The organism is Streptomyces sp. NPDC058295, from assembly GCF_042880655.1.
In the GTDB taxonomy this organism is placed as follows: domain Bacteria; phylum Actinomycetota; class Actinomycetes; order Streptomycetales; family Streptomycetaceae; genus Streptomyces; species Streptomyces coriariae.
The window spans coordinates 1-47169 of record NZ_JBHVYO010000058.1 but is presented as its reverse complement, the minus strand read 5'-3'; the positions used below and the strand labels follow the sequence as shown (position 1 = coordinate 47169).

The 47169-nt window shown below is 69.5% G+C and carries 42 protein-coding genes and 1 pseudogene; 27 read left to right on the top strand and 16 right to left on the bottom strand.

The window, feature by feature from the left end; translation table 11 throughout:
- Positions 1-33 precede the first annotated feature (33 nt).
- From ACFVYS_RS38140 to eccE, 3 genes are all read right to left on the bottom strand, one after another.
- Positions 34-3648, bottom strand: coding sequence for an SCO5717 family growth-regulating ATPase (locus ACFVYS_RS38140; RefSeq protein ID WP_389509695.1), 3615 nt, complete (start codon positions 3646-3648; stop codon positions 34-36).
- 324 nt (positions 3649-3972) lie between these two features.
- Positions 3973-4749: a hypothetical protein gene (locus ACFVYS_RS38135; protein WP_389509693.1), complete on the bottom strand. Its 777-nt coding sequence runs from the start codon at positions 4747-4749 to the stop codon at positions 3973-3975.
- Positions 4746-6050 carry a type VII secretion protein EccE gene (eccE, locus tag ACFVYS_RS38130; protein WP_389509691.1) on the bottom strand — a complete coding sequence of 435 codons (1305 nt, stop codon included), beginning with the start codon at positions 6048-6050 and terminating at the stop codon, positions 4746-4748. Before eccE ends, ACFVYS_RS38135 begins: the two co-directional genes overlap by 4 nt.
- 223 nt (positions 6051-6273) lie before the next feature.
- Between eccE and eccB the strand changes: the two genes are divergently transcribed.
- The 17 genes from eccB (at position 6274) to ACFVYS_RS38045 (ending at position 20683) form a co-directional block, all read left to right on the top strand.
- Positions 6274-7794 (top strand): type VII secretion protein EccB, encoded by a 1521-nt coding sequence (gene eccB, locus ACFVYS_RS38125; protein ID WP_389509689.1) that lies wholly within the window; start codon positions 6274-6276, stop codon positions 7792-7794.
- Positions 7795-7934: 140 nt separating this feature from the next.
- Complete coding sequence (gene mycP, locus ACFVYS_RS38120) at positions 7935-9155, top strand: type VII secretion-associated serine protease mycosin (RefSeq protein WP_389509697.1); 1221 nt, start codon at positions 7935-7937, stop codon at positions 9153-9155.
- A gap of 125 nt (positions 9156-9280) precedes the next feature.
- Positions 9281-9700 carry a WXG100 family type VII secretion target gene (locus ACFVYS_RS38115; RefSeq protein ID WP_389509687.1) on the top strand — a complete coding sequence of 140 codons (420 nt, stop codon included), beginning with the start codon at positions 9281-9283 and terminating at the stop codon, positions 9698-9700.
- Between the two features lie 68 nt (positions 9701-9768).
- Positions 9769-10086 carry a WXG100 family type VII secretion target gene (locus ACFVYS_RS38110; RefSeq protein WP_389509685.1) on the top strand — a complete coding sequence of 106 codons (318 nt, stop codon included), beginning with the start codon at positions 9769-9771 and terminating at the stop codon, positions 10084-10086.
- Positions 10086-11837: an RNase A-like domain-containing protein gene (locus ACFVYS_RS38105; protein WP_389509683.1), complete on the top strand. Its 1752-nt coding sequence runs from the start codon at positions 10086-10088 to the stop codon at positions 11835-11837. Before ACFVYS_RS38110 ends, ACFVYS_RS38105 begins: the two co-directional genes overlap by 1 nt.
- 17 nt (positions 11838-11854) lie before the next feature.
- On the top strand, positions 11855-12418 hold the full coding sequence (locus tag ACFVYS_RS38100) for a hypothetical protein (RefSeq protein ID WP_389509681.1): 564 nt from the start codon (positions 11855-11857) through the stop codon (positions 12416-12418).
- A 59-nt stretch (positions 12419-12477) separates the two neighbouring features.
- The gene (locus ACFVYS_RS38095; RefSeq protein ID WP_389509679.1) at positions 12478-12777 is read left to right on the top strand and encodes an RNase A-like domain-containing protein; all 300 of its coding nucleotides are present in this window, start codon (positions 12478-12480) and stop codon (positions 12775-12777) included.
- A gap of 22 nt (positions 12778-12799) precedes the next feature.
- Positions 12800-13465 (top strand): contact-dependent growth inhibition system immunity protein, encoded by a 666-nt coding sequence (locus tag ACFVYS_RS38090; RefSeq protein WP_389509677.1) that lies wholly within the window; start codon positions 12800-12802, stop codon positions 13463-13465.
- A gap of 184 nt (positions 13466-13649) precedes the next feature.
- Positions 13650-14255, top strand: coding sequence for an SAV_915 family protein (locus ACFVYS_RS38085; protein WP_389509675.1), 606 nt, complete (start codon positions 13650-13652; stop codon positions 14253-14255).
- Positions 14252-14554 carry a DUF6317 family protein gene (locus tag ACFVYS_RS38080; protein ID WP_389509673.1) on the top strand — a complete coding sequence of 101 codons (303 nt, stop codon included), beginning with the start codon at positions 14252-14254 and terminating at the stop codon, positions 14552-14554. Before ACFVYS_RS38085 ends, ACFVYS_RS38080 begins: the two co-directional genes overlap by 4 nt.
- Positions 14554-15828 (top strand): WXG100 family type VII secretion target, encoded by a 1275-nt coding sequence (locus ACFVYS_RS38075; RefSeq protein ID WP_389509671.1) that lies wholly within the window; start codon positions 14554-14556, stop codon positions 15826-15828. The genes ACFVYS_RS38080 and ACFVYS_RS38075 overlap by 1 nt, the downstream gene beginning before the upstream one ends.
- Complete coding sequence (locus tag ACFVYS_RS38070) at positions 15806-16339, top strand: hypothetical protein (protein ID WP_389509669.1); 534 nt, start codon at positions 15806-15808, stop codon at positions 16337-16339. Before ACFVYS_RS38075 ends, ACFVYS_RS38070 begins: the two co-directional genes overlap by 23 nt.
- A 213-nt stretch (positions 16340-16552) precedes the next feature.
- Positions 16553-16936: a hypothetical protein gene (locus ACFVYS_RS38065; RefSeq protein ID WP_389509667.1), complete on the top strand. Its 384-nt coding sequence runs from the start codon at positions 16553-16555 to the stop codon at positions 16934-16936.
- Positions 16936-18648, top strand: a complete 1713-nt coding sequence (locus tag ACFVYS_RS38060; protein ID WP_389509665.1) for a hypothetical protein — start codon at positions 16936-16938, stop codon at positions 18646-18648. The genes ACFVYS_RS38065 and ACFVYS_RS38060 overlap by 1 nt, the downstream gene beginning before the upstream one ends.
- A gap of 202 nt (positions 18649-18850) precedes the next feature.
- Complete coding sequence (locus ACFVYS_RS38055) at positions 18851-19948, top strand: S8 family serine peptidase (protein ID WP_389509663.1); 1098 nt, start codon at positions 18851-18853, stop codon at positions 19946-19948.
- A 42-nt stretch (positions 19949-19990) separates the two neighbouring features.
- A complete protein-coding gene (locus tag ACFVYS_RS38050; RefSeq protein ID WP_385567896.1) occupies positions 19991-20329 on the top strand; it encodes a WXG100 family type VII secretion target in 339 nt (112 codons plus the stop codon).
- A gap of 51 nt (positions 20330-20380) precedes the next feature.
- Entirely contained in the window at positions 20381-20683 is a 303-nt protein-coding gene (locus tag ACFVYS_RS38045; RefSeq protein WP_385567899.1) for a WXG100 family type VII secretion target, read from the top strand.
- 69 nt (positions 20684-20752) lie between these two features.
- On the opposite strand, the pseudogene ACFVYS_RS38040 reads toward ACFVYS_RS38045, so the two are convergent.
- Positions 20753-20914: pseudogene (locus ACFVYS_RS38040) on the bottom strand (hypothetical protein); the annotation flags it as partial.
- A 26-nt stretch (positions 20915-20940) separates the two neighbouring features.
- Between ACFVYS_RS38040 and ACFVYS_RS38035 the strand changes: the two are divergent.
- Entirely contained in the window at positions 20941-21093 is a 153-nt protein-coding gene (locus ACFVYS_RS38035) for a hypothetical protein (protein ID WP_389509660.1), read from the top strand.
- Between the two features lie 307 nt (positions 21094-21400).
- On the opposite strand, the gene ACFVYS_RS38030 is transcribed toward ACFVYS_RS38035, so the two are convergent.
- From ACFVYS_RS38030 to eccCa, 9 genes are all read right to left on the bottom strand, one after another.
- Positions 21401-22030, bottom strand: coding sequence for a hypothetical protein (locus ACFVYS_RS38030; RefSeq protein WP_389509658.1), 630 nt, complete (start codon positions 22028-22030; stop codon positions 21401-21403).
- A gap of 23 nt (positions 22031-22053) precedes the next feature.
- Complete coding sequence (locus ACFVYS_RS38025) at positions 22054-24237, bottom strand: hypothetical protein (RefSeq protein ID WP_389509656.1); 2184 nt, start codon at positions 24235-24237, stop codon at positions 22054-22056.
- A gap of 5 nt (positions 24238-24242) precedes the next feature.
- Positions 24243-24689, bottom strand: coding sequence for a hypothetical protein (locus ACFVYS_RS38020; RefSeq protein WP_389509654.1), 447 nt, complete (start codon positions 24687-24689; stop codon positions 24243-24245).
- A 437-nt stretch (positions 24690-25126) separates the two neighbouring features.
- Positions 25127-25666, bottom strand: a complete 540-nt coding sequence (locus tag ACFVYS_RS38015) for a hypothetical protein (RefSeq protein WP_389509652.1) — start codon at positions 25664-25666, stop codon at positions 25127-25129.
- A gap of 131 nt (positions 25667-25797) precedes the next feature.
- Positions 25798-26088 carry a hypothetical protein gene (locus ACFVYS_RS38010; protein ID WP_389509650.1) on the bottom strand — a complete coding sequence of 97 codons (291 nt, stop codon included), beginning with the start codon at positions 26086-26088 and terminating at the stop codon, positions 25798-25800.
- A gap of 177 nt (positions 26089-26265) precedes the next feature.
- Positions 26266-26673: a hypothetical protein gene (locus ACFVYS_RS38005; protein ID WP_389509648.1), complete on the bottom strand. Its 408-nt coding sequence runs from the start codon at positions 26671-26673 to the stop codon at positions 26266-26268.
- A gap of 209 nt (positions 26674-26882) precedes the next feature.
- On the bottom strand, positions 26883-29147 hold the full coding sequence (locus ACFVYS_RS38000; protein ID WP_389509646.1) for a DUF6571 family protein: 2265 nt from the start codon (positions 29145-29147) through the stop codon (positions 26883-26885).
- Entirely contained in the window at positions 29147-29665 is a 519-nt protein-coding gene (locus ACFVYS_RS37995) for a hypothetical protein (protein WP_389509644.1), read from the bottom strand. Before ACFVYS_RS37995 ends, ACFVYS_RS38000 begins: the two co-directional genes overlap by 1 nt.
- Before the next feature lie 244 nt (positions 29666-29909).
- Positions 29910-33875 carry a type VII secretion protein EccCa gene (gene eccCa, locus ACFVYS_RS37990; RefSeq protein ID WP_389509642.1) on the bottom strand — a complete coding sequence of 1322 codons (3966 nt, stop codon included), beginning with the start codon at positions 33873-33875 and terminating at the stop codon, positions 29910-29912.
- 287 nt (positions 33876-34162) lie between these two features.
- On the opposite strand from eccCa, the gene eccD reads away from it, so the two are divergent.
- Entirely contained in the window at positions 34163-35674 is a 1512-nt protein-coding gene (gene eccD / locus ACFVYS_RS37985) for a type VII secretion integral membrane protein EccD (RefSeq protein ID WP_389509640.1), read from the top strand.
- A 271-nt stretch (positions 35675-35945) separates the two neighbouring features.
- On the opposite strand, the gene ACFVYS_RS37980 is transcribed toward eccD, so the two are convergent.
- The gene (locus ACFVYS_RS37980) at positions 35946-36242 is read right to left on the bottom strand and encodes a DUF397 domain-containing protein (RefSeq protein ID WP_020128576.1); all 297 of its coding nucleotides are present in this window, start codon (positions 36240-36242) and stop codon (positions 35946-35948) included.
- A gap of 370 nt (positions 36243-36612) precedes the next feature.
- Between ACFVYS_RS37980 and rpsO the strand changes: the two genes are divergently transcribed.
- From rpsO to ACFVYS_RS37955, 5 genes are all read left to right on the top strand, one after another.
- The gene (gene rpsO / locus ACFVYS_RS37975; RefSeq protein ID WP_020128575.1) at positions 36613-36900 is read left to right on the top strand and encodes a 30S ribosomal protein S15; all 288 of its coding nucleotides are present in this window, start codon (positions 36613-36615) and stop codon (positions 36898-36900) included.
- Between the two features lie 416 nt (positions 36901-37316).
- Complete coding sequence (locus ACFVYS_RS37970; protein ID WP_389509638.1) at positions 37317-39536, top strand: polyribonucleotide nucleotidyltransferase; 2220 nt, start codon at positions 37317-37319, stop codon at positions 39534-39536.
- A complete protein-coding gene (locus ACFVYS_RS37965) occupies positions 39533-40912 on the top strand; it encodes a M16 family metallopeptidase (RefSeq protein ID WP_389509636.1) in 1380 nt (459 codons plus the stop codon). The genes ACFVYS_RS37970 and ACFVYS_RS37965 overlap by 4 nt, the downstream gene beginning before the upstream one ends.
- A 46-nt stretch (positions 40913-40958) precedes the next feature.
- Positions 40959-41711 (top strand): 4-hydroxy-tetrahydrodipicolinate reductase, encoded by a 753-nt coding sequence (gene dapB, locus ACFVYS_RS37960; protein ID WP_389509634.1) that lies wholly within the window; start codon positions 40959-40961, stop codon positions 41709-41711.
- Positions 41712-41718: 7 nt separating this feature from the next.
- Complete coding sequence (locus ACFVYS_RS37955) at positions 41719-42174, top strand: hypothetical protein (RefSeq protein ID WP_389509632.1); 456 nt, start codon at positions 41719-41721, stop codon at positions 42172-42174.
- Positions 42175-42259: 85 nt separating this feature from the next.
- Here ACFVYS_RS37955 and ACFVYS_RS37950 read toward each other — a convergent pair whose 3' ends face one another.
- Both ACFVYS_RS37950 and ACFVYS_RS37945 read right to left on the bottom strand, forming a co-directional pair.
- Positions 42260-42811: a hypothetical protein gene (locus ACFVYS_RS37950; RefSeq protein ID WP_389509631.1), complete on the bottom strand. Its 552-nt coding sequence runs from the start codon at positions 42809-42811 to the stop codon at positions 42260-42262.
- Between the two features lie 90 nt (positions 42812-42901).
- Positions 42902-43138: a hypothetical protein gene (locus tag ACFVYS_RS37945; RefSeq protein WP_389509630.1), complete on the bottom strand. Its 237-nt coding sequence runs from the start codon at positions 43136-43138 to the stop codon at positions 42902-42904.
- A 187-nt stretch (positions 43139-43325) separates the two neighbouring features.
- On the opposite strand from ACFVYS_RS37945, the gene thyX reads away from it, so the two are divergent.
- The 3 genes from thyX to ACFVYS_RS37930 all read left to right on the top strand — a co-directional run bounded on the left by thyX (position 43326) and on the right by ACFVYS_RS37930 (position 47031).
- Positions 43326-44066: an FAD-dependent thymidylate synthase gene (gene thyX / locus ACFVYS_RS37940; protein WP_389509628.1), complete on the top strand. Its 741-nt coding sequence runs from the start codon at positions 43326-43328 to the stop codon at positions 44064-44066.
- Between the two features lie 252 nt (positions 44067-44318).
- Positions 44319-45218 (top strand): 4-hydroxy-tetrahydrodipicolinate synthase, encoded by a 900-nt coding sequence (dapA, locus tag ACFVYS_RS37935; protein ID WP_389509626.1) that lies wholly within the window; start codon positions 44319-44321, stop codon positions 45216-45218.
- 127 nt (positions 45219-45345) lie between these two features.
- Positions 45346-47031 (top strand): ribonuclease J, encoded by a 1686-nt coding sequence (locus ACFVYS_RS37930; RefSeq protein WP_389509625.1) that lies wholly within the window; start codon positions 45346-45348, stop codon positions 47029-47031.
- Positions 47032-47169 lie beyond the last annotated feature (138 nt).

Here is a 47169-nt window from a genome sequence, read left to right as displayed (position 1 = left end):
GTGTCCCAGGACACCGGCCGCCCTTCGGCGTTGTCACTGCTGCGGAGGCTGCCCGGGCTGCGGGGCCTGCGGGTAGCCGTAGCCGGCCGGGGGATACCCCGGGTTCTGCTGCTGTGGCGGCTGCGGCTGGGCGTACGGATCCTGCCCCGGCTGGGGCTGCGGCTGCGGATACGGCTGCCCCGGCTGCTGCTGCGGATACGGCTGACCCTGCTGCGGGGGGTACGGCTGTCCGGGGCCGGGCTGCGGCGCCTGCGGGTACGGCTGGCCCGCCTGCTGCGGATACGGCTGGCCGGGCACCGGCTGCCCCGGTGTCTGCTGGCCCGGCATCGGCGGGGCGGCCACCGGCGGCGGGTTGCCGTCGCTGGTCCACAGGCCCTGGCGCTGCTGGTGGCGGATGAAGTCCTCCGCGACCATCGCCGTGAGGTTGAAGTACGCCTCCCGGACCTTCGGCCGCATCATGTCGAGGTCGACCTCGGCGCCCGCGGCCAGGTGCTCGTCGAACGGCACGACGACGACACCGCGGCAGCGGGTCTCGAAGTGCGACACGATGTCGTCGACCTTGATCATCTTGCCGGTCTCGCGCACCCCGGAGATGACGGTGATGGACCGCGAGACGAGTTCGGCGTATCCGTGCGCGGACAGCCAGTCCAGCGTCGTGCTGGCGCTGCTCGCACCGTCCACGGACGGCGTGGAGATGATGATGAGCTGGTCGGCGAGGTCGAGCACCCCGCGCATGGCGCTGTAGAGCAGACCGGTACCGGAGTCGGTGAGGATGATCGGGTACTGGTTGCCGAGCACGTCGATCGCGCGCCGGTAGTCCTCGTCGTTGAACGTCGTGGACACGGCCGGGTCGACGTCGTTGGCGATGATCTCCAGGCCGGACGGCGCCTGGGAGGTGAACCGCCGGATGTCCATGTACGAGTTGAGGTACGGGATCGCCTGGACGAGGTCACGGATCGTCGCCCCGGTCTCGCGCCGCACCCGGCGGCCGAGCGTGCCGGCATCCGGGTTGGCGTCGATCGCGAGGATCTTGTCCTGGCGTTCGGTGGCGAGGGTGGAGCCGAGCGCGGTGGTGGTCGTGGTCTTGCCCACGCCGCCCTTGAGGCTGATGACGGCGATCCGGTAGCAGGACAGCACCGGCGTACGGATCAGCTCCAGCTTGCGCTGCCGCTCGGCCTCCTCCTTCTTGCCGCCGAGCTTGAAGCGGGAGGAGGCGGCGGCGGGCCGCCCGCTCTTCGCCTTCTGCCTCTTGTTGTTGAGCAGCCGGTCGGAGGACAGCTCCACGGCGGCCGTGTAACCCAGCGGCGCCGCACCGGGGTTGACCGGCTGCCGCTGGTCGTGCTGGATCGGCTGCGGCCAGGCGGCCCCGGCCCGGGGGTCGACGGGCGGCTGCTGCTGGTGCTGCTGCGGGCTGTGCGACGCGTCGGGAGCGGGCGCGTGCGGGGCGTGCGGTGGGTGTGCGGCGTGCGGTGCCTGGGGCTGGGGCGGCTGCCCGGGGAAGCCCTGAGGCGCGCCGTGCGGGGCTCCCTGCGGGAACCCCGGGGAGGCGGCAGCCGGGGACTGCCCGTCCGCCTGCTGCGGGATGCCGGGCTGCGGGAAGCCGGGGTGTGCCTGAGGCGCCTGCGGCTGTGGTGCCGGGGGCTGGGGGAAGCCGTAGCCACCGGCGGCGGCCGGGGCGTCGGCGGGCTGGGGGAAGCCGTAGCCGGCGGACGGCTGGGGTGCCGGAGGAGCGGCCGGTTGCGGCGTGGGGGCGGGTGCTGCGGGCCCCGCGTGCTGGTGGGGGAAGCCGTAGCCGGCGGGTGCGGGCGGTGCGTCGGCAAGTGGCTGGGGTGCCGGAGCGGCGGGGTGCGGCGCGGGGGCGGGTGCTGCGGGTCCCGTGTTCTGCTGCGGGAAGCCGTAGCCGCCGGCGGCGGGCGGTGCGTCGGTGGGGTGGGGGAAGCCGTAGCCGGCGGGTGCGGGCGTGTCGGCGGGCGGCTGGGGTGCCGGAGGGGCCGGTTCCGGCGCGGGGGCGGAGGCCGGAGCGCCACCGGGGTGCGGGAAGCCGTAGCCCGGCTGCGGGGCGGAAGGCTGCTGGGCCGCCGGTGCGGGAGCGGGGGGCTGGGGGAAGCCGTAGCCCGGCTGGGGTGCGGCCGGGGCCGGCTCCGGGGCCGGCGGGTTCCAGCCGACCGGCGCGGGCGGAGCCGCCTGCGGCTGGACGGGCGGGTGGACGGGCGGCTGTTGGACAGGCGCCGAGGGCACGGGGCCGTGCGTCGCGGCATCGGCGGGCTGTGGCTGGACCGGCCACTGGGCCGCCGGTGCGGGTGCCGCGGGCTGGTACGACGGGGGCAGCGGAGGCAGCTCGCCCTGCGGGGCCGGCGGAGGAGTCCAGGCGGGCTGCGCGGGGGGAGCCGGGGGAACGGCGTCCTGGGGCACGCTGCCCTGCGGCTCGGCCGGGTCGGTGGGGACGGCGTCCGAGGGCTCCTCGACGGCGGAGTCGTGCTGCGGGGCCGCGCCCTCGATGACGGCGGCGCCGTCGGGTGCGGGGTGTGCCGGGCCCGTTCCGTCCTCGGCGTCCTGCGTCGCCGTGTCGTCGCTCGCGGGAGCCTCGGGGGCGCCTTCCCCGTCCGGTGCGGTGCCGCTCTCGTCGGCCGCCCGTGCGGTGGCGAATTCCGCCTCGGCACCGGCGTCGGCGGTAGCGGCCGTAGCCTCGTTGGCGTCCGGTGCGCCCGCGTCGGCGGATGCGTCCGCCGGATCCGCCGCCTCGGACGGCACAGCGCCGGACGAGGGGGATTCGGCGGCCTCGGCCTCCGGCTCCGCGGGCGTCTCGGGCTCGGGCTGTACGGCGGCGGCGTGCTCGGCGATCTCCCGCTTGAGGGCGGCCGCGGAGAAGCGCATGGTCGCACCGCTCTCCAGGTCCCCGTTTCCGGAACCGCTCTCCTCGTCGCCCGCCGAAGCCCCCGTGGCTCCCCACTGGGCCTCGGCTTGCTGCTGGTGCGGCTGCTGGTGCGGCTGCTGGTGCGGCTGTGGCTGTGGCTCGAATCCGCTGCCCGTCGGAAGGCCCGGCACGGCGACCGATTCCGCGCCGGGAGGCACGGCGGGAGCCGCCGGAACGGGCGGGGCGGGCGGGGCGGGCGGAGCGGGCGGCGCCGGAGGAGCCACCGGAGTGACCGGCGCTCCCGGTGCGGCCAGGGGGAAGCCCCCGTCCGGCACGGGCGGTGCAGCCGGAGCGAACGGAGCTTCGGGCACGGGCGCTGCCGGCGGCGCAGCTGGGGTGAACGGAGCCTCCTGCACGGGCGGCGCAGCCGGGACGAACGGGGCCTCCGGCGCGGGTGCAGCCGGGGGCGAAGGTGGCGTGAACGGGGCGTCCGGCGCAGGCGGAGCGGCCGGCGCTGCAGGCGTACCCGTCACCCCCGCGCCGGTTTCCGAGGCTGCTCCCGGCCCGGGGGGCGCGCCGGGGCCCACCCCGGGTCCCGCGCCGGGTGCCGGAGCCGGACCGCCGCCCGTGTTCTGTGTGTACCAAGCCGGCGGCGCGTAGTCGATGGTGAACTCGCCCGTCGCCTCGACGGCGGACTCCGCGTCGGGCTGGTCATCGCCGGGTGTGGCCCAGCCCCCGCGGATCCCGTCCCGATCGCTGCTCACAATTCCTCCTGGTTGGTCGAGCACCCTCATGCCGTGCCGGGGCGACCGTTCGCTTCTGTCGTCCTTGAGTGGTTCGAGGCCGTCTGACGTCGTCCGATGCGGCTTTCCCCCGGGAGACGCCGACGTCCACCCCATGGTTTCCGGCATCGCGCCCCGTACCAGCCTAATCATCAGACGGCCCACCTCGGCAGGCCCGCCCACCCCTCAGCACCAGTCCACCACGTCACGCACCCCCCGAAGAGGCCGCAAACGCACTTAAGGCCACTCGATAAAACGGCCATAACAGCCGAAGTGCCGCACAGATGACGGTAGGTGAAGGGAGGTGAAGGGAAATGAGAGGGAGAAGCCGCCGCGTCAGTCCATTCGTCTCGGTGTGCCCAGCAACCCGATCTCCGCATCCGTGGGTTGCGTCATCACGTACTGCCGGTCGCGGTCGGCGCACCACAAGGTGAACCCGTCGGCGAGCGTGGGCAGTGCCTCCACGTCCCCGCGGGGCAGCGACAACGCGCGGCCCAGTTCCGCGGCTTCGTCCGGCGAGATCCGCTGGACGCCGACGAGCCGGGCCTGCCGGACAAGTCGCGGGGCGACCGGGCTGAGATACGGCAGCAGCGTCAGCACGGACTGCCAGGGCCCGGAGGTGACCCGGCCGCGCGGCGGGCGCATCCCGCAGTCCCGTACCACCAGCACCGGCGTACCCGCCGAAGCGCCCTGCGGAGGCACCCGGCCGACCTCGTACACGGCGAGCCCGTTCTGCCCGCCGCCCATCGCGTGCACCATCTGCACCCAGGCCTGTGGCCGCCCCGTCTCCACGGCCACCCGGGCCCCGGTGGCGGCCGTCCTCAGGGCGAGGACCTGCGCGGTCCACAGCCCGCCGATCAGGACGACGTCGTACGGCGTGGGCCGGTTGATCCCCAGCACGGCCGGCCGCCCCTCGGCGCCGACGCCGATGACGACACCGTCGTCCCCGATGGGCAGCGCGAGCGCGGCCAGTTGCTCCTCGGACACCGAGTGCCGTCCGTGCCGAGGCCCTCTCAGGCCGAAGCCGCTGCGCGGCGAACGGCGTCCGGACCGGCCGGCGGACGGCTCCGGTTCGCCGGAGGCCGAGGCTCCGCGTGTCGTCGTCGCCGTCATCGAGCACCTCCGAGCGGCAGCGTCGCGAGCATGCCGGGCACCTGCTCCCGGTCGAGACGGGCGAGCGCGGCGCCGGTGTGCCGGGCCGCGCCCTGCACCGCCCGCCGGGCCGCCACGAGTTCGTCGTCGCTGCGCCCCGTCACCCGGATGTGCCCGGACAGGGACACCTCCTGCCGGTCACCGCGCGCGAGGGTGACGCTGAACGTGGTGGCGAGCGCGGGAACGGCCGTGACCAGGGCGACGAACTGCGGGAGCGAGGGGCCGCCGCCGCCCAGCGCGGGCCATCGGCGCAACCAGTACGTGGTGTGGCGGCGGTTGTCGCAGCGCCAGCTCCGGCCGGTCTCCTCGGTCCGCCGCTCCACCGTCCCGGTCCGCCCGGCCTCCGCCGTCACCAGCGGGTTGGCGCAGGCGGACGTGGCGAAGGCGGCCGTCAGCTCCTCCTCGTCGAGGACGGTCGCCCGGAATCCGGCGCCGGTCAGCCGGCTCGCGAGGTGATCCACCGCCCGTACGACGCACTTCTGCGCCCCGACCGCACCGCCGCCGCGGACGGCCACGGCCTCCGGACACAGCTCCGGATCCAGCTTCAGCGCGATCCAGGTGATGCGTACCGCCGGTGCTCCGGTCTGCTCCTGCAGGGGCGCGTAGTTGGCCACGGCCACGGACTGCGGGGGCAGATGCAGGGCGGGCGCGGGCTGGGTGTGCAGCACGATCTGCGCGGACTCCAGCCGGATCCCGTCCACCTCGAGCGCGTCCCGTACCAGGGCGAGCGGCAGTGGCTGCCGGCCGCGCTCGGCCCGCATCGCGGTCGTGTCCGCCTCCACCTGAAGAACGGCGGTGACGAATGTGCCGTCCCCGACGATCCCCACGGGCCGCCGGTCCCGGCCGCCGTACGCGTACGTCCGCAGCCCGGGATCACATTCCACGGCAGGCCCGAATCCCGGTTCCGTCCCGGGCGGTATCTCCAGCCGTGCCGCCAGCCGGCGGCGGGACTTCAGCTCCCGTGCCGTGGCCAGCCACTGCGGCAGCGAGCGGCCGCGACGGCGAACGAAGGCGAGGGCCACCAACAGGGCGGCGACGACCCCCGCGGCCACCAGCGCCACGGGACCGCTCACCCAGCCGATGAGCAGCACGGCGGCCGCGATCTCCAGCAGGACGAGGCGTTGCAGGCGGAATGCCCCGCCCTGGCCCGCGCCCGTCCTGAGGTGCGGTGTGCCCGGCGCCGACGGCCGGTCGGGCCGCTCGGGCGGCCGCGGACCGGTCGACGCGGAGCCCCGCGTCCGCGACCGGCCGACGGAGCGCACGCCCGTTCCCGAAACCCTCACTCCGTCCCCCCGTTCCGCTCACGAACCGCCCGTGTTCCAGCACCGCACAGGGCACTCGACGGCCCGGGAACCCTACCCGCTCCTCGAGTCCCCATGGTTACCGGGCATAGTAGGTGGCCGCTCTGACATCGGAGACGGGGAACCGGTCAACCGCGCTGCGGACCAGGCGGATCGGCCGGAAATCGGGGAGAGACGGGCACAGATGGCATCTCGGCGGGACCAGCTCAACGCCTACACCTTCGCGAAGCGCCGCATGCTCGCGGCCTTCCTCCAGTCGTCGCCCGACGGCTCGGAGGAGGGGGCACCGCGGCCGTTGCGCTCGATCCTGCCCGGAATCGTCGTCGGGGTGCTCGTCATGGCCGTCTTCGGGGCGTGGGGCATGTTCAGACCGACCGCGCCGAAGGGCTGGGACACGCCCAACGCCAAGGTGATCGTCGCGAGCAAGTCGACCACCCGCTATGTGGTGCTGCGGACCGGCGACGAGGTCCAGCTGCACCCGGTCCTCAACATGGCCTCCGCGAAACTGCTCCTCGACGAGGGGCAGGGCCAGGTGGTGACCGTCTCGGAGTCCGTCCTGGACAGCGGCAAGATCCCGCACGGCGTCACCGTCGGCATCCCGTACGCCCCCGACCGGCTGCCCTCGGCGTCCGAGGCGGGCAAGGCGAAGCGATGGGTGGTCTGCGAGCGGCCGAGTGCCGGGGGCTCCGTCCAGAAGGCGGCGCTGGTCCTCGCCGCCCGCGAGAAGGACGCCACCGAGGGCGCGGGGCGTCTGCGCGACGGTCAACTGCTCTACGTGGCGGACCCGGACGGCAGACGCTACGTCGTGGACGCGGGCGGCACGGCGTACCCGGTGGGCAAGAGCGACGAGTTGCTGCTGCGGGCGGTGGTCGGTTCCGGCCGGGAGCCCCAGCGGGTGTCGGCGGAGTGGCTGGCGACCCTGCACCAGGGCGATCCGATCGCCTTCCCGGACGTTCCCGGGCAGCCGGGCGAGGCGGCCGGCGCACCGGGTCAGCTGGACACGTCGGCGGACCGGGTCGGCATGGTGCTCAAGGCGTTCGACAACAACACCGAGCAGTACTACGTGGTGTTGAGCGGCCGTGTCGCTCCCGTGTCCGCCTTCGTCGCCCAACTGCTGCTGTTCAGCAAGGAACTGGCCCCCCTCGGTCAGGCCGGGCACGCCCGCGAGCTGAGCCCCGGCGCGATCGTGCCGGGCGAGGCGTTCGGCACCGAGCACCACTGGCCCGCCGGTGACCCGGAGCCGGTCAACGAGGCGTCGGGGGCCGCCGGGAGCCGCAGCACGATCTGCAACGTCCTGCGCGGCGTCAACTCCGGCTCGGGCGCCACGACCCTGAGCACCTGGGCGGGCACGGACTTCCCGGCCAAGCTGCCCACCGGCTCCTCCAGCGCCTATGTGACGCCGGGCTCCGGCCAGCTCTACCGCCAGTTCCAGGGTGAGGCGACCAAGGCCGGCCCGGTCTTCCTCGTCACCGACACGGGCCTGCGCTACGTCCTGCAGTCCAACGGCGACAGCGCGACGGACGACGCGGGCATCGGCACCAGCGCCGAGCAGCGCGAACAGCAGCAACAGGAGGCGCAGCAGGCGCAGACCCTGCTGGGCTACAAGGACATCGACCCGGCGCCGATCCCGGCCGCCTGGTCGGAGTTCCTGCCCACCGGCCCCCGCCTGTCGACGGCGGCGGCCCGCCAGCCGCAGGGCTCGTGAGGAGGAGGACGACGGTGCTGCGGACGACGACCGTGCTGCGGAGGACGACATCTCGAACGGCCGCACCGGTGCCGCGTACGGTTCGGGGACTGCGTACGGCCCGGGGACTGCGTACCGCTCCGGCGCTGCGCACCGCTCTGGTGGTGACCGCGACCCTCCTCACCACGGCCGCGGTCCTCGCGCCCCCCGCGTCGGCGGCGGACAAGCTGCCCTACTCGGACCAGTGCACGTTCCCCAACGGCGAGTACCCGGGCCGCCCCTGGGCCCTCCAGCGGGTCCTCCTGGACGAGCTGTGGAGCCGCTCCAAGGGCAAGGGCGTCCGCGTGGCCGTCATCGACACGGGCGTGGACGTGAAGAACCCGCAGCTCACCGACGCGGTAGACGCGAAGGCCGGCCGCAACCTCCTCCCGAAGAACCTCAAGGACGACGACGGCGACCCCATCGAGCGGGGCGCCGAGAACGGCACCACGGACACCGTCGGCCACGGCACCAAGATCGCCGGCATCATCGCGGCCCGCCCCCTCGACGGCACCGGATTCGTGGGGCTGGCACCCGAGGCGACCGTCATCCCGATCCAGCAGAACGACGCCCAGGGCCACGGCGACACCGAGTCCCTGGCCGCGGCGATCCGCTACGCCGTACAGGCGGGGGCCGGGGTCATCAACATCTCCCAGGACACCTCCAACGCGGTCAGACCGAGTTCCGACCTGGAGCTGGCCGTCGACGAGGCACTGGACCGCAACGTCGTGGTCGTGGCGTCGGCCGGCAACGACGGTCTGGGCGGCAACGTCAAGGAGACCTACCCGGCGTCCTACGAGGGCGTCCTCGCGGTCGCCGCCTCGGACCGCAACAACGAACGCGCCTCCTTCTCCCAGTCCGGCGACTTCGTGGGCGTGGCGGCCCCCGGCGTCGACATCGTCTCCACGGTCCCCCAGGGCGGTCACTGCTCCGACAACGGGACGAGCTTCTCGGCGCCGTACGTGGCGGGTGTGGCGGCGCTGCTCAAGGCGAGGCACCCGGACTGGACCGCGCGCGAGATCGTCGCCCAGATCGAGCAGACCGCGGAACGCACCATCGCGGGCCACGACCGACTCGTCGGCTGGGGTGTCGTCGACCCGGTCCGCGCCCTGACGGAGGACGACCGCCCCATCGAGTCCCCGAGCCCCCACGACGGCCTGGGCGGCGCCGAGGCCCCGAGCCCCGCGAAGTTCCGCACCGGCGAGACCCCGGACGAGCGCAACACGCGCCTCGCCACCTACGTCGTCGTCGCGGCGGCGGTCCTGACGGCGGGTCTCGGCGGCACGGCGGTGGCGATCCGCGACGCACGGAGACGGGCGCGGAGGGTCGCGGGGGCGGAGTAGGGGCCGGCGGCCATCTCGCCGCGTCCGGGCGCGAGTTCGAGCGTGCAGCCACCAACGATTTGTAGGATCATCGCAACCGCAAGCGACGTGTCACGCCTCTGCGACAGGGGGGACGGAGGTACGGGATGGGTGTGTCCGGAGCGGGCTCGGGACAGGGCAGCGGCCCTGAGCTGAAGGTGTCCGCGGAGGACCTCACCAAACTCGCCGACGACCTCGACGACATGCAGGATCACCTGGAGAAGCAGGTGCGACGCATGGACGCGGTCGTCGACAGCATCGAGGCGGGCTGGCGCGGCCCGGCGGCGTCGGCGTACCGCGACTTCCACCGCGCGGCGGCCGAGGACGCCGTACGCATCCGTGAAGTGATGAAGCTGCTCGAGGAGGCCGTACGGCTGAGCCGGGACGGCTTCTCCCAGGACGACCTCAACGTGCTCGCCCGGATGCGGCGGATCCAGGTGGACGTCGGGAGCGAGGTGGACAGACTGTCGACGCCGAACACCGGCGCACCGGCGGCGGCACCGCGGAGCAGCCTCGACGACCTGTAGCCCTTTCGAACCGCCCTCTCGAACCGCCCTTTCGAACCGCAGTTGCCGAGACGAACACAGGGGGAGTCATGTCGACCGGCGCCGCACCCGACGACGACCACATAGCCGTTTCCTTCGCCACCCTCGAGGTGCTGGCCGCCGACCTGGAGGACATCCTCAAGAAGCTCAACGGCAAGCTGGACGATCTCTACGACCGGGTCGTGCCCGTCGTGCTGTCCTGGCGGGGCGAGACGCGCGAGGTCTTCGTCGACAAACTCGACGAGTGGGACCGCTCCGCCCAGGACCTGCAAGCGGCCCAGAAGTGGCTGCACGAGTACGTGACCACGGGCCACACCAACTACGCGGCCGCGCACCTCGCGGTGCTGCGAGGCTGGGGTGGCGCCTGATGGCCGACCGGCGGCCCACCGACGAGCAACGCGCACAGGAGCGGGCGGACGCCCGCACCCGTTCGCCCAGAACGAGCGGTGGCGGCTTCGACCTACAGCCGCAGCATGTGCACTACACCGCGCTCGTGGTGCGTGACGGGCAGTTCGACTACGACAAGGGCGCCAGGGCGCTGGTCGACGTGCTGAACCAGTACAGCCAGTCGGCCGGAACCGGCTGGGGCGCGGACGCCTTCGCGGCGGCGTACAGGTCGGTGAACGAGAAGTTCCTGGAACTCTGGGCGAAGAGCGTGGTCAGCGTGGGCGGTGTCGCCGTCGGTCTGACGGACACCGCCAACAAGTACACCCAGGCCGACTGGGCCGCCCGCAAGATGTACGGTCCGCCGCCCGTCGAGAAACCGCCGCCCGTCGTCATCGAGAAGCAGCCCGGATACGGCCCGGTCAACGACATCAAGTGGACCGGCACCGGCGAGGACGCGGACTCCTGGGACATCTCCGGAATCCTCGGCGAGGTGCCCGACTTCCTCGCCGACGTCATCCGGCCCGCGATCGAGCACGGCCTCAACCTCGGCAAGATGCACGAGATCACCCCGGGTGCCAGGGACGAGGACCTCAAGGGCATGGCCACGGCCTGGCGCGCGGTCGAGAAGGACGCGAAGGCGGCGTCGGACAACTTCAACGGCGCCATCAAGTTCATCACCAACAACAGGGGCAACGACGAGTGGCAGGGCGCGATGAAGGCGTTCTGCCAGACCATCTGGGGCACCACCGAGTGGGGCAGGACCTACGACGCCCAAGGCAACCGGGCTTCCATGGGCCGCAGTTGGAAGACGAACCGCAGCGTCGTCCCGGCGAAGCAGCGGCCCATCATCGAGATTCTCCGCCAGACCGCGACCACCGTGCAGGAGAGCCTCGACCATCTGGCCGATGTCCGTCTCAAAACCGCGGAGACGACCACCCGGCTCGGCAAGGAAGCCGCGAAGGCGACGGTCAAGGACCTGACCACGGGCCTCGACCTGTTCGAGCTGACCCGGCTCGCGGCGACCATGGCGTTCGGCGAGATCGTGCTGACGTTCCGCTCGCACATGGACAAGGCCTCCGCCGACAAAGCGGTCGAGGCGTGCCACCAGGCCTTCAGCGAGGCCGCCACCAAGCTGAAGGCACTGGAGACCGATCTCGACGAGGCACTGCTCAGTGTGCCCACCTTCCGTGCGGAGGTGGCACGCGCGGAGGCGTACGGCGCGCGCTCCCTGAACGACTTCAAGAAGGAACACAGCTGGCAGCGCACGGAGAGCCAGATCCCCTACAAGTACTCCATCGACCTGGCCACGGAGGAGGAACTGAGCGGCGGGCACAGCATCGACAAGCACGTCGGTCTGACGGACGCCCAGCTGACACAGCGGTTGCGGGACGAGGCGTCCGGGGCGGGAAAGGTCGATATTCCCGCGGCTTCCTCCTTCACCGACCTGGAATCGGCGCAGTATTACACTCAGCACAATGTCCGTACCAATACGGCAGAAATCGACAAGTGGCTTACAGGGCCGCCTCCTCCGGTTCCGGGTGAAAAGCAGGACTTCTCCGTGGATGCGGTGCCGGCGGGGCCTCTGGGGATTCCGGCGGTGACGGGGCGTACGGCGCCGGTCGTGAACGATCAGGCGACGCCACCACAGGACGCTCACGGTGTTCTGACCGTACTCAAATACGATCCGGACCTGGATCCGCCCTTCGTGGTCCTGACGTCCATGCCTCAATGATGAGTAAGGAGACAGTGATGGCCGAACTCGATGAGCGTTCGTGGTCCGATGCGATCGACATGTACGAGCGTCGGGCGACCATTGCCAAGGCTACGAGCAGGGTGCACGAGAACTGGGTGCTCGACCTGTCCACCTTGATGCACGGCGTCACCCGCGACGCACGCGGCTGGCGCACGGTGGACATCTGGGAGGGCGAACTCGAAAGGCTCGACGAACCGTCCTACCCCTTCGTCATGCCTCCGGAGGTCGTGGCTACGGCGGACTCCTGGAAGCCCTACCTGCATGAGATCCCGCGTTCTCAGGCCGTACGGTTCCTCGTGGCCCTTTCCACGCCGTGGATCGATGTCACAAAGGAACCGGATTTCGAGGAGCGCAGGGAAGCCCTTGAAGCGAAGGCCTGTGTCATTCTGTCGCGCTTCCCTGAAGGCTCCCACTTCTATGCGAACACCGGGCACGGCAGCGATACCCGCGACTACTACCAACGGGTTTCTCGGTGGTACTCCTTTTCCGTGCGCACCTTCGACTTCGGCTTGGTGCTCGTGTCGGATACGGAAGTCGGGATGGTCTGGTCATTCCGCTGATGTGATGCGATCCGCCGTGCTGCCCCGATCCTCCGTTCTGCCCACGATGGAGAAGCCCCTTGCGCACCCGCACTGCCAGCTATTCCGACCGTGAAGCCGCCCAATGGGCCACCCAGCAGGTCGTCACCGTCAACGAGCAGGTCATCCACCGCTGGCTGGCCGGGTCCACACGTCGGCGCCTGACCATCGAGGCATCGTGGCCCTCCCGGCCCGAGCCGGTGGGCCGAGTGCTGCTGCAGGCGATGATGCTGGCCGGCCGGGAGCCCGTTGACGTGCGCGCGGCCCGGGTGGTCCTCCAGCGGGACGCAAGCCGCCCCCATGGTTTCGCTGTTCACGCCACCTTCCCCGTCTACCTGTAGAAACCTGTAGAGGCTGCCGACCGTGCCCCTGAGCCCCCTAGAACACGACCGCCGCTACGGCGAGCTGGACCAGGTGATCCGCGCCTACGCCGGCCGGCCGGCGGACGACACCCCCGACAAGCCCAGCGGCGCCCTGACCGCCTACCTGCGCCAGACCTGGCACACCCGCCCCTGGGCCCTGGCCGTCGCCGAGCGTCAGCTGCGCGAGTACGCCGACCACCCGCCCGGCCGACTCCGCCTCCGGCTGGGCGAGTTCTACGCGATCCCGGACGTCGGTCTGCCCGAGGGCGAGATCCAGCAGTGGCTGTACCACCTGGCCGATCACATCAAGCACAGCATCGAGCAGGGCGAGGTCCCGCCCCCGGCCGTGCCGGCCACCCACTGGGAGTGGCACGCCCGCTTCCCCGAACTGGGTCAGTTCCTCGGCGGCTGGTTCTCCCAGGACATGCCGGACGAGTTCGACGACCACGACGCGGCCGTCGACGACTACCGCACCACCACCGACCGGCACCTCGTGGCCCGTCTGGTCGGCGAGCTGCGCGAACTGCTCGCGCTCGCCCTGGACGAGTCCGACTACGCCGTGGCCGTAGCCGAGTTGGGCATGGAAGTCGACCCGCCGGCGCCGTACGCGCCCAGCGGCTGGCTCGCACTCGTCGCCGACCGCCTCACCTTTCCGCGCGCCGAGTGAGGGCCAGGACGCCACCAGCTGGTCATCCCACGGTCAAGCGCTCCCCGCGCCCCGGCCAAACGCCCGTATGGGTTCCGCATGCCCTCGCTCCATCAACCTGAAATAGCCGGACTTGCCGGACAGTTCCCTGGCTACGGTGGTGCCGCCACATCATCCGCAGGTTCACGGGGAACAGGAGACGGCGGTGGGCATACCGATCCGTTCGCGCCTTCTCGACTATGTCGATCACGTCGATCACGTCGATCGTGCTGGGGCAAAGCCGCCCGGTGACAACCCTGCCTCGGCCCCGGCACCTCCATCGGTACAGGAACCCCGCAGGTCACGCATCCTGGAGTACGTCGAGTCGACCGAGTACGTCGAGTCGACCGAGTACGTCGAGTCCACCGAGTCCGCCGTGTCGGAACCGCCCGCGCGACCCGGCCCCGCCGGCCCCAGAGCCGGCGTCCCCGCCTACCACACGCCGGTCTTCGTCCCGGCCCATCCCCGCCGCATCCCCACCACGGACCCGACCGGCGCCCCCGCCCCCGCCTCCGTCCCCGCGCCCCTGATCGCCTACGAACTCTTCGAGCACCCCACCCACGGCACGGTGGCCCTCGCCTTCACCACCCTGGACGGGCTCGTGGCCGCCCTGGGGGAGGCGCAGCCGTGGGTCGCGACCTCGATCGGCCCGCTGGCCGAGGGCGTGGGGGCGCAGGGCGTCACGGTCCACGTCGACCCGCGGACAGCGCCCGGTCGGCACAACTGGCAGCCGGCCGACCTGGCCGCCTTCGCGCGGGAGGCACGCCGATGACGGTGGACTTCAAGGCGGTGCTGAGCGACCTCACCTCCCTGTCCAAAACCTTCCACGACGAGGCCGTCAACTACCGCAAGCTGCACGCCGATGTGGCCCCGCCTCTCGTCGGCGGCGGCGACGCCGGGCTCGACCACGCCCTCAAGGAGATCGCCGACCTCATCGTCGCCCTGCACGTCGGCTTCGCCGACCGGCTCGACGATCACGGCGACAAGGTGGCGTACGCCCGTGATTCCTTCCGACGACGCGACATCGACGTCCACGGACTGTTCGAGGACCTGATGGCGGGAGACGGCTGATGGCGGACAGCTGGGTCGGCGGCGACATCGGCGGACTGCGCACGATGGCCGACACGTACAGGAACGCCCGGCAGAAGCTGGAGGAGGTCGTCCACCCGCTCGGCCAGGCCGTCGAACGGCTGGTCGGCGACACGAACTGGAAGGGCGAGGCGGCCGAGACCTTCCGCGCCGCCTGGAGCGAGGACGCGCTGGCCGCGGGCGCCTTCGCGAGCCTCGTGCACAGCGCGGGCGACCTCCTCGACACGCTCGTCGGCGCGCTCTCCGCCTGCGAGACGGCACTCCAGAACGCCGAGCACGTCGCCACCGGCAAGGGCGTGCCGATGGGGGACAAGGGCGTCCCGCTGGAGATGCTGACCTCGAATCCGCCCAGCGCCGACGACCAGAAGACGATCACCGCGCTCGGCGAGTACGACACGGTTCGCGAGGACATCCTGCACACCGCCCAGCACGCACGGCTGGTCGCCGCGGACGGACTGCGGGGCTTGTACGCGCAGGTGACGGCGCCGGTCTCGACCGGCGACAAGATCACCCTCGCCGACGCCCTGCGCGGCCTGTACGCCTACGACGCCGAGGACGCCCGGGCCGGCGGCAAGGAGGCCCGCAGGCTGATCGACGGCGCGAAGGCCGAGGAGCGCGCCGCCAAGAAGGAACTGCGCGCCGAGCGCAAGGCGTTCCAGAAGGCGGGCCGCGCGCTGCCGGACGATCTCCCCGCCAAGGGCGCCTACCGCGACGCGGTGACGCAGGTCGACTCCCTCGAGGACGCCATCGCCCGAGCCGACCACGGCAGTACCGCCCTTCCCTACGACCGGGCTCTCAACGTCAAACTGGCCGACGCGGCGGACGCGCTGCGCCTGGGCGAAGGCGCGGGCAAACTCCCGGAGTTCCTCAGGGAGATCCCGGTGCTGGACGTCGCCGCGGCCGCCGCCTGCGGGCTGGTGGAGGCGAAGGACGACCACGACAAGGGCTGGTCCTGGCAGCACTCGGTGGTCGTCGACGGCGGTGCCGCGCTCGGCGGCGTGGCCGTCGGCGCGGGCGTGGTGGCAGCCCTGCCCGTGGAGGGCGCGGCCGCGTTGGCCGGCGTGGGGGTGGTGGCCGCGGTGGGCGCGACCAGCCTCCTCGACCACTCCTTCCACGAGCACTGGAGCGAGGACATCCATGACCACGGGGTGGTCGGCGGAGTACTGACCGGCACGGGCCACGTCCTGACGGAGACCAAGGACGACGGCGTACGTATGGCGCAGGACATCTGGCATGGCGTCACCAGCATCTTCTGAGCCCGCCGAGGCCATGACCGTCCAGATCCCTGTCCTCCCCAAGCTGGGCAGGACGTGGTACCGGCGGGGCCCGCTCTACTGGCTGTGCCGCGCCCGCACGACCGTCTTCCTGCTCCTGGTGATGGCCATGGTCTGCTTCATGGCCGCCAGCCTCTACGAGGGGTTCCGCAGCGAGATGCCACCCACCGTGCGCACGATCTGCGACGGCGCGCAGGTCGCCGCGTCCTGCGCGGCTCTGGTCAGGGGCTGGGTCAAGCAACGCCGGGGCCATCACGAGGACCTCCTGAACCCGCCGACTCCCGAACAGACCCGCCAGGCCAAACGCGACCACAACAGCCGTGCCCCGGGCCGGGCCGCCGCGGGCCGCGGCCTGGCCCTCCTCGCGGCACCCGTCATGCCGGCCTTCGCCGCGTACCTCGTCGGCTGGCTGACCGCCTGGCTCACGGTCCGCGAGTACCCGAGCGAAGTCGGGGCGCGGCGCTGGATGCAGGAGAAAACACCCCGAACGTGAGGAATGGGCGCTCTGCGCTTCAGTGGTGGCAGGGTTGTTGCATAAGGCAGTTGGGACTGTCAGAGGGAGTCATTACAGTGGTTGCGTTGCGGTCATGAACACTTGAAAGGCGTGGGCGGTTCCGTCCGGGACGGGCGGCGGAAAACGGGGAGAGTGGTTGGCGTGATTCCTGCGGACATGGGCGGGGGCCCCACCGACGTACGGCGCGGATATATGGCGCTCTCGACGTTCAAAAAGCGGGTGGACGACCTGCTCACGGCCTTCGAGAAATCGGCAGGCGGCTCGGCGAAGGTCGGGGGGCACAGCCTGTCGGAGGCCACGTTCGGAGCGGGGCAGTTCCCGGAGGCAAAGGATCTCCACCTCCAGTACGAGCGCGTCCACGAACGCATCACGACCCTCTCCCGGTCCCTCGGGCTCCAGTTGGAGGCCATGCAGATCGCCGTGCACGGCGTGGACGTCACCTTCGACAACCTCGAAGAGGACCTCCGGTACCGGTTCCACGAGATCCGCACCGAGGTCAACCGCGACCGCGAAGAGGCGCTGAACAAGCAGACCGAGCGGACCAACGACGCTGACCACACCGACGCGGGGTACTGATGGCCGACCACGAGAAGAAGTCGGACCGCTACCAGACGGAACGCCAGGAAGCCGCCCAGCAGAACACCGGCGTGGACGACGCCGTCAACAAGGCCGTGGTGATCAGCCCCGGCTCCCTCAGCAGCCCCGGCGGCTTCGGCAAGACCAGCTTCGAGGGCTACGACCTCAACGCCATGATCGACATCGTCGAGTCGGCGAACCCGGAGACCCTGGAGAGCGCGGCCACGGCCCTGGTCGACGCCCGGGACGCCATCAACGACGCCGCCAACGAACTCAGCCGCAACCTGGGCAACGTCGACTGGGAGGGCGAGGCCCACACCGCCTTCTACACCTGGGGCATGAACCTGACCACCACGGCTCTCGCCCTGGCCGGCTACGCCGACGAGGTGGGCACCCAGGTCCTGGCGGCAAGCTCCGGCCTCGCCTCCGTACGCAAGTCGATGCCCCCGCGCGACAGCCGCCTCGTCCCCAAGAAGGTCGACGACATCCCGATGCCCCAACGGGTCGAAGGCAACGAGGAGTACACGGCGGCGGTCACGGCGGAGAAGAACCGCCAGGAAGCCATCAACCAGATGTACCGGCTGGCGTCGTTCTATACGGTGTCGAGCGGGATGATGGAACTGGCGGAGGAGCCGGTGTTTCCTCAGATGCCGGGGGTGGGGGTGCCCGAGCCGACAATTGTCAGAGGTGAGGAGCCTCCCGGAAAGCAGCAGATCGGCCTTGGCGCCGGCACGGCTCGCTCGGAAACTGCGCGTCATCAATCAGCGGATGCTTCTGTCGAGCGGCCTCAGCCGGATGTCCTCTCGACAGCGAAGAAACTGGACGATCCCGTCACGGTCCCGGAACGTCATGTCGGCACGGAGATAGACAGCGTCGGTACGTTGCCGCCTCAGGACACCGTGAAGCCGACAACTGTCACACCACCCTCGACGGCAGGCCCCAACGCAACCCCTGGGGGAACGCTTTCTCCCTTTGCCCCCGCCGGCGTGCCCCCGACTTCCCGAGGGCCAGCCGGGCGTACCTCAGGGTTTGGCGGCGTGCCGGGAGCCAGGGTTACCGGCACGCCGCAGGGGCGGGCGGGCGGCATGCCTGGCGGCACTGCGGCAGGGCGTACGGGAACTGGTCCCATGGGGCAGGCGGGACGTGCCGCCGCAGCGACAGGGAAGACGGGCGGCCGTACGACTGGTCCCATGGGGCGAGGCGCGGTCGGCGGGGGGCCGAAGACTGACGGGCAGTCAGCGGGACGTAGCGGTAGTGTCCCACGCGGTCTCGTCACCGGCATGGGTGCCACGAACCCCGGGCGTCCGGGCGTTGGACGTACCGGCGCCCGACGTACGGGCGATGGCGTTGTCGGCGGGAGGCCTGCCTCCGGGGGCACCCCCGGCACCAACGGTTCCAGGTTGCCGCGCGGTACGGTCGTCGGCGGCGAGGGCGCGTCCACCTCACGCACCGCTGGAGAGAAGACGGGCCAGCGTGGGGTGATCGGAACACCCGGCTCCACGACGGGAAGGGGCGCGGGACAGTCGGCTCGCCGCCCCGGCAACCCTGACGGTGTGGTCGGAACGCCGAAGGGACGAGCTTCCGGAAGCAAGAACACTGGAAATACCCCCGGTGGCTCGGGCACGGCTCGTAATTCTGCGCGCAACCAGGGTTCCCGTGAAACACGTTCACGCCGTGACGAGCGGCGCGATGATGCGTCGGCGACCGACTGACCGGACAAGAGCGAGGACAGGCAGAGGCATGGTGGCAGGGATCAGCCGACGGGGCGGGCGGAGCGCGTCTTTCGCGGGACGAAACGGGAGACGGGTATCCGCCGTCTGTTCAGCGCTCGGCGCCTTGGCCGTCCTCTCGGCAGGTCTGGCCCCGAGCGCGTCGGCCGCCGACGTCCAGTCTCAGCAGTGGTATCTGTCGGCGATGAAGGCCGACGAGATGTGGAAGGTGAGCACCGGCAAGGGCGTAAAGGTCGCGGTAATTGACTCAGGCGTCAACCCTGACACCTCTTCGCTGAAGGGCCAGGTACTTGCCGGAGAGGTGCCGACGACCGTGGCGTACGGCGCGACATTGGACTACTTGGGCCACGGAACGACCATGGCTGAGCTGATCGCTGGTACCGGTGCCGGTGATGGCCTGAAAGGCCTTGCTCCCGGAGCCAAGATTGTCCCTTACCGTATCTTGACCGACGGCCTGAAGAACAAGGCGGAGAGAAGCAAGACCGCAAGCTCGGCAAAGGCGATAAGGGCTGCCGCTGACAGCGATGCCAAAATCATCAGCATGTCCTTCGGTAGCCCAGGGGATGACCCCGAGCAAGAGGCGGCGATCAAGTACGCCCAATCCAAGGGCAAGTTGATGTTTGCCAGCGTCGGGAACGACGCGGAGCGCAAGAGCCTCATCGACTATCCGGCCGCGTATCCCTATGTTGTCGGAATCGCAGCGTCGGATGAGAACGGAAAAGTCACAAAGTTCTCAGAGCACGGAAACTATGTCGACCTAGCTTCCCCTGGTATAGACGTACCCACGTGGTGCGACAACACATTCCGCTCTTACTGCAAAGGCCAAGGTACCAGCCAAGCCACAGCTATCACCTCAGCCTCCGCAGCCCTGATCTGGTCCGCCCACCCCAAGTGGACCGCCAACCAGGTCCTCGCCAGCCTGATCGACACCGCCGGACGCGACTGGGCGAAGAACGACCCCAGCACCTACCTCGGCTACGGACTGATCCGCCCCCGCATGGTGCTGGAGCAAAGCAACTTCAACCCCGGGTCCGCCGAGACCGACCCGCTCGCCAGGGAAAACGCGACGGGCGTCACGGACGAGGCAGGCAACACACCCTCAGCATCGGCACCGACGCCGCAGCCCTCGAAGGCCACGGCAGGAGGCAAGACCTCGGCGGCAGCATCAACCTCGGACACCTCCGACAGCACCACGACGTGGATCGCGTTCGGAGTGGCGGCGGCTGTCCTGGTGATCGGAGGCGGCGCTTTCGCCATTCTCCGCTCGCGGCGAGCCACATGACCCACACATGACGAACCACAGCTCACGAAAGGGAGTGCCCAAATGGTCGACCGCAAGCTAAACGACGGCGATGTACAGAAGCTCCAGAAGGAAGTCATCGATCGCTACGACAACATCCGGGGCTCGCTCGCGAAGCTGCAGGGCACGATCGACATGATCGAGCGGGCGTGGACGGGCCAGGGTGCCAACGCCTTCAACGTCAAGCAGACGGAGATCAACGGCCATATGGTCGCGATCGGCAAGATGCTCGACGACTTCCTCGACGGCATCCACATGACCAAGACCGACAAGCAGAACCTCGAAGACCAGATCACCGCCGACATGAACAAGATCTCGGTGGACGATCTCGGTGGAAAGACTTCGGCGCTCAACAGCTACTGACCATCATTCCGGCGAAGTCTGCCTGAAGTCTTCAGAGAAACGAGGGGAATCATGTCCGGAGCCCATTACGAGGAACTCGCCGTCACCTACGGCACCATGGACGCGCTCGCCACCGAGCTGGGCGACCAGGCCAAGAAGCTCGAGGAGGACCTCGAAGCGCTGCGCCAGGCCGTGCTCAACGTGTCCTCGGGCTGGGGCGGCGAGGCGTTCCAGCAGTTCCAGAGCAAGAGCGAAGAGTGGAACAAGCACGCGCGTGGCATCCACGCGGCGCTGCTCCAGATCTCGCACCAGGTCCACGGCGCCGGCGGTGACTACCGAGGCGGCGACCTGAAGGGCGCCAGCTACTTCATGTAGCAGCAGGTACTCCGCAACACCAGGGTGGGCACGCACGGGAGGTGCCCACCCTGTGCTGTGCTCTGCCCGTCAGCCGTCACCCTTGTCGTCCTCGGACGTATCGGCGGGCACGGCGATGACGAACACCCCCTTGCCTTGGACCCCTTGAACGATCCCCTCGGCCTGTAGTGCCTCGATGGCGGACTTGATGGTTCGGCGGCTGACTGTTCCGCCTGTCTCCTGCTCCAGTTCGTGGTGAGAAGGGCGTGCGCTGCCACGTGACGACCGAGGCCCCGGTCGTGGTCGGAGCGGTCCAGCAGAACTCGGGGCCGGGCTTCACCGTGTACGCCTGCCAGGCATGCGCCGCGCACTACGCGCCGCAGCCGGACGTACTCTCCGTCCTGCCGCCCTCCCGCCGGGGTGACCAGTGAGGGCGTGGTCTGCCGGAACGGCGGGCGAGGCGCGCGAGTTGTCGCCGGAATGCACGCTGGCGAGCCGGCCCGGCTACGGGGACGTGCACGTCTCGTGCCGCCGACTGCGTGACATCCCATTCCCGCACAGTGGAGGTCTGCCGCTGGTACGCCGCTGCGGCTGCACGTGCCATAACCCGTCGGCGGGGGGACCCAGGAAGTGAGCACCGGCACCCCGTCCGAGCGGGCGGCCAACACCCGAGGTTGAGCATCTGGCCGCGTGGACCGGATCGGGCAGTGTGCCGGTCCGATCTGGCCTCGTGGGATGTCACTTCTTTTTGAACCGAGGGAGTTCGTCCGGGAAATTTTGGCCATTCTCGCATTTGCCCACGGTGTAAGCGTGCTGTGTAAGTTCATAGGCGAAGTCGGTCAGTGCTTGATGCAAGTCGAGCCCCTCGGTTCGACTTTCCCCGATCACCCGCACCTCGGATATAAGGGCGTAATCCTGCGAGGCGTCACCCGCCTTGCTTCCACTGGGAACGCATGGGACGTAGACGCTGGCGAAATTGCCCCTGGATAGGGTGTAGATTCCACTTGAGGAAGTCTGTTCTGCCGTCCCCCTTGATCTTCCGCCGTAGGATTTGTAGTAATTTTCCCAGGTCTTTTGGGACGAGTCCTGGATCTGCGCTTCGCCAGACAAAATCGAATCACCGGCGGTGTATATGTGACAGCTGAACATGAAGCCGTATCCGGAGCCATTGGTGTCAGCGCCCTCCTCCGCTGATCGGGTTTTCGGAAGAACGCGGATCACCGTCTCTCTCTTGGTGCTTTCGTCGCATACTTTGGCCGGAAGGGTTTCGAGCCCGTTCGTGAAGAACTCTTGATATGAGAACCAGCCTCCAATCGTCAGGGTCAATGTGGCGGCGCCGAGAGCCAGAATTTTTATATTCTTCTGCATGGGGAAACTTGGAAACCTCTTTCTCAGTTCGACCGTTTCTTGTTACTTCCCAAGATGTCGTCGCTTGACTCCCAGCCCTCGTTGACGGCGTTTCCGATGAGGGTGTTGGTTCCGTCTGTCGGGAGGTTCACGTGGTGTCGCTTCAATGCATCCTGCACTGACCACTGCGTCTGCTGGTTGACCGAATCCTGGGCCCTACTGAGATCTTGTCCGCTTCGATAAACGGCCTCATCCAGTGCGCCGTCCAATTCCCTGCCCTCGAGCAAGCGGCCGACGGCCATGCCGGCGACGCCGGTGATGAAACCTCCGCCCCCGGCGTACGCTGCCCCTGCCGGTCCGGATGGTGCAAGTATGGCAGTGCCGTACCCGATGCCGGCCGAGAGCACGGTATTGAAGAAGTTTCCCTGGTCCTCCAAGCTGTCATTGTAAGCCTTTTCGGCCTCGACGGATTTGTCGATATCTGCGTCGGCGATGGAACGGCCGACAATTCCTTCGATGATTCCTGCGTTTCTGCCGATACCATGAAGAACCAGGTCGCGACTTCCGTCGAACAAAGACGGGTCTGACAGATGCGCATCAAGGAGGCTACCGGTGTAGATGCTCTCTCCGTAGATGATTCCTGCCCTTCCTGACGGGTCCAACGAGGTTGCTGACAGGAATCGCGCCGCGTCCGATCGCAGAAGTCCGTCAGGGTCGTCGCTGGGCGACAGGAAGATCGCCTCGGAGTTCGGCCCTCCGAAGGCTCTGCTGATTTCTGGCATATAGGAAGCCGCCATGTGCCCAAAACTCTCACCCATTCCTCTTCCTACGAGGTCCGCGCCGCCATCGGGCTGCGCCACAGCCTCCATGATGTTCGCCATGATTTGGACCTGTGCCTCGCTGTGGGGCGGAGCCGCATTCATCGAGTCTCCCAGCCCGACCCCGGTCACTGCGGCTTCCAGCGCATGCCCGAGTGAGGGGCCCCGGTCTGTGTACGCGGTGGTGGCCAGCAGACGGTCGAGATGGGACTTGGACTCGAAGGCGTGCACCGCTGCCTCTGGGTTGTGTGACAGGCCCTCGAAGAGCCCTTCCAGCGGGTCTCGGCCGTTGCCGTTGCCGTCGCCGAAGACGAGGTCGAGGGCGTCGTAGCCCTTCACCCACACGGCATCGGTGTTGTTCTCGCCCCCTACCTTGTCCGCCTTGAAGAGCGTCTTTCTGTAGTCGTCCAGAAACTCCGTGTCGTACTGCCCCTGCCGCATCAGACTGCTGATGACCTGGGAGCCCAGCGCCCCGATGGGGTTGAACGAGTCGGTGGCGCGGAAGTTGGTGTTCCGTTCGGCGATGAGGTTTTGCTTCCAATGCTGCATGGCCTCCGAGTCCGAGAAGGACGCCGTGGCCAGTGTGAGGCTCAGGTTGTTCTGGAGGCTCTTCATCGTTTCGAGTTCCGAGCCCCTGGCGCCGGCGTGAGCCGAGGTCATCTCCGTCCAGAACTGGAGCGTCCCCTTGGCCCCGAGGCGCGTGGCGAATTGTTCCGCGAAGAGGGAGTCGCCGCTGTACGTCTCCATCGTGCGGTTGAAGTCCTTGATGTCGTCGAGGCTCATGTCGGCCGGGTTCTTGGCCATCTTCGCGAGCTTCTCCGCCGCCGCGACGGCCTTGGCCGCCTCGTCCCGGTTCGCGTAGGAGGCATCGGCGAAGCCGTACTTGGCCTGGTCCACGAGGAGCCGCAGGACCTTGGCGGCGCTGTTGTCGCTCTGCGTCGCCTTGGTGAGGATGCCCTGGATCTCGTCGCGGAGGGCGTCCACCGCCTTCTGGTCCGTCGCGCCGGTCTTTCCGCTGGGGTCGGACGCCCAGTCCGGCCGGGTGTTGCCGGTGACCGTGAACGTGCCCTCGCCGGTGTCGATCACCCTCAGGTTCTGCTGCGCGCCGCGCGTGATGGCGGCGTTCAACTGGGTTCGGTAGCTGATCAGTTCACCGCGGGTGTCGCTGAGGATCTTGGTGATGGAGTCGGCCTGGGTGTACGCGTCCGCGAACTCGGCGGCCGTCTTGGTGATGAACTCGCGGCTGACGGTGGCGTTGACCCCGGCCCACCTGGCGGTGTCCGCCTTGGCCTTCAGGTTGCTCTCCGCGTCCTTCTGTAGGTCCGCGAGCTTCGTCGTCATCTGCTCCCAGTCGGTGACCGCTTCACCGAGCTTGGAGAAATCCCCGTGACGCAGGGCATCGAGGTCCATCGGTGTCAGTGGCCCTTCCGGTCGTCGAACCCCTCGTCCAGCAGAGCTATGCTGCTGACCGCCCCGGCGATGTACGAGTCGTCGGCGGCATGCTGGTTCTTCGTGAACCGCAGGTGGTTGGAGATGTGGGCGCAGGCGTCCAGTAGGGTCTTGGTCTGCTCGCTCCAGCGCTCCGTCACATGGTCGAGCGCGGCGCCCAGCGCGAATCCCTCACCCTTGAGTCCGCCCGCAGCCGTCGCGGAGGCCACGCGCGCGTGCCCGCTGTAGGTCGTGAAGTCCTCGAACAGGTCGTGAGCCGCCTTGCCGACAGCCTCGAGGTCCTGGTGGCCGGCCACCAGATCTCCCTGCGTGCCGTTCCCGCCCTGATCGGCGGGGTACTGGTTGAGCTGCATCCGTGTGGAATGCTGCCCCGCCGCCGCACTCTTGAGCTGCTCCCACTCATCCCACGCCATGCGTGAGCCCTCCCCCGTGGAGCCCGTCCACCGGACGGGACAGTTTCGCCAAGCCGTCAACAGGCCTTATCCGTAAGCCCAGTTCAAGTGAGTTCACGGATCTCACCATACTTTCCACGAATGACCGCGGTACGACCTGAGGGGGGAGGGGAGCAACGGGGCCTTCTGGCCGCACGGCAAGCACTCTGCTCCGGATGCCGAGTGCGCCCAGCCGCTACGGCCTTCCGGCGCCGGCCCGACCTGAACGATGGCTTTCCCCGCCGTCGTGAGATGAGAAACCCCGCCCCCGCCGACATCCGTCGAAGCCGCTCCCCTCAGGGGCGCCGGCCCACCCCCTGCGTACCTTGTTTCCGGATCCGCCGCGAACCTCTCGCTGCCGCGAGGACGGCCCGGGCAAGTCCCTGTGCAGGCATGCGGCGCCGAGTGGGCCGGCGGTACTACGACTCGGACCCCGCCGTGCACTCCGCCGACATCTCGATCTCCCCGGTATAGGCGAGGATGAGGCGCTTCATGGCTTCGGCATCCCGGTGTTTTGAGCCCTCCGCCTGAATCACGGTGTACAGCTCCTGCTCGTACTTGGTGTCGACGCAGCCGTGGGTCTTGCCGAATGCCTCGAACCCCGAGTACACGAACCGCCCGTCCTCCGTAGATTTATCAGGGGTGTCAAGGGACTGTCGGGCTGCAAAGAGGGCTGTCGTCGTGCCCTCTTCCATCCATATCTGAGTTGTGGTCATTATCAGCTTGTCGTCGACGATGACCTGGCAGCCCTTGCTTCCGGAGTAGGACCTGTCCTTGACGGCGATCTTGCTCCCTGCCGGAAGGAAGGGAGCGAGATCGTCCCTCTCGACAGCCGTTCCGCACAGGGTTCCGGGAACCGCGTACTCGCGTTCCTGTTCCTCCTCGCCGCATCCCGCCAGTAGAAAGACGAGGATCGTGAGCGCGGCGATGGAAACCGTGCTGGACTTCCTCGCAGTCATTCGGTGAGATTTCATCGATGCCCTTCTTTTGTGGGATAGGTGGGCTCAGAAGGCTTTATTGCTGCCGGGAGCCCCTCCATCGACGATGGCTTGCGCATCGAGCTGGCCCTGATTCGCGTCCTCGCGTGCAGTCATTCAGGCATCGCCGGTATCCACTGATCCGCACTTTTCCGTGGCGGCTCGAACTCCGCGATGGCCTGATTTCTCACCTGGCCGTCGGCCCAGAACTGACCGCCGGTCTTCTGGGCCTTCTTGACGGCCCGGCCTTCGGCGTCCTGGAACACCTGTTCCAGAGCGACGCTGGTTGCTGTTCCCGCGGCTCCGCCGGCAAGTGCTCCGACCCACGGGGTCGCGACGAAGGAGGTTCCCACCCCGACAGCGGTGCCGACCCGACCGGAGTCCCATTTCTTGCGCTGGGCCACGGAGTATTCGTATGCCTTGACCTTGCCCGAGGACTCGGACCCGACGGCTTCCCACGCTTGCGACGGGTGGCGGCGGAGGCGGGCCCTCATGCGCCTATAGCCGGGGTGTGGGCAGCGGCGCGGCAGCGGATGGGGGCAACGGCGCCTCCTCAGGATCGAGTTGGCCCGAGCGCGAGGTCAGGTACAGTCGCTGCCCTTCTGTACCTGTCCGGTGTATTCGGTGATAAGGCGCTTCATCGTGGACGAGCTCTCCCGATCGGAGGCGAAGACCTGAACAACGGTGAAGAGAGCCTGGTCCGGGTGAGCCGAATCCGTGCATCCCTCGACTTTCCCGACCGCGCCGGTCCCCGAATAGAGAAACTCGTCGCCGGTGGTCACGTCTCCCTTGTTGACCTGAGCGTGCACGGCGGCGACGTCGACTACGCTTCCTGTCTTCGCCCACCACAATCGGCCTGCCACAAGGGCGAGTTCATCGTCGACGCTCACGTTGCAGCGCTGGGTTCCACCGTTGGGTGTGGTCTGCCGGGTGGAGACCTTGTCCCCGGGCGGCAGGAACGGTGCCAGAAGGTCGGGGTGCACGGACACCCCGCACAGGGTCTGTGGGAGCGAATATTCCCTCTCCTCGCCGCTCGAGCATCCGGACAAGGCGGTTCCGACAGCGAGCGATGCCGTCAGGATTGCAAGGCGTCGAAGCGTTGTGGAGAGCGGGAGCGGTGCGTACTTCAAGGCCAGGGACCTCTCTGGACGGGTGGATCCTTGTGCGGGTGTGCGACGGATGCGGCCGGGATCCCGCATCAGACGTCCGTCTTGAGATCGGGAGCCATGGCAATGACGTTCGTCCCCGAGTCCTTGAATCCGCGCTCTGCACCGACGCGGGCCCATTCTCCGACGTCCGGGAGATCAGCCCTGCCGCGGTTCCTCGCCGCGGTCTCTGCCGCCTTCTCGGTGTAGCCGTTGTTGCTGTCGAGGCCGCTCTCCCAGTACTCGCCCATGAGAGCGCCGGCATCGCCCTTGGCCTTTCCTTCCGCGTCCTTGAAGAGCTCTTCCAGAATCACGCTGGTCGCGGTGCCTGCGATACCACCGGCTGCCGCACCCCCGACCGGGCTGACGATGAACGTTGTTCCCACACCGGTGACGGTGCCGACCGTCCCGGAGATCACGTTCTTCCACTGGGCGACGGAGTGCTCGTAGGCCTTGTCCTTGTCTTCGCCCTCGTGGGCGACGACTTCGGCGCGGCCTTGAGCGAGGGTTCCCGATACTTCGCCCGATCCGCTCGCGATCTGTTCGACGACGAACTGGGGATCGTTGGAATAGCGCTCGTTCGCCGGGAGGTGGGGGCCGAGGTGGTACTCCATCAGATTGCCCATGTAGGCCTTCTGGCCCACCTCCACGGCGGCGTATCCCTCGGGGTTCTGTCCGACGGTGAACAGGAACCGCGTCACGTCACGGTGTTCGAACGTTGCCTCGGTGCCGGAGATCGGGAAGAGCCGGTCCGTGTCACCGTCGGAGTCGTTGGTCATGGCCCGGTTGATGTCCGGAAGGTATTCCGAGGCGATCTGGCCCATGCTGTCGCCCATGTAGCCGTTGTCGGTGATGCGTGACGGCTGTTCCGAGACGGACGACACCAGGCTCTGCATCAGCTTCGCCTGCTCTGCGTTGTGCGCAGGTGTGTCCGCCGTAGGCATCTCCCCGGCCGGGTGCCCCGTGGTGGCCGCTTCCAGCGCAAGCGCCAGGTTGTTCCGCCCGGCCACGCTGTCCTCGCCCTTGTCGTCCTGGTCCTGCGGCCAGTCGCGTTCTTCGAAGAGGTAGTCGAAGTTCGTCAGCGACTCCGGCTTGCCCTTGTCGTCCTTGAAGTCGTGGTCCTCGTCTTTGGTGACGAAGGTGTCGTTGAAGAACTCCGTGGCCGCGTCGGGGCTGTTGGAGAGGGCCTTCAGGTAGCCGGTCATCGGATCCCAGCCGGAGTCGGTGCCGGTCCGGTTGAGGAGTGGGTCCATGCCCATGCGCTGCCAGGCACCATGCCGACCGCTACCCGTGAACTTCTTCTCCGTCTCCATCAGCTTGTCGCCGTAGTCGACGAGGAACCGGTCGTCGAAGTCACCCCACCGCATGAGGTTGGTCATGACCTGTCCGCCGAGGGGGAAACCACCGTTGCGGCCGACCGGCTTGTCGACCAGGTCGATCATCGTGGACTTCCACTGAGTCATGTCGGCGTTGTCGCTCTGCGACGCAGTGGCGAGCGTGAGACTGAGGTTCTTCTGGAGGTCGTCGTACTGGTCGACCCGCTGTTGTCCGATCTTCCACGCGCTGTGCGGGTCGTTGATGCCTGTCCAGAAGTCGAGGGTTCCCTGCGGTCCCAGGCGCGTGGCGAAGCGTTCCGCGAACAGTGGGTCGTCGGCGTACTCCTTCAGCCCCTTGTCGAGCCGGTCGAACTCCGCGACCGACAGGTCCTCGGGCTTCTGCTTCGCCAGGTCTGCCAGCTCATCGGCGTCCTTCAGCGCCTTGGCCGCGGAGTCCCGGTCGGCGTAGTCGACGTCCGAGAAGCCCAGTCTGCTCTGGTCGGCGATCGCCATGAGGACGGCGTTGGCCGAGGTGTCGCTGGTGGTGGCCTGTTCCAAGATTTTCTGGATCTCGTCCCGCAGGGCGGTGATCTCGCCCTTGTTGTCCTGGTCCTGTTGAGCACGGCCCTCCGGCGGGACGTTCGTCGTGACCGTGAACCCGCCCTCGTAGCCGATGACCGTGAGATTCTTCTGACGGCCTCGCTCGATGGCGTCGCCGAGTTGCCCCTTGTACGTCTTCAGCTCGTCCCGGGTGTCCTGGAGGATCTTGTGGATCGACGAGGCCTGGCTGTGCGCGTCCGTGAACTCCCCGGCCGTCTTGCCGATGAACTCCTTGGAGACGGTGGCGTTGTACCCCGCCCAGCTCGCCCTGTTCGCGGCGCCGTGCAGGCCCTTCTCGGCCGCGTCCATCAAGGTCTCCAGATCGCCGACCATCGTCGACCAGTCTTCGACCGCGTCGTCCAACAGGCTGAGGTCGGCGTTGCGAAGGGCGTCGAGATCCATCAACTCTTGCCCTTCTTGTCGTCCTTCTCGCCGTACACCGGGTTGTGCTTGCCGGGTTCACCGACGCGTTCGTCGAAGCCCGCGTCCAGCACGTCGATGCTGCTCATCTGACGACGGATGTAGTGGTCGTCGCCGGCATGGAGCTTCTTCGTGACGGTCATGTGGTTCGAGATGTGCGCGCACGCGTCCCTGAGGGAACCCAGCTGCTCGTCCCAGCGCAGCGCGACATGCTGGAGGGCGCTGCCCAGGGCGAACCCGCCCTTGCTGAGGGCCCCGGCGGCGCTTTCGCTGGTGGGCACCGCCCTGCGACCCTTGTCCCAGAGGTCGTTGTACAGCTTGAACGCGTGGGTGCCGATCTTCGCGAGATCACCCTGATTGGCCCTCAGCTCGCCGTACTGACCGGGATCCGGCGCGGGGCGTACCGGACCGCTACCGGGATCCAGTTGGTTCAGCCGCATGTGGGGCGCGGCGCCCGAGGCCGCCTCCGCCTTCAGCTGCTCCCACTCGTCCCATGCCATGCGCGAACCCCTTCCCCGTGTCCCCGAGTGCCCGTGTCACCGGGTCTCCGTCAAGCCCGCGCCTCGGGCGGGCCCGTCCTTCAGCCATCAACACGCCAGATCCATGAACCCCGGTCAAGTGAGTTCACGGATCTCACCCTACTTTCCTCAATTCACCGCCGTACGGCTTGACGGCGGCGAAGGGTAGCCCGCCGATTTCAGCGCCCGACAAGGCTCTCGGGCGGACGGCGAGTCCGCCCGCCCGTCACACCCCCTCCGGCGCCAACCCCACCTGCACCAGCGGCTTCCCCCGGCGCCGGGAGACGAAGATCCCCCGCCCCGCGGGCATCGGCCGCGGCCGCACCCCACCGAGGAGGTCCCCCTCCCCGGGGTCGCCCGCCAGTACGACACCCTGCGCGCCCAGCTCCTTGATCCGCTGCATGAACGCCTCGTACGACGCCCGCCCCGCGCCCGCCGTCGACCGCGCGATGATGAACCGCACCCCGACGTCCCGGGCGAACGGCAGGAGTTCCGTCAGTCCGGCCAGCGGATTGCCGCTCGACGTCGCCACGAGGTCGTAGTCGTCGATGATGACGAACACCGTCGGTCCACGCCACCAACTGCGGTCCCTGAGCTGCCGCGCCGTCACCTCGGCCGTCGGCGCCCGGCGCTTCATCAGGTCGGCCAGCGCGGCCATGTGGTGGTCCATGGCGTTGGACATCGGGATGTACTCGGCCAGGTGGGACTCCGGCGTCACGTCCAGCAGGGACCGCCGGTTGTCGACCACGAACATCTTGCACTCGTCGCCCGAGTAGCGCTGGGTCAGTTGCTTGATCAGCAGCCGCAGCAGGTTCGACTTGCCGGACTCGCTCTCGCCGAAGACGAGGAGGAACGGGTCCTGCTCGAAGTCGACGTAGACCGGCTCGAGCCGGTCCTCGTCGAGGGCGAAGGCCACCCCGCGGCGCGGGAAGCGGTCGCCCGACGGCAGCGAGTCGGCCGGGAACTCCCGTGGCAGCAGCCGGACTTCCGGCGCGGGTGCCGCCTGCCACTGCCGGGAGACCTCCGCGGTCAGCGCCTGCGTGGCGTCGGCGAGGTCCGTGTCGGAGGTGAGGCCGTCGATGCGCGGGACCGCCCCCATGAAGTGCAGTTTCTGCGGCGACTGGCCACGGCCCGGCACGCCCGCCGGGACGTTCGCGGCTACCTTGCGGTCGATCTCGGAGTCCATCGTGTCGCCGAGCCGCAGCTCCAGCCGGTTCATCAGCTGGTCCTTGAGGGCGGCCCTGACCTCCATCGAACGCGAGGCCGTCAGCACCAGGTGGACGCCGTAGCCGAGCCCGCGCGCCGCGATGTCGAGGATCACCTGGTCCATCGCCTCGTACTCGGACCGGAAGTTGCCCCATCCGTCGACGATCAGGAACACATCCCCCCAGGGCTGGTCCGCGACCGAGATGTCCCCGCGGGCCCGCCTGGCCCGGAACTCAGCGATCGACGGGATGCCGGCCGAACGGAAGTACTCCTCACGGCGGGTCAGCACGCCGTACACCTCGGCCACCGTGCGCCGTACCCGCTCCGGGTCGAGCCGGGAGGCGACCCCGCCCACATGCGGCAGGCCGGCCACCGACGCCATTCCGCCGCCGCCGAAGTCGAGGCCGTAGAACTGGACCTCGTGCGGCGTGTGGGTGAGGGCGAAGGCGCAGATCAGCGAGCGCAGCAGGGTCGACTTGCCGGACTGCGGGCCGCCAACGATCTGCATATGGCCCGCGGCGCCGGAGAAGTCCACCCAGAGGGAGTCACGGCGCTGCTCGAACGGCTTGTCCACCAGACCCACCGGCACGACCAGCCGGCCCGCGCCCTCGTACCCCGGCTGGGTGAGGCCGCGGCCCGGCACCGCCGTGAGTCCCGGCAGCAGCGCGTCCAGCGACGGCGGACTGTCCAGCGGCGGCAGCCACACCTGGTGCGCCGCCGGACCCTGCGCATCCAGCCGGCGCACGATCACGTCGAGCACCGTGTCCGCCAGCGCGTCGTCGACCTCCGCGTCGCCGGACGGACGGGCCTGCGGCACCTGCGCGTACCGCACCGGCACCTCCGCCGAGGTGAACAGCACCGGCCGCCGGTCCACCGGCAGCGGGCCGCCCCCCGGCGCCGTCCGCTGAGCGCCCGAGCGGTAGACCCCGGACACGTACGCCGCCTTGAACCGCACCATCTCGTCGGTGCCGAACTTCAGGAAGCCGGAACCCGGCACGTTCGGCAGCGAGTACGCGTCGGGCACACCGAGCGCCGCCCGGGACTCCGCCGCCGAGAAGGTGCGCAGACCGACGCGGTACGACAGATACGTCTCCAGGCCGCGCAGCCGGCCCTCCTCCAGGCGCTGCGAGGCCAGCAGCAGGTGCACGCCGAGCGAGCGGCCGATCCGGCCGATCTGCACGAACATCTCGATGAAGTCCGGCTTCGCCGTCAGCAGTTCGCTGAACTCGTCGATCACCAGGACCAGGGAGGGGATCGGCTGAAGGGCGGCTCCCGCGGCCCGCGCCTTCTCGTAGTCGTGGATGTTGGCGTAGTTGCCCGCGTCCCGCAGCAGCTCCTGGCGGCGGTTGAGCTCGCCCCGGATGGAGTCGCCCATCCGGTCCACCAGCGTCAGGTCGTCCGCCAGGTTGGTGATCACGGCCGCCACGTGCGGCATCTGCGCCATGCCGGCGAAGGTCGCGCCGCCCTTGAAGTCGGCGAGGACGAAGTTCAGCGTCTCGGAGGAGTGGGTGACCGCCAGGCCCAGCACCAGCGTGCGCAGCAGTTCGGACTTGCCGGAACCCGTCGCGCCCACGCACAGCCCGTGCGGGCCCATGCCCTCCTGCGCCGCCTCCTTGAGGTCCAGCATCACCGGACGGCCGTCCTCGCCCACCCCGATCGGCACCCGCAACCGCTCCGCCAGCGAACGCGGCCGCCAGGTGCGCCGGGTGTCCACGGACGCGGCATCCCCGAGGCTCAGCAGGTCGGTGAACTCCAGGTTGGCCAGCAGCGGCTCGTCGTCGTCCCCGCCGGACGCCATCCGCAGCGGGGCGAGCTGCCGGGCGAGTGCCTCGGCGGACTCGGGGGAGAGCGCGTCCGGCGTCCCCTCGTAGACGGCGCCGTGCCCCGACTCCAGCCGCAGCACGCCGGGCTGTACGACGATGTCGAGCTCGCCGCCGGCCCCCGTCGGCTCACCGGGGACGATCTCGAGGACCGTCATACCCTGGAGCCCCTCGGGATTGGCCAGAACCGAGTCAGGGGGCAGGGAGACGCCGTCGAGGACGACGACGATGTGCGGCTCGTCGGGCAGCGGTGTCGCGTGCGGATGGAACCGCGGGCGGCCCGTCAGCCGAGTGCCGAGCAGGTTCTCCAGTTCACGGGTGTCGGAGCCGATCAGCCTGCGGCTGCCCGCCCCGTCCACGGCCCCCGACGCCTGGACGTGCGGCAGCCACTTCGCCCACTCCCAGTGCGGCAGTTCCTCCCGGCCCGCCGCGACCACGAGAACCAGATCCTCGGACGAGTGCAGCGCGGCCAGCGAACCGGCCAGGGCACGGGCGCAGGAGCGCACCGACCGCGGCTCACCGCTGACCGTGACGTGGTAGAAGGCGCGCAGCGAGACGGCCATCGGCAGGTCGTCGAGACTGTCGTGGACGGCGAGGAAGCGCTGGAGCGCGCCCGCGGTCAGCGGCTCCAGCTGCTCCACCGGGCCGGTCTCGGGAGCGATCAGCGCGGTGGCGAGGGCCTGCGCGCCGAGGCCGACGCGGACCTGGGCGAAGTCCTCGTCCCCGGGCCGCCGTTCCCACACCCGGCTGCCCTCGGCGACCAGCGCCCACAGCTGCTCGGGGGAGGGATGCAGGTAGTACTGCGCGTCCCGCTGGGCCCGCGCGGTGTCGAGCGCGGTACGCCGGGTCTGCGCCAGGTAGCTCAGGTAGTCGCGGCGCAGATCCGCCAACTGCCCTTGCGAGCCGCGCCGGAAGCGCACCACCATCGCGATCGACATGGCCACGGTCGAGGCGATCATGACCATGCCCATGATGCGCATGAACGGCTGCCCGCTCGTGAAGAAGAAGACCACCGAGCCGCCCATGCCGAGCGTCGGCAGCAGTTGCATCAGCACGCTCTCCTGATGGCCCCGCGGCAGCTCCGGCGGAGGCTGCAGGACGATCTCACCGGTGGGCACCTCGGACGGCAGCACCCGCGGCTGGCGCTTCACGACGATGTGGCTCACTGCTCACCAATCCCCTTGCGAGGCCCCGAATCCCCTTGCGCGACCCCGGAAAACCTCGTCCGCCGCCCCGTGCCGGACGGACGCAGGCCGCCGCGTGATCCTACTGACTGCCTGTCCGACCAAGGGGCGGTAGGGTGCCGGATGTTCGCGTGAGCACACCCGCGGGCCGCGCCGCGCACCCACCGGCGCGGAACCTTCACACCGCCCACCGACAGCGCACACGCCGACACCGAGCACGCCGACACCGCACACGCCGACGCGGAACCATCACTGAGGGGGAGCAGCAGGTGAGTATCGCGGCCTCCGCGGCAGCCACCGGAGAAGGGCGCGGCACCGGATCCGCTCCCGCGGCGGGGACGGGGCTCGGCTTCTGCCGGGTCACCATCGTCGCCCCCGACAGCCGGATCGACGTGGCGCTGCCCGACGACGTCCCCGTCGCCGACATCCACCCGGAGATCCTCAGGCTCTCCCGGCAGAGCCCCGCCGAGGGCGCTCCGGTCGGCTACCACCTCGTCCGCCGGGACGGCACCGTCCTCGACAGTTCCCGTTCGTTCGCCGCCCAGCACATCCTCGACGGCGAGCTCCTCACACTGCGCCCCTTCTCCGAGTCGCTGCCGCCCGCCGTCTTCGACGACGTGTCGGAGGCGGTCGCCTCGGCCGTGACGCGCGAGCACACCCTGTGGAGCGGCGAGCTGACCCGCGCCGCGGGCCTCGTCGGGGGAGGGGTCCTGACGGCCCTGCTCGCCTTCGTCGCCTGGACCGGTGACCCGCGTCACGACATGCACGGCCTGCCCGGCATCCTCGCCGCGGTCGTCGGTGTCCTGCTGGTCGCCCTCGCCTGTGTCCGGGCCCGTGTCTACGACGACCGGGGCTCCGCCGTCGCCCTCGGGCTCGGCGCGCTGCCCAACGTGGCCGTGGCGGGCTCCGGGCTCCTGCCGCTCGCCGACGGCCAGGGCATCGGCAGGCTGGCGTTCCTGCTGTCCTGCGCCGCGGTGCTGCTCGCCGCGGTGCTGCTCACCCTGTGCTCCCCTCGCGGGGACGGCCCGTTCGTCGCCTTCGTGGTCGCCTCCGGCGTCGGCCTGGCGGCGGTGTTCGCGGCGATCCTGGCGCACTGGACCCCGGCCGAGACCGCCGCCCTGTCTGCCCCCGTCGGCGTGGGCGCGCTGGCCTTCCTGCCCGGTCTGTCCATGCGCTTCGCCCGGCTGCCGATCGGCTTCGACGCCCCGGCCACCGCTCCGCGCAGCGCGTACGGCGCCGATCCCACCCCGCGCGAGCCGGTCGACGCCGAGCGGATCGCCGCCCAGGCCCGCCGCGGACACGAACTCCTGGTCGGCCTGGTGGGCGGCTGCGCGGTGATCACGGTGGGCGCCTGCGCGGTCCTCGGGTTCTCCGACGACGTCTGGGCCCGGCTCCTCGCCCTGGCCGCGGGCATCGCTCTGCTGATGCGCGCCCACCTGTTCCGCTACACCGCCCAGGTCGCCCCCGTACTGGCGGCGGGCCTCGGTTCCCTCGTCCTGCTGGGGCTCGGGCTGGCACTGAACCCGCCGCACTCGGTGATCCGCGACGCGCTGACGGGCGACCGCACCGACCTGGACATCCGTACCGTCTGGCTCGTCGCGGCGATCGCGGCGGCGTCCGCGATCGTCACCGCGATCGGCCTGATCGGCTCGCGGGGCGGCCTCACGCCGTTCTGGGGCCGCTTCATGGAGCTCGCCGAGGGCTTCGTCCTGCTGACGCTCGTCCCGTTGGCACTGGCCGTCTTCGACGTGTACGCGACGGCCCGGTCGATGACGGGCTGACCCGCGGGCGGCCGCGCGGGAACGGCGGACGCGAGCCGCGGCACACCCCGCCCGTCCACGCCGCCGCCGGCTCCGGCCCGGGCACAGCGCGGCACGCGGTGCGGACGTCCGGGCTCACCGCCGCAAGCGGTGCGGACTGCGGACGAGCGGCGGCCGACACCTACCGGCCCCGCCGGCCCGGTGGGAGCCGGCCGTCGGTCCGCCAGGAGCCGGCCGTCGGGAGCCGTCCCGGCCGTCGGTTCGCTGGGAGCCGTACCGTCCGCCGGCCCGGCTACCGCGCGGCAGATCCGCCGTTGTGCGGCGCCGGCTCCAGATCGAACTCGCCGTCCCGGGCACCCAGCACGAAGGCCCGCCACTCCGCCTCCGTGTAGCGCAGCACCGTCTCCGGGTCGAGCGACGACCGCATCGCCACGGCCCCCGCGGGCAGGTAGGCGATCTCGACGCGCTCCTCGTGCTCCTCCGTGCCCGGGGCGCACTGCCACTCGACGCCGGAGATGTCGAGCGCGTACAGCTCGTCCCGCTCCCGCTCCTTGCGCGCTTTGACGTCTTTGTCCTCGGCATCGGCCATGTCGGCTCCGGCCCTTTCCCCTGAGTTCCCGCTGTTCCAACGAGCTGTCACGTCAGCCTACTTGCCGGCGTTCCCCCAGCTCAGAGGTTCTTCTTTTACGTTCCGGCCCGGCGTCGTCGCCCGTACACTGCCCCCGCACGGCGCGGTACGGGCCGAGCGCCCGCCGTGACATCCCGGACGGGCCCGCTGCCCCGGCCTGCTACCCTGGCTTTCGGCCGTTTGTGTACGCACCCCCGGACACACCCTCAGGGAGTCCCTGAAGGTTCCGGAGGCCGCGCCCAGCGGATCCCCGCCACCCGAGTAACGGAAGCTCCCCCGAGACCAAGACCGGGGGCACTCGGTGGCCACTCAAAGACTACGAGGAGTACGCGTGCCGCTCGACGCCGCTACGAAGAAGCAGCTCATCACGGAGTTCGGCCAGAAGGAGGGCGACACCGGCTCCCCCGAGGTCCAGGTCGCCATGCTGTCCCGCCGGATCTCGGACCTGACCGAGCACCTCAAGACGCACAAGCACGACCACCACTCCCGTCGTGGTCTGCTGATCCTGGTCGGTCAGCGTCGCCGCCTTCTCCAGTACCTGGCCAAGAAGGACATCCAGCGCTTCCGTGCGCTGGTCGACCGCCTCGGCATCCGCCGCGGTGCGGCGGGCGCCAAGTAGAACGCCGTGAGGGGGAGCGGTTCCCGGACCATCGGGACCGCTCCCCTTTGCCGTACGTACCGGTACACAGCGGTACGCACCGGCACAAACGGATGCACGCCGACGCCGGGACCGTCGTACGCCCTGTCGCCGTGCGGAACGTGCGGAGTGTCACCAACGCTTTGTAGTGTGGTAGCACAACGCCATACGTACGACACAGCGTGATGACGTGTACTCGCTGCGGGTAAACGTCACCACGCCCACCGAACGAGGAGAAGCGCGCCTAGCCGCCGCCGGTCCTCGGTAGTGGCCCCCGGGAAAGAGAATCCCGGGTGCTTCGATCGAAGACCGGCCCGCACCGAGCGTTTCTCCGCAGCCGTCCCCCTGCCACACGGGCAGCGAGGGACGAAAGACGACAAGTAACGGAGAAAATGCTAGTGGAGAACGAGACCCACTACGCCGAGGCCGTCATTGACAACGGCACCTTCGGCACCCGCACCATCCGCTTCGAGACGGGCCGCCTGGCCAAGCAGGCCGCCGGCTCCGCCGTGGCGTACCTGGACGACGACACCATGGTGCTGTCGGCCACCACCGCCTCCAAGAACCCCAAGGACCAGCTCGACTTCTTCCCCCTCACGGTGGACGTCGAGGAGCGGATGTACGCCGCCGGCAAGATCCCCGGCAGCTTCTTCCGCCGTGAGGGCCGCCCCTCCGAGGACGCCATCCTCACCTGCCGGCTGATCGACCGCCCGCTGCGCCCGTCCTTCAAGAAGGGCCTGCGCAACGAGATCCAGGTCGTCGCCACGATCATGGCGCTCAACCCCGACCACCTGTACGACGTCGTGGCGATCAACGCCGCCTCCGCGTCCACGCAGCTGGCCGGTCTGCCCTTCTCCGGCCCGATCGGCGGCGTCCGCGTCGCGCTGATCAACGGCCAGTGGGTCGCGTTCCCGACGCACACCGAGCTCGAGGACGCCGTCTTCGACATGGTCGTCGCCGGTCGCGTCCTCGAGGACGGCGACGTCGCGATCATGATGGTCGAGGCCGAGGCCACCGAGAAGACCATCCAGCTCGTCGCGGGCGGCGCCGAGGCGCCGACCGAGGAGGTCGTCGCCTCCGGTCTGGACGCCGCGAAGCCCTTCATCAAGGTGCTCTGCAAGGCCCAGGCCGACCTCGCCGCCAAGGCCGCGAAGCCGACCGGCGAGTTCCCGGTCTTCCACGACTACCAGGACGACATCCTGGAGGCGCTGTCCGCCGCCGTCCGCCCGGAGCTCGCCTCCGCGCTGACCATCGCGGGCAAGCAGGACCGCGAGGCCGAGCTGGACCGCGTCAAGGCGCTCGCCGCCGAGAAGCTCCTGCCGGAGTTCGAGGGTCGCGAGAAGGAGATCTCCGCCGCGTACCGCTCGCTGACCAAGCAGCTGGTCCGCGAGCGCGTGATCAAGGAGAAGAAGCGCATCGACGGCCGCGGCGTCACGGACATCCGTACGCTCGCCGCCGAGGTCGAGGCCATCCCGCGCGTGCACGGTTCGGCGCTGTTCGAGCGTGGCGAGACCCAGATCCTGGGCGTCACCACCCTGAACATGCTCCGGATGGAGCAGCAGCTGGACACCCTCTCCCCGGTGACCCGCAAGCGCTACATGCACAACTACAACTTCCCGCCGTACTCCGTCGGCGAGACCGGCCGCGTCGGCTCCCCGAAGCGCCGCGAGATCGGCCACGGCGCCCTCGCCGAGCGCGCCATCGTGCCGGTCCTGCCGACGCGCGAGGAGTTCCCCTACGCGATCCGTCAGGTGTCCGAGGCCCTCGGCTCCAACGGTTCGACGTCCATGGGCTCGGTCTGCGCCTCCACCATGTCGCTGCTGAACGCCGGTGTGCCCCTCAAGGCCCCCGTCGCCGGTATCGCCATGGGCCTGATCTCCCAGGAGATCAACGGCGAGACGCACTACGTCGCCCTCACCGACATCCTCGGTGCGGAGGACGCCTTCGGCGACATGGACTTCAAGGTCGCCGGCACCAAGGAGTTCGTCACCGCCCTCCAGCTCGACACCAAGCTGGACGGCATCCCGGCCTCCGTCCTGGCCGCGGCCCTCAAGCAGGCCCGCGACGCCCGCCTCCACATCCTCGACGTGATGATGGAAGCGATCGACACGCCGGACGAGATGTCCCCGAACGCCCCGCGGATCATCACCGTCAAGATCCCGGTGGACAAGATCGGTGAGGTCATCGGCCCGAAGGGCAAGATGATCAACCAGATCCAGGAGGACACCGGCGCCGAGATCACGATCGAGGACGACGGCACCATCTACATCGGTGCCCAGGTCGGCTCGCAGGCCGAGGCCGCCCGCGCCACGATCAACAGCATCGCCAACCCGACCATGCCGGAGGTCGGCGAGCGCTACCTGGGTACGGTCGTCAAGACCACCACCTTCGGTGCGTTCGTGTCGCTGCTCCCGGGCAAGGACGGTCTGCTGCACATCTCGCAGATCCGCAAGCTCGCCGGCGGCAAGCGCGTGGAGAACGTCGAGGACGTGCTCGGTGTGGGCTCCAAGGTCCAGGTCGAGATCGCCGAGATCGACTCCCGCGGCAAGCTCTCCCTGATCCCCGTGGTCGAGGGCGAGGAAGCTGATGAGGACACGAAGGACGACACCGACAAGTGACGTCGAGTAGCTCCCAGGCCACGGCCCGCACCTCTTCGGAGGCGCGGGCCGTTGCCCGTACCCAAACCCTGATCAAGGGCACGGCCGGCATCGGCGTCGTCCGCAAGACCACCCTCCCGGGCGGCCTGCGCATCGTCACCGAGACCCTCCCGTCGGTCCGCTCCGCCACCTTCGGCATCTGGGCGCACGTCGGCTCCCGCGACGAGACGCCGTCCCTGAACGGCGCCACGCACTACCTGGAGCACCTCCTCTTCAAGGGGACGAACCGCAGGTCGGCGCTGGACATCTCCTCCGCCATAGACGCGGTCGGCGGCGAGATGAACGCGTTCACGGCGAAGGAGTACACGTGCTACTACGCACGCGTGCTCGACGCCGACCTGCCGCTCGCCATCGACGTCGTCTGTGACATGCTCACGGGCTCCCTCATCCGCGAGGAGGACGTCAACGTCGAGCGCGGCGCGATCCTCGAGGAGATCGCGATGACCGAGGACGATCCCGGCGACTGCGTGCACGACCTGTTCGCGCACACGATGTTCGGCGACAACGCCCTCGGCCGCCCGGTCCTCGGCACCGTCGACACGGTCAACGCCCTCACCGCCGACCGCATCCGCCGCTTCTACAAGAAGCACTACGACCCGACCCACCTCGTGGTCGCGGCCGCCGGCAACATCGACCACAACAAGGTCGTACGCCAGGTCCGCGCGGCCTTCGACAAGGCGGGCGCCTTCAAGAACCCGGACGCCACGCCGATCGCCCCGCGCGACGGCCGGCGCGCGATCCGCTCGGCCGGCCGCGTCGAGCTGATCGGCCGCAAGACGGAACAGGCCCATGTCGTCCTCGGCATGCCGGGTCTGGCCCGCACGGACGACCGGCGCTGGGCGCTCGGCGTGCTGAACACGGCCCTCGGCGGCGGCATGTCCTCCCGCCTCTTCCAGGAGGTCCGCGAGAAGCGCGGCCTGGCCTACAGCGTGTACTCGTACACCTCGGGCTTCGCCGACTGCGGCCTCTTCGGCGTGTACGCGGGCTGCCGCCCGAGCCAGGTGCACGACGTGCTGAAGATCTGCCGGGACGAACTCGACCAGGTCGCCGAGCACGGCCTGTCCGACGAGGAGATCGTCCGCGCCATCGGCCAGCTGAGGGGCTCCACGGTCCTCGGCCTGGAGGACACCGGCGCGCTCATGAACCGCATCGGCAAGAGCGAGCTGTGCTGGGGCGAGCAGATGTCGGTCGACGACATGCTGACCCGGATAGCGGCCGTGACCCCGGACGAGGTCCGCTCGGTGGCCCGCGACATCCTGGGACGGCGCCCGTCGCTGTCGGTCATCGGCCCGCTCAAGGACAAACAGGCCGCCCGGCTGCACGACGCGGTCGCCTGACCCTCTTCGACAGGCCTTCGGCAACTTCGGTAAGGAAGCACAACAGATGAGCAAGCTGCGCGTGGCGGTCCTCGGCGCCAAGGGCCGGATCGGTTCCGAGGCGGTACGGGCGGTCGAGGCCGCCGAGGACATGGAGCTGGTGGCCGCCCTCGGCCGCGGCGACAAGCTCGAGACGCTGGCCGAGAACGGCGCCCAGGTCGTGGTCGAACTGACCACGCCCGCCTCGGTCATGGACAACCTCGACTACTGCGTAGGACACGGCATCCACGCCGTGGTCGGCACGACCGGCTGGACCGAGGAGCGCCTCGCGCACCTGACGGGCCGGCTGGCCGAGTCCCCGGAGACGGGCGTGCTCATCGCGCCCAACTTCTCCATCGGAGCCGTCCTGACCATGAAGTTCGCGCAGATCGCCGCGCCGTACTTCGAGTCCGTCGAGGTCGTCGAACTGCACCACCCGAACAAGGTGGACGCGCCCTCCGGCACCGCCACGCGCACCGCCCAGCTCATCGCCGACGCCCGTCGCGAGGCGGGCACGGCCCCGGCGCCGGACGCCACGGAGACGTGCCTGGACGGGGCGCGCGGCGCGAACGTCGACGGCATCCCGGTGCACGCCGTCCGGCTGCGCGGGCTGCTGGCCCACCAGGAGGTGCTGCTGGGCGGCGAGGGCGAGACCCTCACGGTCCGCCACGACTCGCTGCACCACAGCAGCTTCATGCCGGGCATCCTGCTGGGCGCCCGCCGGGTGGTGTCGACTCCGGGCCTCACCTTCGGCCTGGAAAACTTCCTCGACCTCGGCTGAGGCTGACATGCGCGCCAAACTCTCCTACGCCGTCACGGCCGCCGTCCTGGTCTTCTACTTCGCCCTGGTCGGCAGCCGCGGCGTCATGCTCATCCAGGCCGGCACACTCCTGACCGTCACCTTCGGCGTGGCGGTGCTGATCCTGCCGGTCATCGGCGTCTGGTTCCTGTGGAAGAACACCCAGTTCGTCCGCCGGGCCAACGCCCTCGCCGCCGAACTCGACGCCGAGGGCGGACTGCCCGTCGACGAACTGAAACGCACCGCGAGCGGCCGCGTCGACCGCGACTCCGCCGACGAGGTGTTCGACCGGCGCAAGGCCGAGACCGAGGCGGCCCCCGACGACTGGCGCACCTGGTTCCGCCTCGCCGTCGCCTATCACGACGCCCGGGACACCCCGCGGGCCCGCAAGGCGATGCAACACGCGATCAGCCTGCACGACGGCAAGCCGGTGCAGACCGTCTGAGCCGTACGCCGAAGGGGCCGGCCCGCACCTGTGGCGGACCGGCCCCTTCGACGTACGGCCGGCTCTCGGATCGGCGTCCGAGGGATCAGACGCGCCGGTTCTCCGCGGCCCACGCCTCGATCGCGTCCGCGGCCCGGTCGAACGCCTCGGCACGCGCGAGGAAGTCCGCCCCGTGCGTGGTCAGCAGCTGTGTGGCCTCCTCGGGGCGGTCCCGCCGTCCGACGGTCAGGGCCTGTCCCTGCACGGTCCGCGGCAGCCCCAGCCAGCGCACCGGCTGCTGCACGGTCCGCACCGCCACCACCCGCTCCCAGGGCAGCGTGCGGGTGAGGAGGAAACGCACGTGCCGCAGCCCGCGGTCGCTGACCCACACACCCATACGCAGCAACCGCAGGGCAGCGGCGATCACGAGCAGGGAACAGCCGAAGACCGCGCCGGCCTCGGACATCGACCCGGCCAACGCGATGATGACGGCCGCGAACAGCACGTACGAGGCGAGCAGCAGCGCCAGCGCGGCCACCCCGACCCGCCAGGGGCCGGGCCGGTAGGGGCGCCGCCAGCGCTCATGGTCCTCGAAGGGCAGCGCGACGTCGTCAGCCGCCTCGAATGCGCGGTCGGCCGTCAGGAAGGGCAGGGGCACGGCTGGTCCTCACTCGTCCATGCGTGGGCTGTGCCCGGTGAGGTTATCCGTCTGTGTCCCGGCTCACCACCATCGGGGGGCCGGATGGCGTCAGCGTCCCTGGGACGCCTGCGACTGCTGTGTCTGAGCCGAGTGGTCCAGGCTCAGCGCCGGCATTCCGACGACCAGGGAGCCCACCAGCGCGGCCACGATGGTGAGCCCCAGCAGCCACTGTCCGGCTATCTGCCCGGCGGAGGACCGCTCGGAGGGCGGGGGAGCGACATTGCTGCGGAACCGGTCGGCCTCGGCGAGGAAGGCGAAGGGTACGGGCTCGCGCCGGCGGAACATGATGGGTACGTCCTCCTGGGGCTTTCGATCGGGCACTTCACTGATACAGACGAGCGGGTGCCCGAAAACGTGCCCCATATCGGCAGACGTCCCGCACGAATCCGACGGCACGCCCGTGACCGTCCGGCTCGGCGACCCCCGTAGAGTTGGCGCCGCTCCGAAGACGCGATGGAAGGACCCCCGCACAGTGACCGACAGCCCCGCCGACGACCTCAAGCCCGGCTTCCGCAGCGACGTCACCGTCGAGCTGGTCAAGCACACCGCGTCCGACGCCGACGTGCTCTTCGCCGCCCGCGTCTCGACCGCCGGCGAGCAGTCCCTGGACGAGCTGGGCAAGGACCCGGAGCGCTCCAAGGGCCTGATCAACTACCTGATGCGGGACCGGCACGGCAGCCCCTTCGAGCACAACTCGATGACCTTCTTCATCAGTGCCCCGATCTTCGTCTTCCGCGAGTTCATGCGCCACCGCGTGGGCTGGTCGTACAACGAGGAGTCCGGCCGCTACCGGGAGCTCCAGCCCGTCTTCTACGTCCCCGGCGAGTCCCGCAAACTCGTTCAGGAGGGCCGTCCCGGCAAGTACGTCTTCGCCGAGGGCACGCAGGCCCAGCAGGAACTCGTCGGCCGCACCATGGAGGACTCCTACCGCCGGTCCTACGAGGCCTACCAGGAGATGCTCGCCGCCGGCGTCGCCCGTGAGGTCGCCCGTGCGGTCCTGCCGGTCGGACTGTTCTCCTCGATGTACGCCACCTGCAACGCGCGCTCGCTGATGCACTTCCTCGGCCTGCGCACCCAGCACGAGCTGGCGAAGGTCCCGTCCTTCCCGCAGCGGGAGATCGAGATGGTGGGCGAGAAGATGGAGGCCGAGTGGGCCGGGCTCATGCCCCTCACGTACGCGGCCTTCAACGCCAACGGCCGAGTGGCGCCCTGACGGACGCGACGAGGGCGAGCCCGCAGACGAGCGCCGGAAAAGGGTCCCGGAGACGGGCGACGGAGACGTATGTACGGATCATCCGTGCGAAGTGTCCGTATTGCGGCATTTAGAGAAGTTCATCTAGCCTGATCAAACGGACCCGGCACTGCTTGAACCCCCGAGCAGGCAGTGCCGGGTTCCATCTTTGTCATGACTTTCCGCACCCCCCGCGGGCAGACCCCACGGTGAGCAACGAGTAGCGTGTCACCCATGGCTCCGACCTCCACTCCGCAGACCCCCTTCGGGCGGGTCCTCACCGCCATGGTCACGCCCTTCACGGCGGACGGCGCACTCGACCTCGACGGCGCACAGCGGCTCGCCACCCACCTGGTGGACGCAGGCAACGACGGCCTGATCGTCAACGGCACCACCGGCGAGTCCCCCACCACCAGTGACGCGGAGAAATCGGACCTGGTACGAGCCGTCCTGGAGGCCGTCGGAGACCGTGCCCACGTCGTCGCCGGCGTCGGCACCAACGACACCCACCACAGTGTCGAGCTCGCCCACGCGGCCGAGAAGGCGGGCGCACACGGCCTCCTGGTCGTCACCCCGTACTACAACAAGCCCCCTCAGGAGGGTTTGTACCGGCACTTCACGGCCGTCGCCGACGCCGCCGGGCTGCCGGTCATGCTCTACGACATCCCCGGCCGCAGCGGTGTCCCGATCAGCACCGAGACGCTGGTCCGCCTCGCCGCGCACCCCCGGATCGTCGCCAACAAGGACGCCAAGGGCGACCTGGGCCGCGCGAGCTGGGCCATCGCGCGCTCCGGGCTGGCCTGGTACTCCGGTGACGACATGCTGAACCTGCCGCTGCTCTCCGTGGGCGCGGTCGGCTTCGTCTCCGTGGTCGGCCACGTGGTCACCCCGGACCTGCGCGCCCTCGTCGAGGCGTTCACCGCCGGGGACGTCCAGAAGGCGACCGAGATCCACCAGAAGCTGCTCCCGGTCTACACGGGCATGTTCCGTACCCAGGGCGTGATGACCACCAAGGCGGCCCTCACCCTGCTGGGCCTGCCCGCCGGCCCGCTGCGCTCACCCATGGTCGAGTGCTCGTCCGAAGAGATCGAACAGCTCAAGATCGATCTTGCGGCGGGCGGGGTACAGCTCTGACAACGGACTTCACAACTGAATAGCAGGCCACCGGTGCCTGCAATCCACAACGACAACTGCTACTGCACGAACGTCATGCGCGCCACGTGCCCACCGGTACGTGGCGCGTGTGGTTGAGGAGAGTCTTTTGAGTCATCCGCATCCCGAACTTGCCCCGCCCCCGCCGCTCCCGGCGGGCGGCCTCAGGGTCACCCCGCTCGGCGGCCTCGGCGAAATCGGCCGGAACATGACGGTCTTCGAATTCGGCGGCCGTCTGCTGATCGTCGACTGCGGCGTGCTCTTCCCCGAGGAGGAGCAGCCCGGCATCGACCTGATCCTGCCGGACTTCACGTCCATCCGGGACCGCCTCGACGACATCGAGGGCATCGTCCTCACCCATGGTCACGAGGACCACATCGGTGCCGTCCCCTATCTCCTCCGGGAGAAGCCGGACATCCCGCTGATCGGCTCCAAGCTGACCCTCGCCTTCATCGAGGCCAAGCTCCAGGAGCACCGGATCCGCCCGTACACCCTCGAGGTGACGGAGGGACACCGTGAGCGCATCGGCCCCTTCGACTGCGAGTTCATCGCCGTCAACCACTCGATCCCGGACGCCCTCGCCGTCGCCATCCGCACGCCGGCGGGCATGGTGGTCCACACGGGCGACTTCAAGATGGACCAGCTCCCGCTGGACGGCCGCCTCACGGATCTGCACGCGTTCGCACGGCTGAGCGAGGAAGGGATCGACCTCCTTCTCTCCGACTCCACGAACGCCGAGGTCCCCGGGTTCGTGGCGCCCGAGCGGGACATCTCCAACGTCCTGCGCACGGTCTTCGCGAACGCCCGCAAGCGGATCATCGTGGCCAGCTTCGCCAGCCACATCCACCGCATCCAGCAGATCCTGGACACGGCGCACGAGTACGGCCGCAGGGTCGCCTTCGTGGGCCGCTCCATGGTCCGCAACATGGGCATCGCACGCGATCTGGGTTACCTGAAGGTCCCGCCGGGCCTGGTGGTGGACGTCAAGACGCTCGACGACCTGCCCGACCACGAGGTGGTCCTGGTCTGCACGGGCTCCCAGGGCGAGCCGATGGCGGCCCTGTCCCGCATGGCCAACCGCGACCACCAGATCCGTATCGTCCCCGGCGACACGGTGATCCTGGCGTCCTCGCTCATCCCCGGCAACGAGAACGCGGTCTACCGCGTGATCAACGGTCTGACCCGCTGGGGCGCGCACGTCGTCCACAAGGGCAACGCCAAGGTGCACGTCTCGGGCCACGCGTCCGCGGGCGAGCTTCTGTACTTCTACAACATCTGCCGCCCGAAGAACCTGATGCCGGTCCACGGCGAATGGCGCCATCTGCGCGCCAACGCCGAGCTGGGCGCCATGACCGGCGTCCCGCACGACCGCATCGTGATCGCCGAGGACGGCGTGGTCGTCGACCTCGTCGAGGGCAAGGCGAGGATCTCCGGCAAGGTCCAGGCGGGTTACGTCTATGTCGACGGCCTCTCCGTCGGCGACGTGGGCGAGCCGGCCCTCAAGGACCGGAAGATCCTGGGCGACGAGGGCATCATCTCGGTGTTCGTCGTCGTGGACTCCTCCACCGGCAAGATCACCGGCGGCCCGCACATCCAGGCTCGTGGTTCGGGCATCGACGACTCGGCCTTCTCGGCTGTCACCCCGAAGATCGCCGAGGTCCTGGAACGCTCCGCCCAGGACGGTGTGGTCGAGCCCCACCAGATGCAGCAGCTCATCCGCCGCACGCTGGGCAAGTGGGTCTCCGACACCTATCGCCGCAGGCCGATGATCCTCCCGGTCGTGGTCGAGGTCTGAGCGACGTACGGCTCCCCGTACGCGTGAACCTGGAGCGGGGGGGGGCCCCTGTGCGGGGCGCGGCCCCGGGCCCGCGGGTTTATGGTCCCCCCCCCCCGGGGGCCCGGGACCCGGCGGCGGGCGGCGCGCCCGCCGGGG

Bases quoted from the DNA above. Each gene is read 5' to 3' on its own strand.
- ACFVYS_RS38050 (WP_385567896.1), top strand. From the start codon at position 19,991: ATGGTCGACCGCAAGCTAAACGACGGCGATGTACAGAAGCTCCAGAAG.
- ACFVYS_RS38030 (WP_389509658.1), bottom strand. From the start codon at position 22,030: ATGCAGAAGAATATAAAAATTCTGGCTCTCGGCGCCGCCACATTGACC.
- dapA (WP_389509626.1), top strand. From the start codon at position 44,319: ATGGCTCCGACCTCCACTCCGCAGACCCCCTTCGGGCGGGTCCTCACC.
- ACFVYS_RS38055 (WP_389509663.1), top strand. From the start codon at position 18,851: ATGAAGGCCGACGAGATGTGGAAGGTGAGCACCGGCAAGGGCGTAAAG.
- ACFVYS_RS38070 (WP_389509669.1), top strand. From the start codon at position 15,806: ATGGCGTCACCAGCATCTTCTGAGCCCGCCGAGGCCATGACCGTCCAG.
- ACFVYS_RS38015 (WP_389509652.1), bottom strand. From the start codon at position 25,666: ATGACTGCGAGGAAGTCCAGCACGGTTTCCATCGCCGCGCTCACGATC.
- ACFVYS_RS38135 (WP_389509693.1), bottom strand. From the start codon at position 4,749: ATGACGGCGACGACGACACGCGGAGCCTCGGCCTCCGGCGAACCGGAG.
- ACFVYS_RS38045 (WP_385567899.1), top strand. From the start codon at position 20,381: ATGTCCGGAGCCCATTACGAGGAACTCGCCGTCACCTACGGCACCATG.
- ACFVYS_RS38080 (WP_389509673.1), top strand. From the start codon at position 14,252: ATGACGGTGGACTTCAAGGCGGTGCTGAGCGACCTCACCTCCCTGTCC.
- ACFVYS_RS38100 (WP_389509681.1), top strand. From the start codon at position 11,855: ATGGCCGAACTCGATGAGCGTTCGTGGTCCGATGCGATCGACATGTAC.
- ACFVYS_RS38105 (WP_389509683.1), top strand. From the start codon at position 10,086: ATGGCCGACCGGCGGCCCACCGACGAGCAACGCGCACAGGAGCGGGCG.
- ACFVYS_RS37995 (WP_389509644.1), bottom strand. From the start codon at position 29,665: ATGGCATGGGACGAGTGGGAGCAGCTGAAGGCGGAGGCGGCCTCGGGC.
- ACFVYS_RS38025 (WP_389509656.1), bottom strand. From the start codon at position 24,237: ATGGACCTCGATGCCCTGCGTCACGGGGATTTCTCCAAGCTCGGTGAA.
- ACFVYS_RS38075 (WP_389509671.1), top strand. From the start codon at position 14,554: ATGGCGGACAGCTGGGTCGGCGGCGACATCGGCGGACTGCGCACGATG.
- ACFVYS_RS38000 (WP_389509646.1), bottom strand. From the start codon at position 29,147: ATGGATCTCGACGCCCTTCGCAACGCCGACCTCAGCCTGTTGGACGAC.
- ACFVYS_RS38065 (WP_389509667.1), top strand. From the start codon at position 16,553: ATGGCGCTCTCGACGTTCAAAAAGCGGGTGGACGACCTGCTCACGGCC.
- ACFVYS_RS38060 (WP_389509665.1), top strand. From the start codon at position 16,936: ATGGCCGACCACGAGAAGAAGTCGGACCGCTACCAGACGGAACGCCAG.
- ACFVYS_RS37955 (WP_389509632.1), top strand. From the start codon at position 41,719: ATGCGCGCCAAACTCTCCTACGCCGTCACGGCCGCCGTCCTGGTCTTC.
- eccB (WP_389509689.1), top strand. From the start codon at position 6,274: ATGGCATCTCGGCGGGACCAGCTCAACGCCTACACCTTCGCGAAGCGC.
- ACFVYS_RS38110 (WP_389509685.1), top strand. From the start codon at position 9,769: ATGTCGACCGGCGCCGCACCCGACGACGACCACATAGCCGTTTCCTTC.
- ACFVYS_RS38020 (WP_389509654.1), bottom strand. From the start codon at position 24,689: ATGGCGTGGGATGAGTGGGAGCAGCTCAAGAGTGCGGCGGCGGGGCAG.
- dapB (WP_389509634.1), top strand. From the start codon at position 40,959: ATGAGCAAGCTGCGCGTGGCGGTCCTCGGCGCCAAGGGCCGGATCGGT.
- ACFVYS_RS38115 (WP_389509687.1), top strand. From the start codon at position 9,281: ATGGGTGTGTCCGGAGCGGGCTCGGGACAGGGCAGCGGCCCTGAGCTG.
- ACFVYS_RS37980 (WP_020128576.1), bottom strand. From the start codon at position 36,242: ATGGCCGATGCCGAGGACAAAGACGTCAAAGCGCGCAAGGAGCGGGAG.
- ACFVYS_RS37945 (WP_389509630.1), bottom strand. From the start codon at position 43,138: ATGTTCCGCCGGCGCGAGCCCGTACCCTTCGCCTTCCTCGCCGAGGCC.
- ACFVYS_RS38140 (WP_389509695.1), bottom strand. From the start codon at position 3,648: ATGAGGGTGCTCGACCAACCAGGAGGAATTGTGAGCAGCGATCGGGAC.